Genomic DNA, 57,006 nt, shown 5'->3' with positions numbered 1-57,006 from the left:
CCCGTCGCGGACACCACCAACTCGTAGTCCGCCGCGGCGTCGGCATAGCGGCCGGACTCCTGCCGGACGACCGCCCGGTTGAACCGGATGTCGGGCGTCCCGCTCAGGTCGACCGCCCGGTCCAGGTCGTGTGCGGCCGCGGTCAGGTCGCCGGCCGCGAACGCGATCTCTCCCCGCAGCGCCCACGCCTCGGCCAGCCGCTCGTCACGCTCGATCGCGGCCGACAGCGCCGCGCGGGCGCCGTCGCGGTCGTCCCGCTCGGCGAGCAGCCGGCCTTTCAGGCACAGCAGGTGCGCGTTCGCCGGGGCGAGCTCCAGCCCGGCCGTGACGTCCGCCCACGCGTCGTCGATCCGGCCCAGCTCGCACAGCAGCCCGGCCCGGTTGATGCGGGCGTCCAGGTGCGCCGGGTCCAGTTCGAGCGTGTAGCCGAAGTCGGACAGCGCCCCGTCCACGTCTCCGAGCTCGAGCCGGGTGTCGCCGAGGTTGTAGTACGCCTCGGGGAACGGCGGCGACAGGCGCAGCGCCTCCTCGTAGGAGGTGATCGCCTCCTCGTCGCGGCCGAGCCTGCGCAGGATGTTGCCCACGTTGAAGTGGTGCTCGGGGAAGTCGGGGTCGAGCTCGACGACGGTCATGTAGTCGCGGAGCGCCTCCTCCAGCCTGCCCATCTGGCCGAGCACCTGGGCACGGTTGTAGCGCAGCACCGCACGGTGCAGAGCGTGCTCTCCCGGGGCGAGCTCCCGGTCCAGCCGGGCCATGCCGTCCTCCAGCATGCGCAACGCCTCGTCGGCCCGTCTCTGACGCACCTCGACCAGGGCGAGGCCGTTGTGCCCGAAGACCGTGTGGAACGCGCGCTTCTTCGGGTCCTCCACCAGTGAGGCGATAGCGATCGACATGTTCATCCAGGCTCTCGCCCGCTGATAGTCCCGCCGCGGCTCGGGGTAGTGCCGGGCGTACAGCATCGCGGTGCTGTAGGCGAGTTCCATGTGGACCAGGGGGTCCGCGGTGACGGCACGGGCCTCGTCGTAGATGGCCAGGGCCTCGTCCGCCCGCCCGAGCGAGGCGAGCGTGGTGCTGGTCGCGTTCGTGAAGTGCCACCACAGCTCTTCCTGGACCGACCGGTCCACGATGGCCCTGCCGCGCAGTCCGAGATCCGCCGCCGCCTGGTAGAGGCCGATGCCCCGGCAGTGGTCCAGCGCCGTCCGCAGCGCGGTCAGGCCGGCGCCGGCCGGGTCGCTGCCGTGCTCGGCGTGGTAGGGGATCGCGCCCAGCGACAGGGAGAACTCGCCGCGGGCCGCCAGCGCCGCCGCCCGCTCGTCGTGCAGCCGCACCCGCTCCGCCTCGTCCAGCCGCTCGTACGCGCGGATCAGCCGGGGGTCGTCGCTGGTCCCGTCGCCGTCCACGTACGCCCGCACGTCCCGCGCCGGATCGGCCCCGGGATCCCCGTCCGGGCCCGGATCGGCGCTCGCCGGCGCGTCGGCGCGTACGGTGTGGCGTTCCAGCACGGCGGCCAGGGAGACGGCGATCTCACCCGGGGGGTCGGTGATCGGTTCGGTGCCGGTGCCGACCACGACCGTCAGCTCGCCGAGATCACCGCGGCGGAGCAGGACGGCGACGAACTCCTGGTCGGTCGGGTCCGCCTGGTGCACGTTCTCGAAGACGAGCGTGCGCGGCCCGCCGCCCGACTCCCGCAGGTGGTCGCGCAGCAGCTCGGCCAGCCCGTTGGCGATGTTCAGCGTGTGCAGCCGAGAGTAGAACCGGGTGCGCTCCCCCTTGCGAGCGGTCCACTCCAGCGACGTCCACATCGGGGGCACCAGGTGGGCGAGCTCGGGGGCGCTGGTCAGGATCTCGATGTTGTGGGCGGGCCCCGTCTCCGGCCGGCGCCGCAGCGCGTCCGGCACGAGCGACCGCATCAACGTGCCCGCGGCGGTGTACGGCCCGCGCAGCCGCCGGTGGGCGTCGAGCACGGCCAGGACCGGCGGGAGGTCGAGCCGGCTCAGGTACAGCTCGCGGTCGCGGCGCCGGGCGGCCCTGATCCAGTGGTGGGTGGCCATGGTGCTCCTTTCAGGCGATGACGTGGTCGAGCCGCCGTGCCCGATCGCGCCGGCGGTCGCGGACGGTCACCCAGGCGAGGACGACGAGCTGCCCGAGGATGAACCCGCAGAAGACGAGCGAGTCCAGCAGTTCGGGCCAGGAGGCCCCGTGGCCGGTGAACCGGCCGAGCACTCCGGCGAACATGCGGTAGACGATCGGGGCGATCGCGACGAGGAACGTCGTGAGGCTCACCGCGTAGCCGCCGACGATCAACCAGGAATACCAGCGGGCGACGCGCCGGTCCACGGGATGCCAGTCCGACTCGTCGAGCAGCCGGCCGCGGCGCCCGAGCAGCCGGTTCACCCGGTTGCGCAGCATGCGCATGGCCGTCCCGTGCAGGTCGACGCAGCCGAGCGCGGTGGAGACGAGGACGTACAGGTCCGTGCGCAGATACAGGGAGAACTGCCACAGGATCCGGAGCAGGACGGCGTAGGCGAACGCCAGGCAGAAGCGGCCCCCGAAGGACAGGCCTCCCCCGGGTTCGCGGGTGAGGTCGGCGGCGATCGTGAGAACGGCCATCACGACCACGTCCGCCAGCATTCCGGCCACGATCGGCAGGTATCTCTTCCGCCGGGGGACGGCGACCAGGCCGTCCAGCGACGTCTCCAGCACCACGAAGTAGAGCCTGCGGGAGATCCTCAGCCGTGAACGCAGGCCCAGCCGCCGACCGGCGAGCGCGTGGAAGCCCTCGTGCAGCAGCAACTGGGGGACCGCCGCGACGAACAGCGACGCCTGGATCAGGGTGTAGTAGTCGGTGAAGAAGACGTTGTGATAGCTGGGCGCCAGGTCGGGCCGCCGGGCCATCGCGACCAGCGCCCACGCGACGAGCAGGCCGTAGCAAATCCAGGCGGGGACGGAGAAGAGCGCGGCGCCCAGCCGCCGCCAGCGGACGAGGGCGTCCTCCGTGACCGGAGACGTGTCCGGTGCGCCTGGCTCGCGGACGAAGCCGAGCTCGTCGAGCGCGGCGATCAGGTCGTCGATGTCCAGGCTCTCCCGGTAGCGGGCCTCGTACCAGATCGCCGCCTCGCGCGGCGGCATCCCCTGCTCCAGCCTGCGCAGCACCTCGGCGCCATCGGGCGGGAAGATGCCGTAGGAGTCGGTGTCCGGCCTTCCCACCGTGATCTCGTCGCCTTCCGGCAGATAGACGAGCTGGTGCAACGGGAGCGGCCGATCCGGCGCGTACCGGATCGCGGGCCCGTCCTGCACGGCCTCTGCATCGGTCAACGGAGGTCCTCCTGCGGCCTCGGGGATGTACGCGGAACATGGGGGGGCACCCGGGGCCGGCACGGTGAGCGGCCAGGCCGGACGAGCGGTGGCCGGATGAACACGGGCCGGATGAACACGGGCCGGATCAGCGCGGGCCGCACGAGCGGGAGCTGGGTGAGCGCGGACCGGATGAGCGGAGCGCCGGGTGCGGACGTGCCGTACCCGGCGCACCGCCCGGGACCGAGCGCTAGTTCGCGTTCTTGTAGATGGAGCAGGCCGCGGCGGTCAGGCGGACCGGACCGGCCTTGCGGATCTTGATCTTCTTCATCTCGCACCTCCTCACGCTGTTCGGTTACGCCCACCATGACCGCCGGGACTGGACCGGCGTCGGCGCGGCGCTGAACCCGGACCGGACCGGATGCGGGAGCGTCCAGCCGCCCGCCAGTGGAGTGTCAGCGGGCGCCGCGAGGCGACAGCGGGCGGCTTGAGGGCGCCGGTCGACGCGGGGGGCGCTGGGGGCACCCAGACAGCGGGGACACCGGGGGCACGGTCGCGGGGAGGGCGATGAAAGAAACTGGCCGTTATTGGACACGTCACGATCTCGATCGGAAATGCGTCAAATCATATGATTCTCCAGATTTCCGGAATGGGGCGCGAAACTCCTCGGGAGGGAAATGTCCGAGATACGGTTTCATCTGCTGGGCCCGTTACGGATATGGCACGGAGAGACCGAAATAACACTGAGTTCGGACAGGCAAAGGGCCGTGCTGGCGCTCCTGCTGCTCAAGGCCGGGACGCCCGTCCGGCGTCAGGACATCATCGACGCCGTCTGGGGCGACGGCGCCCCCGACTCCGTCGTCAACCTGGTGCAGACCTACGTGGGACGGCTGCGCCGCCGTATCGATCCGGGCCACATCGCCCGCTCCCGCTCCTCCTGGCTCGCCGGGCTGGGCTCGGCCTATGCGATCCGGCTCGACCGATGCGACTCGGACCTCTTCCGCTTCCGCGCGCTGACGGCCGAGGCCAGGAGAGCCGGCACGCCCCGGGAGTCCCTGGGGCCGCTGCTGCGGGCGCTCCAGTTGTGGCAGGGGCCCTGCCTGTCCGATCTGGACCATCTGCTCAAGGGACATCCCTGGGTGCGCGCGATCGACCAGGAGCGCGTCAACGTCCTTCTGGAATGCGCGAAGACCGCCTTCGACCTCGGCCTGCCGGCCGAGGTCCTCCCCCAGCTGCGGGCCGTCGCCGCGACCGAGCCGCTGAACGAGGTCGTGCACTCCTGGCTCGTGCTCGCCCTCGCCGCGGCCGGCGCGCAGGCCGAGGCGCTGGCCGAGTACGACTCGATCCGCGCGAGGCTGGCCGACGAGCTCGGCATCGACCCCGGCCCGCAGCTGCGGGCGGCGCGCCTGCGGGTGCTGCGGCAGGACGCGACCCCCTCCTCCCCCTTCGGGCAGCCGTCCCCCGGGGCGACGCCCCGCCCGTCTCTGCTGCCTCCCGGAGTCACCGGCCTGATCGGCCGCGAGAGGCAGGCGGGCCGGATCAGGAGCACGCTGACCTGCCACGGGTCAGGACCCGCCCCCGTCGCGGTCATCAGCGGGCAGGGCGGCGTCGGCAAGACGGCCCTGGCCGTGCACGTGGCACACCAGCTGAGCGACGCCTTCCCGGACGGCCAGCTCTACGCCGATCTGTGCGGCACCGACGAGCGGCCGGCCGACCCCACACGGGTGCTCGCGCGGTTCCTCCGCGCGCTCGGCGTCCACGGGACGGCTCTTCCCGAGGACCCGGAGGAGAGCGTCGATCTGTACCGCAGCCATCTGGCGGGCCGCCGAATTCTCGTCGTGCTCGACGACGTCGACAGCTACGCGCAGGTGAAACCACTGTTGCCCGGTTCGTCCACCTGCGCGGTCCTCGTGACCAGCCGCTCCCGGCTGTCCGGCTGGCCCGGCGCCGTGTCGTTCGACCTCGGCACGCTCCGGCCGGAAGAGTCGCGAGGCGTGCTGACGGCGATGCTCGGGCGCGAGCGCCTCGACGCGGAACCGCAGAACACCGCCGAGATCGTCCGGCTGTGCGGTGGGCTGCCGCTGGCGCTCAGCGCCGCCGGGACGCGCCTCGCCGCCCGCCCGCACTGGACCCTCGCCCGCATCGCCCGGCGCCTGGCCGAGGCCGGACTGGACGAACTCGCCCTGGGAGACCTGGACGTCAGGCGGAGCGTCGCGGCCGGCTATCGCCGGGTGAGCGAGGCGGCGCAGCGGGCCTTCCGCCTGCTCGGGCTCCTGGAGCTCCCCTCGTTCGCGGCCTGGATCACCGCGATGATGCTGGAAACGTCTCTGGAGTCGGCCGAAGAGATCGTCGACGCCCTGGCCGACGCCCGGCTGCTGGAGGTCGCCCCGCCGGACGGCACGGGACAGCCCCGCTACCGGTTCCACCCGCTGGTCCGGCTCTTCGCCCGGGAGCAGGCCGCCGCGCACGAGAGCGACGCCGCCGGGCGCGTCATGATCACTCGTACGCTCGCCGCTCTGCTCGCCCTGGCTCAGGAGGCCGACGAGCACCTTCCGTCGCGCCGGTACGCCCCGGTGCGCGGCAGGGCGCCGCACTGGCCGCCCCCGGCCGAAATCCGTACGGCGGTGCTCGCCGATCCACTCGGCTGGTTCGAGACCGAGCGGGAGAGCCTGATCTCCGCTGTGCGGCAGGCCGACGCCCTCGGCCTGGTCGAGCTGGCCTGGGAGCTGGCCGCCACGCTTCCGAACGTCTCGGCCGTACGATCACGCTGGGCCGACGTGGAGCGGACGCACCGGGTCGCGCTGGCGGCCTGCCGCCGGGCCGGCGACCCCCTCGGCGAGGCCGTGATGCTGCGCGGGCTGGCCGAGGCGCACCACGGCAACGGCCGCCGCGACGAGTGCCTCGGCGCGCTGACGACCGCCCGCGTGGCGTTCGCCGATCTCGGCGCCCCTGCCGCCGAAGCCGAAATCCGCACCCGGCAGATGGAGCTCGCGCGGTAATTCGCCGTGATCCGCCGAAACGCGATTCACCGTGAAGTGCTGCGGATGGAGAACATGGCGGCACTGAAACGCCCGGACCGCCTTTTTCCCGGGGTTCACACGGACGAAATATCGGCGTGCCTCCAATGTAACGGCGCGAGGTCCCTTTTCCGCGCCGCCCGTCGCCTCCGGCATCCGGGCCTCCGCAGAAGGCCGCCCACCGTGGCCCGCTCAACCCGGCCCGCACGACATGGCCCGCCCACCGTGGCCCGCTCAACCCGGCCCGCTCGGCGGGCCGTTCAACGTGGCCCGCTCGGCGGGCCGTTCAGGCGAGTGCCTCGGCGATGCGGCCGAGCGCCTCGAAGGGCGCGAGCCCGTACGCGTAGAAGTCGGCCGCCCCGGCTCCCGCCGTACGGGCCGCGCGCACCTTGACGGCCAGCCGGTCGGCGGAGTCGGTGTCCGGGGCGCCCGGACGCAGCACGACCCTCAGCTCGGGGTTCTTGCCCACGGAGCGGCGGTAGGCCGCGACGTCGTCGGCCACCCGCGCGGGGTCCCTGGCGTACCCGAGAACCGCGAACGACGGGACCAGGTCGCCGAGCGCCACCAGGTCGATCCCGAGCTGCCAGGAGTCGTGCGCGGCCAGGCCGGCCGAGGGCAACCCGTGGGCGTAGCCCTTGGCCGCGCCCGTCGCGTCCATGAACGTCAGCCGCGCGCCCTCGGCCGTCACGGCCGCCGCCACCTCGCCGACGAGCGATGTGACGCTCTCGGATCGGGCCCGCGCGTACGCCACCGCCTCCGGGCCGGCGTAGGCCGTCAGCGCCGCCCGCGTGACCTCGCCCTCCGCGGGGGGATCGCCGTCCAGCACGCCCCCGACGATCCTGACGCACTCCTGCCTGGCCGCCTCGGCGTTCACCCCGAGGTCGGCGGCCCTGCGCATGCAGTGGGCGCAGAAGCACAGGCCGAACAGGAAGGCGTCCATCGGGCCGAGCGCCGTGCAGCACCGCTCGTACGTGAAGGCCCCGAAATGCAGCGACTCGGCGACGACGGTGTCCACGCCCTGCCGGGCGACGGCCCGGGCCAGCGCCACCGCGTACGCCCGCACGTCGGGGTGCGAGGGGCACAGGTCGGCCGGGGAGCCGCGGTCGCCGAAGCAGTTCTCCACCGTCACGTCGGGGCAGGCCAGGCCGATCGTGGCGTTGTTCAGGAACACGGTCCAGCCGTGCAGCCGCATCCCCCGGTCCGCGCAGGCGCGGCGCAGCTCGTCGAGGGGCCGGTCCTGCGCCCCCGGCTGCACGGGCGGGGTGAGCCGCAGCCCGCCGAACAGGTCCTCCGGCGGGGGGAAGTGGACGCCGTCGCGGCGCAGCGTCAGCCGCGAGGCGCCGTGCGGGGTCACGTCCCTGGCCTGGTGGTAGGCCGCGGCCACCGCGACGCCTCGCACGCCGTACGCCGAGGCCCGGTCGAGCAGCCCCCGTACGCCCTCGGCGCGCAGGTCCTCGACGAAGACGTACAGGGCGCTGTCCATCGTCAGCGGCCCGCGTACGCCACGAAGTCGATCTCGACGAGGATGTCCATGAGGTCGGAGCCCACGGTGGTGCGCACCGGGTAGGGCCGGGTGAAGTAGGACTGATAGACCTCGTTGAACGCCGCGAAGTCCTCCTTCAGGTTCTGCAGGTGCACCGTCGCCTTCACCACGTCGTCGAACGTCAGGCCGTGCGCCTCCAGCACCGCCCCGAGGTTGCGCATTGTCCGGTGCGTCTGGGCCGCCACGTCGTCGCCCACGACCTCGCCGGTCGCCGGGTCGAGCGGCCCCATGCCGGAGGTGTGGAGGAAGTCGCCCACCACGAGTCCCTGCGAGTACGCGCCGATAGGCGGGGCCCCGTCGGTCGTACGGATCTCCTGCTTGCCAGCCATTGTCACCGCTCCATCAGAAACACATGTTGATCAAATCAATCACGACGTCGTCGTCGTCCACCACGGGGATGACGCGCCACTTGTCGAAGGCCGTACACGGGTGGGACAGCCCGAACGACACCAGGTCTCCCGGGCGCAGCCCGGCGCCGCCGCCGAGATAGGCGTGCTGGTCCTGCACCTTGACGACCGTCACCCCGGTCAGCGGCTCGGCCGGTCCGCGGCCGCCGCGCCGCACCGCTCTGGGGAACGGCAGGTGGATGTCGTACGGCACGTCCCGCTTGCCCATGCCGACCAGCACGAGGCCGGGCTCCGGCACGGACAGCACCTGGGCCCAGACCTCCAGCGCGGGCCGCAGCCCACCCTCCAGCCGGTTGTACGGCGTGTGCTCGCGGTAGTAGCCGTCGTCGTGCGCGATGTACGCGCCGCTGCGCAGCACCACGGTCGCGCCCGGCTCGCCGGTCAGCGGCGCGAGCTCCTCGGCCACCAGGTCGAACCAGGAGCTGCCTCCGGCGGAGACCACCATGGGGCCGTCGACGTACGGCGCCAGCGCCCGGGCCGCACGGGCCAGGTCGCGCAGGAACGCGCGGACTCCGGCGGCCTCGTGGTGGGTCCCCTCGTATCCGGCGACCCCGGCCAGCGCCGTCCCCCGGGCCTCCCGCACCGCCCGGGCCACCTCCAGCAGCTCGTCCTGGTCGCGGCAGCCGGTCCGGCCGCCCGGGTGGCCCAGCTCGACCAGCACGCGGAACGGCACGTCGCCGGCCATCTCGTCGAGCACGCGCACGCCCTCGACGGAGTCGGCGAAGCAGAGGAAGTCGAAGCGCCCGATCTCACCGGCCAGCCAGCGCAGCGCGCCGCGGTCGAGGAGCTCGTTGGCCAGCAGCACCCGGGGAACGCCGTGGGAGCGGTGGACGAGCACCTGGCTCGCCGTCGCGGCGGTGATCCCCCACGCCCCGGCGTCCAGCTGGGCCCGCACGAGCTGGGGGGACATCGTGGTCTTGGCGTGCGGCGCGAACGCCAGCCCGTGGCGGGCGGCGAAGTCCGCGAGCGTCGCGATGTTGTGGTCGAGGGCCGAGCGCCTGGCCACCATGACCGGCCAGGTGAACGGGCCGTCGAACAGGGAGTGGCGGGCCGCCGCGAACTCCCGTCCCCCGACCGGCTCGCCCGGCCACAGGAAGCCGCGCGTGCGCGCGTCGACGACGATCTCCGGCAGCCCCCGCGACCATGCCGGTGAGCTCTCGCCGGAGTGCGCGGCGGCGGCCGCTTCCGGACGCGTGGCGTGCGCTTGGGGGCGTGCCTCGGAGTGCTCCGCGTGGTACTCCGTGTGGTGCTCCGGCTGGTGCGGCTCCGTGTGGTCCTCTGGGGGGCCGTCCGCGAAACTCACGCCGCCCCCTCGCTGTCCCGGTTCAGACCACCTCGTGGATCGTACTGGACCACGGGCGCGGTGACCGACCCGCGCCGTGCGGGGCGGCGGCGCGGAGGCCGTCGCTCCCAGGGCCCCGATCGGACCCATTCGATGGCACGTTCGATATACGATGTGACGGCTTTCACACTGGGGGCGTGAAGCGCTCGCCTCCGCGTTGGCGGGCTCCACCTGTCCGATTCCAATCACCGTGCCGAAGAGGAACGACTTCATGACCGAGCTCATCAGCCACACCCTTGAGGTGCCCGGCTGCGTTCTGCACTACGACGTACGCGAGGCCGAGGGGACCACCGAGCCGATCCTGCTGTTGATCGGATCGCCGATGGACGCCAGCGGCTTCACCGCCCTGGCGCGGCACTTCCCGGACCGTACGGTGGTGACCTACGACCCGCGCGGGTCCGCGCGGAGCACGCGGACCGACGACGCGGCCGAGTCCACGCCCGACCTGCACGCCGACGACCTGCACCGGCTGATCGACGCGGTCGGAGGCGGGCCGGTGGACCTCTTCGCCAGCAGTGGCGGCGCGGTCAACGCGCTCGCGCTCGTGGCCCGGCACCCCGAGCAGGTGCGCACGCTCGTGGCGCACGAACCCCCCGCCGCCCAGGTGCTGCCGGACCGGGAGCAGGCGCTGGCCGCCATAGCCGACATCCGGCGGACCTACGACCGGGAGGGGCTGGGTCCGGCGATGGTGAAGTTCTTCGCGTTCGCCAACCATCAGGGCGAGATGCCGGCGGACTTCGCCGATCGGCCCATGCAGAACCCGGCCGACTTCGGCCTTCCGGCGGAGGACGACGGCGTGCGCGGCGATGTCATGTTCGAGCAGAACCTCATGACCTGCACGCACTACGAGCCCGACTTCGAGGCGCTGCGCGCGGCCCCGACCCGCATCGTCCTCGGCGTCGGAGCCGAGTCGGAGGGGCAGATGGCCCGCCGCGCCGGCGAGGCGATCGCCGAGCGGCTCGGCACCAAGCCCGTGATCTTCCCGAGCAACCACGGCGGGTTCCTCGACGACGCGCTCGGCACGCCGGGTGACCCGGACAACTTCGCCGTCACACTGCGCGAGACCCTGGCCGGGTAGATCGCGGCCTGTCGCGGCCCGGACAGCCGGTCAGGGCCACCTCGCCGCCGTACCGCGGTCCGGCTTGCGCGGCCGACACCGCGATGCCGACCACGAGCAGGCCCGGGCCGGGCGGCGAACTCCGTCAGGCGGTTGGGCGCGCCACTGCGTGATCCGGCGCGGTGGCATCCGCGGCCGGCGCACGCCGGGGGCCTGCCGCACCCCTGCGCCGGCCAGGTTGGACGCGGGCCAGGGACGCGGGTGCGAGCAACAGCAGAAGCGCGCAGGCCCAGGCGAACCAGTCGCCGAACCGTGTGTAGGGCGTGTCGGCCGAGCGGGTGGGCAGCGCGGTGAGGACGGACGCGATCGGCGCGTCCGCGCTGTGCGCCTCGGCCCGGATCCGGCCGTAGGCGTCGCTCACGACCAGGTCGCCGTTGCGCGCCGCGCGCGCCACGGTGAGCCCGGTCTCGACGCCCCGGGTGACCGCCATCCTCCCGTGCAGCCAGCGGTCCCGGTCGAAGTCCCAGGCAGGCACGAAGAGCGTCGTGGCGCCGCTCCTGCGGTAGTCGCGCACCAGGCCGGGCAGGTCCAGGTCGAAACAGATCGCGATCCCCCAGCGGGAGCCCGAACCGGGCACGAAGGCCTCACGGTTTCCGGGGTGGAAGTCGCTTTCCAGTCCGGGGATGAGGTGGTGCTTGACGTACTCGACCGGCCGGCTCCCGTCGGCGGGGAAGTCGACCGCCGCGTTGCGGAGGCCGCCGGACCGCTTGAGGATCAGCCCGGCGATGATGTCGACGTGGTGAACGGCGGCGAGCCGCGCCAGCGGCGCCGCCAGGACGGGCAGCGTCGCGTCGTCGGCGATGAAGGCCTTCTCCGGCATGACCACCACCCGCGCGCCGCGTTTCGCGAGGTCCGGGATCCGCGCCGTGTACCGCCCGAGGATGGCACGTCCCTCCGGCGAGGCGACCGGGACCCAGCCGGGGTGGTCGGCGGCGAGCAGCGCCACCTTCTCGGACGCCACCTTCTCCGCGCCCTCGCCGTACGGCGCGCGCAGCCGCCAGGCGCCGTACCCCACCGCCAGGGACAGGATGATCGCGGTGGTGACCGCCGCCCGCAGCCGCCCGGCCGCCCGCGGTGCCGCCGGGAGCGGTGCGAGGAGCACGGCGGCGGCCGCGGGAACCACGAGGACCAGGAAGGTGATGCCCCACGGTCCGGTCACCGAGGCGGTCTGCAGGACCGGAAGGACGTCGGCCTGGGTGTAGGCCAGGCTCCACCACGCCCCGTTCGGTGACAGCACCGAGACCGCGTACTCGACGGCGACCCAGGCCGCCGGCACGACGGCGACGGCCGCCAGCGGGCGTCCCCGCAGCATCAGCGCCCGCGACGACAGGACGACCAGCCCGAACAGCAGCGCCGACCCGACGATCATCGACGCGACCATCGGCGGCGGGAGCTCCAGCGTGTCGAGGAAGTAGCCCCACATCGCCGTCTCACCGCCGAGCCACGCGGCCGACGCCGCGAGGAACGCGGCGCGAGCGCCGACATGGTGAGCGAGGGTGAGCACCGGCAGCGGTGCGAGCCAGGTGAGCCAGGGCACCGGCGTGAGCCCGGTGCCGAGATGGAACAGCGTCGCCGACAGCGCCGTGGCGGCGAGCACCACGGCCAGACGCCGAATCGGTGAGTTCATGGGGCAGCCTCCTTATTCAGCCGCACCGACCCTCCGGCATCCGGCCTGGACGCACATCGCCGGCGGGAGCGATCCGGGTGCCGGCCGCAGGGACCGGGACCGCTCGGGCGGCCGGGGAAGCGGGTCTCACTCGAAGGAGTGAGACGGCCATCAGCCGAGCGGTGGAAGCGACGGCGGGGGCCGCGCGCATAGTCTTGCCGGGTTCCCTCTGACAACCCCGGAGCCGGTCATGCGGGCGAGCATCATCAGTCCATCGAGGGTCGACGCCGCGATCGCCGCCGTCGTCACCGTGATGACGGTGACGCCCGTCCTCGTCCCGTACCGGCAGCCGTGGTGGGCCGTGGCGCTCGCCGTCCTGATGTCGGTGCCCGTGCTGTGGCGGCGCCGCGCCGTCCTCTCCGTCGGGGCGGTCGTCGGCTGCGCCACGACTACCCTGGCGATCGCGGCGAAGTCGCTGCCACACTCGGCGACTCTGATGCTGCTGCCATACGGCGTGCTCGTGTGCACCTACACGTTCGCGGCGGCGGATCTCTCCCGGGCGTGGCGCGCCGGGGGCATCGCGAGTCTCGCCGTCGGGGTGGCCGTATCGCTCATCGTCCCGCACGAGAATCTGGAGACCTACCGTTACCTCGCCACCGCGATCGTCGCCGCGTACGCCCTCGGCGTGGGCGCACGGGCCCGGCGGGCAGGACGGGACGCCGAGCGGGAGCGCGAAGCCCGCATCCGCGAGGAACGCGCCGCCGCGGTCGCCCGCGAACGCACCCGCATCGCCCGCGACATGCACGACATCGTCACCCACTCGGTCGGCCTCATGGTGATCCAGGCGGAGACCGGCCCGCTGGTGGTGCGCGATCACCCGGACAAGGCCGAGGCGGTCTTCGAGGCGATCGCAACTGCCGGGCGGGACGCGATCGGCCAGCTCCGCCTGATCCTCGGCGCGCTGCGCGGAAGCGAGGCGCCCGGTGGTCCGGCTCCGGCCCGGGGGCCGCAGCCCGGGCTCGACGCCCTGCCCGGCCTGTTGGACAATGCCCGCCGGGCGGGCCTGGACGTCTCGGCCGACGTGCGTGGCGAGCCACGGCGCCTTCCCTCCGACGTGGACATCGCCGCGTACCGGATCGTCCAGGAGGCGCTGACCAACACGATCCGGCATGCCGGAGCGAGCACCGTGCGCATAGGGCTCCGCTGGTCCGGTGACACGCTGGACGTCGAGGTCGCCGACGACGGCCGGGGCGCGCGGGAGCTACGGGAGGGACACGGAATGATCGGGATGCGGGAGCGGGTCACGGCGTGCGGCGGCCGGCTCGTCGTACGGCCGGGGAACCCGGGTCTCACCGTCACCGCGACCCTGCCGATCGGCTGACGGCATGCTGCGCGTACTCGTGGCCGACGACCAGGACCTGTTCCGCGGCGGCTTCGCGATGATCCTCGACGCCCATGACGACATCACCGTGGTCGGCGAGGCGGCCGACGGCGCCGAGGCCGTCACGAAGGCGGTCGAACTGGAGCCCGACGTGGTGCTCATGGACATCCGGATGCCCGTGGTGGACGGCGTCGAGGCCACCGCGCGGGTGTGCCGCAGGACCGCCGCGAAGGTGCTGGTCCTGACGATGTACGACGTCGACGAGTACGTCTACGACGCTCTGCGCGCCGGGGCCAGCGGCTTCCTGCTCAAGGACGTGCGGCGGGACGACCTCGTACGCGCCGTCCGCCTGGTGGCCGAGGGGGAGTCGCTGCTGGCCCCCGCTATCACCCGGCGTCTGATCGGCGAGTTCGTCGGGCGTGGACGTGCCCGGCCCCGGCTGCGGCAGCGGCTCGGTGAGCTGACCGACCGGGAGATGGACACGCTGCGGCTGCTGGCACGCGGCCGGTCCAACGCCGAGATCGCCGCGGATCTGGTGGTCACCGAGCACACGGTCAAAAGTCACGTGAGCAACCTGCTGACGAAGCTGGACCTGCGCGACCGCGCCCAGGCCGTCGTCTTCGCGTACGAGTCCGGCCTGGTCGTCGCCGGCGACGAGGACATGCCCCGCACCGATCGGCGATGACGGCGCTGACGGCGCTGACGGCCGAAACGGCGGCGCACGGCCTGTACGCGGTCGGCTCCGGCCGTGCCCGCCGGCGAATCAGTGCGCGAGCACGTCAGGGAAGCCGAACGTCGCGACCAGCGCGGAATCGTGGAACTTGATCACGCGGGAGACGCCGGCGGCGGTGGGGGCCAGCACCACGACGCCGGCGGCCCGGAGCGCGCCGTCCGCGTTCCGGTGGTACACGACGGCGGAGGGTTGGCCGTTGGCGGTGGTCGCGATCATCCGCCAGTCGCCCGGTGTGCCCAGCACGTACGCGTCGAGCATGCGGATGCACATCGCCCGGCCCGACCGCCAGTCGCGGAACGGCGTCGCCTCCAGCGTGGCGTCCGTGCGTAGCACCTGTTCCAGCAGGGCGGCGTCGGAGCGCTCGAAGGCCGCGATGTAGCCGTCGAGCAGCGCGCGTGCCCGTTGGTCGGTCGGCTCGAGCAGTTCCTCGGGCTTCGGCTCCAGTTCGTCGAGCCGGGCGCGGGCGCGCTGCAGGCCGCTCTTCACCGCGGCAGTGGTGGTGTCGAGGATCCGCGCGGTCTCGGCCGTCGAGAAGGCCAGCACTTCGCGCAGGATGAGGATCGCACGTTGGCGGGCGGGCAGGTGCTGCAGGCTGGCGATGAGCGCCAGTCGCAGCGACTCGCGTTCGACGATCACCGCGGCGGGATCGCCGGCGGGCGGGGCGATCCACGCGTCCGGCAGCGGTTGCAGCCATGAGACCTCGCCCGGCGCGACGGGACTCGGCGGGCGATCCGGTCCGTCGTACGGGCCTGCCAGACCCGAGGGCAGCACCCGCATCCGGCGCGGCTCCAACGCCGTCAGGCAGACGTTGGTGGCGATCTTGTAGAGCCAGGACCGAATCGACGCCCGGCCCTCGAATCCGGAGTAGGAGCGCCACGCCCGCAGATACGTCTCCTGCACCAGGTCCTCGGCGTCGTGCGCCGAGCCGACCATGCGGTAGCAGTGCGCCAGCAGCTCCCGGCGGAACCGCTCGGTCTCGGCCGTGAACCGGTCGTGATCCGGTGCCGCTCGCGAATGCGCCGTCACGCCGAGAGCCCGGTGCTGCGACACGCCTGGGCGTGGTCCACGTGGCGAAGCCGCCGGCGGCGACCAGGCCCGGCCTCGGCCACCGTCGACGATGCGGGGTGCCCTGTCGCGGAGGCGGTGTCCACGGTCAGACCTCGTCGAGCGTTGCGGTCATCTGTTTCGACTCCTGTCATGGGAACCTCCGGTGCCGTGCGGCGTCACCGGCTCGGTGCCCGGGGGGTTTCCTCAGGGCAGCAGGGCCAGCTTGCCGATGGTGGCTCTGCATTCCAGTTCCGTCAGCGCTTTCGGCCCGTCGGCCAGGTCGTACACGTTCGGCTGGCCGGGGGCGAGCACACCGGCGGCGATCAGCGCCGACAGCTCACCCATGACCTCGCCGATGATCTGCGGTGCGGCCTGGATCAGCACGCCGATGTTGAGGCCGATGACGTGGACCTGATGCTTGTAAACCAGGTCCCAGTTGCTGATCGCGGCTTCGCCGCCTGCGACGCCGTAGACGACGACACGGCCGGTGACCCGCTTGGCGGCGGCCAGGCCGACGGCGAAGGTGGCGCCACCCGCCGACTCCAGCACGAGGTCGGCGCCGGCGCCGCCGGTCAGCCTCAACACATCGGCGGCGAGGTCGCCGCCGAGGGAGTCCAGGATGTGGTCGGCTCCCAGCGCCAGCACTGTCTCGTGCTTGGCCGGCGAGGCGGTGGCGATGACCGTCGCGCCGTAGTGTTTGGCCATTGTGACCGCGGCCTGGCCGGTCGCGCCCGCCGCGGCGTGGATCAGCACGGTCTGCCCCGCGGTGATGCCGCCCAGAGGCTTGAGAGCGGCCAGCGCGGTGGGCCAGTTCACGGCCAGGCCGAGCGCCTGCTGCTCCGTCCAGCCGGGGGGCACCGGCATCGCCGCGGCCGCGGGCAGCACCATGTACTCGGCGAAAGCACCGTTTCCGACGCCGGTGACGCGGGTCCCCGGTTGCGGGCCGGTCACCGCCTCGCCCATCGCGACGACCTCACCGGCGGCCTCGAAACCGGCCAGGTACGGTGGCCGCGGGCCGCCCAGGAAGGTGCCGTGGGCCTTCGAGATGTCGGCGAAGTTGACTCCGGCGGCGATGACCCGGATCAGGACCTCACCCCGGCCGGGGCTCGGCACCGGCGCGTCGGTGATCAGGCGCATGTCCTGCGGGCCGTCGAGGGAAGTCTGCTGCAGCGCGCGCATGGTCGCGGGAATGCTCATCGGCGATCGGCTTTTCTTTCTCGGCGTACATGAGAGATCGCCCCGGTGCGCGGGCCGATCTCTCATGTAGACCCCGGCCACCGCGAAAAGGAATCGGCCGCTTCCGAATGCCGTCCTTGCCGCCCTCGGGCCTTCAGACGGGGCGCAGCGCGCGGCCGGGGGCGGCGCCGGTGAGTTCGCCGCCGCGCAGCACCGGGACACCGCCGACGAGCACGTCGTCCACCCCCACGGCGAGCGAACGGGGCTTCTCGTAGGCCGCCGTGTCGGCCACCGTGGCCGGGTCGGCGACGGCCAGGTCCGCGACCTGGCCGCGCCGTACGAGGCCGCGGTCGGGCAGCCGGAAGCGGCGCGCCGGGTGCGAGGCCAGATGCACCGCGGCCTGTTCCCAGGTGAGGTCGCCGAGTTCGCGTACGTGCCGGCCGAGGTAGCGGGCGAACGCGCCGAAGCCGCGCGGGTGCGGATGACCGCCCACGTAGATGCCGTCGGAGCCGCCGGTGTGGCCGGGGTCGCGCATGACCGCGCGCACCGACTCCTCCCCCTCCGGCCCCTCGTCGGGACGGGCCAGCACGCAGCCCGCCTGCAGCCGGGTCGTCATCAGCAGCACCCGGCAGAACTCCGCGGCCGTGACGCCGTACTCGGCCGCGGCGGCGGGCAGGGTCATCCCCTCGGCCCACTCGAACCCGGGGGCGTGTGAGAGCGTGATCCGCAGCCACAGGTCGTCGCGTCCCGCCCACTCCCCGGCGAGGCGTTCGCGCTCCGACGACAGCATCTCCACGGCACGGCCGGGGTCGGCGGCCGGCACCCAGGGCGGCAGGGCCACCATGGCCAGGATCGTGCTGGCCCGCAGGTAGGGATAGGTGTCGAAGGTCAGGTCGACGCCGCGTCGCCGGGCGTCCTCGACCAGCGGCAGCAGGGTGGACGCCGGGCCGTGAAGGTGCGAGACGTGCACCGCCGCCCCGGACCGCCGCGCGATCTCCACGACCTCCGCCATGCCCACCGGCGCGGACGCGCCGTACGCGCGCATGTGGGTCACGTACGGCAGGCCACCCGACGGCGCGCCCAATGGCCGGCACAACGCGGCCAGCTCGGCGGCGTCGGCGTACCGGCCGGGGGCGTACTCCAGGCCCGACGACAGGCCCGCCGCCCCTTCCGCCAGGCCCGTCTCGACCGCACGCAGCATGGCCCTCGTCTCGTCCTCGTCCGCGGCCCGCTCCGCGGCGCCCATCACGTCGAACCGGATCGTCGCGTGCGGAAGCAGGTAGACGGTGTTGAGCGCGGTCCTGCCGTCGTATCCGGCGAGCAGGTCGGCGACGCTCACCGGCCCGTCCACGTGCGGGTGCGGCCCGTTGACCGCGGCGAAGTAGCGGCTCGCGTACGCGAAGGCGGCCGGGGACGTGGTCGGCGCGAACGACAGCCCGTCCTGGCCGAGCACGAACGTGGTGACCCCCTGCCGCAGCGCGGCGTGCTGCACGAGAGGGTCGAACACGACGGCGTCGCCGTGGGCGTGGCAGTCGACCAGGCCCGGCAGCACGAACCTGCCCGCCGCGTCGATCCGCACCGCCGCCTCGGCCGCGTCGAGGCGGCCCACCGCCTCGATCCGGCCCCCGCGCACGCCGACGTCGGCGCGGAACGCGGGGGCTCCCGTCCCGTCCACGACGCGGCCGCCGCTGATCAGCACATCGAAGGTCACGTGCCGATTAGATCAGTCGGACGAGCCGGGCACACGGGACGAGCCGGGGCAGTCGACGTCCTGCCGTATGGGCCGCCGTTCCAGCACCTCGCGGGCGCGGGCGCGGGCGAGGTTCCAGCCGTTCCAGGGGTCCGGCGCGTGAAGGCGGTTGACCGCCACCACGTCACGCAGCACGCAACTGCGGTCCGGCTCGGGCAGGCCGTCCAGGACCGGCACGGCCTCCGCCCCCAGGTCGCCCAGGTAGCCGTGGTCGAGCCGCTCGACGCCCCGGATCGTGAGCTGGGTCTCGGCCACCCGCGCGTCGGGGTTCCACACCGCGAACGCCAGCAGCGACACCCCGGTGAGCAGCACGAGCGCGCGGAAGAACCAGGACGTGCCACCGCCGAACAGCCGCACCGCCCCCGCCGCGAGCACCAGCACGAACACCGCGCCCAGCCACCAGATCGTCGCCTCCACCGAGGCCCGCAGCCGCGACAGGCCGTACGCGTCGGTGTAGAGACCGAGCCGGTGCAGCGCCGAGGCGAGGATGACCAGCGTGAACGCGCACAGCAGGCCGAGCAGCACGGCGAGCAGCCAGCGGTCGGCCCTGGTCTTGCGGCGCAGTAGGGCGACCGCGGCCGCCACGACGCCGAGCACGAAGACGCTGACCGTGACGAGTTCGAAGAAGCCCGACCGCGCGTACTCGGCGTAGGTCAGCCCCGCCGTCGACAGCACCCTGCGGCTCCCGCCGAACAACACCGTGATCTGCACGGTCACGAACGCCGCGAACAGCAGGTTCAGCCCGAGCAGCGGAATGACCCACACCTGGCGGCCGAGGGACATCCGCAGGTCGGGCGCGGCGGGCTCGGCGACCGGGCGCAGGCCCACCAGCACCGCCGCCCCCACCAGGACCGCGAACACGCAGAACACGAAGATCCGGAACGGCAGGCTCTGCGCCCACTCGGGCGTCCGCAGCAGGTCGTCCACGAACGCGGAGAACACCGCGTCCGCGGAGGAGAACAGCAGGCCGAAGACCCCGAGCAGGACGACCGTGACCGCGACGCCGACCAGCGTGGGCAGCATCCGGCGACGCCGCGCCAGGCCCCGCAGCGGCCCGACGAGGAACCACGGCATCGGCAGCACCGCGATCGCGACGGACACCACTCCTCTGAGCACGGCGAGCCAGCCCCGCCCGCCGCCGGACAGCGCCAGCGACCCCACTCCGAAGGCGGCCAGCAGCACCGGCGCGACAAGCCATTCGGCGTCCCGGAAGAGCGCCACGGATACCAGCGCGTACGCCAGGAGCCCGAAGATCCCCGTCCACGGGGTGACCCGCCCCCGGCTGAGCGGCAGTACGGCGGGGAACGCCGCCGCCCCGGCCGCGACGGCCGTCAGCACGAGTCCCAGCCCGGGTGACGCGTACGGCAGAGCGACGGCGGCGACCAGACCGGCCGCCGCGGCGGCCGGCAGCAGCCACCGGGGCGCGTCCGGCAGTTCCGGCCGAGGGAACAGCGACGGCGGCACGTAGGCGGGCGGCGGGTATCTCCCCGGCCCGTGCGGCGCGGTCTGCTCCTGCGGGACCGGCCACTGTCCCGCGTACGCCTGTCCACGCGGGCCCGCCGGATGCCCCACCGAGGGGCCGGCCGCCGCGGGACCCGACGTGACAGGGCTCGATGCGACAGGGCTCGATGCGGCGGACTCCGAGCCCACAGGCTCCAATGCCACGGGCTGCGATGCGGCGGGGCTCGCCGCGGCGGAGATCGATGGGCCGGGGACCGGCGCATTGTGGACCGACGCGCTCGCAGTGGGAACCACCGCGCCGGGGACCTGCTCCGCGTGCTCCGGCGGTGGGAGCACGGTGACGGCCAGCGCGGACCGCTGGGCCGAGGACGAGCCGAGCGCCGCTCCCACGACGGCCCCTCCGGCCGTGAACAGCAGCATCGCGCCGACGCCCAGGATCCCCCCGAAATACAGGCCGAGGAAGAACGCGACGAACAGCCCGGCGAAGAACCCGGCGAACATACCGACGCCCGCGCCGAGAGCCGCCCGCGCCGACGGCGCGGCGCGGTTGTAGACACGCGGGTGCGGCGAGAGCACCTGAGCCTGCGGACCCGCGCCGCCTACCGGCGCAGCCTCCTGCGTCACGTCCACCCGGACGGGATCCCACTGCCGCGGGTGCTCACGTAGCTCGTCGTCACCGCGAACGGAGCCGCCGGCCTCCCGGTCGTGGAAGGGATCGTGCTCCCCAACCTCGTGGTGACCTGCCTCGGGCTGACCTGCCTCGTTGTGAACTCCCTCGTTGTGAACTGCCTCGTGAAGAACCTCGAAGTGCCCCACCTCGGGCTGACCCGCCTCGTGAAGACCCGCCCTGTGAAGAACCTCGAGGCGCCCCACCTCGGGCTGACCCGCCTCGCGACCGGCCTCGTGACCTGCCCCGGGGTGAGCGGCCGTGTCTTCGTCGCCGGCCCCTCCGGCCGCGGTGGCGGCGTCCCCCGGCGAGCCGCTCCCGACAGACGCAGGCGAGCCGCTCCCGACAGACGCGGACGAGCCGCTCCCGACAGACGCGGGCGAGCCGATTTCGGCGGTGCGCGGTAAGCCGCCGCCTGCGTCGTCCCCGCCGTGCCGTGCGGTGAGATGGTTTCCGCCCGCCTCGACGTCCATGGTCCCCCTTCGTTCGTCGGCGTGGACGGATCCGTCCACGCTCTCCCCCGCCGCCGGCTCTCCCTGCGACGGGAGCACGACGACCATCCGGCACCCGGGGGCCCCGCCCCGGTCTTCCCTCGCGGCTCGTCGCACGGTCGGGATCGGGTCCGCGACCGAGATCGATCCGCCGTGCAGCTCGACGATCTCCTTGGCGATGGCGAGCCCGAGCCCGGCCCCGCCCGCGTCGGCGGCCCGTCCGGCGTCGAGCCGCGAGAAGCGCTCGAACACACGGGCCCGCTCCCCGGGCGGAATGCCGGGGCCGCCGTCGGTCACGCTGATCTCCAGGTTCGGTCCCGCGCGCCGCGCCCCCACCCGGACCGTGCCGCCGGACGGGCTGTGCCGTACGGCGTTGTCGAGCAGGTTGGCCAGCACCTGGGCGAGCAGTGCGGCGTCGGCGGACAGCACCGTCCCCGGCGCGACGGCGCTCACCACCGTCACGTCGTCACGCGCGAGAGCCGCCTCCGAGACCGCCTGGCGGCACAGCGACGCCAGGTCCAGCTCCTCCGGATCGATGAGCCGCGCGCCCGAGTCGAGCCGCGACAGGTCGAGGAGCTGGGCCACCAGCCGGCCGAGCCGCTGTGTCTGCGCGAGGGCCGTGCCCAGCGTGTCGAGGTCGGGCGGCGTGACACCGTCCACGACGTTCTCCAGCACGGCCTGCAGGCCGGTGATCGGCGTGCGCAGCTCGTGGCTGACGTTGGCCACCAGTTCACGCCGTTGCCGGTCCACCTCGGCGAGGTCGGCCGCCATGGCGTTGAAGGCTCGGGCCAGCTCCCCCACCTCGTCGCGGGACGTCGCGGTCACGCGCAGGCCGTACCGGCCCTTGGCGATCGTCTGCGCGGCGGCGGCCATCTCGCGCAGCGGGCGGATCATGCCGCGGGCGAGGAGCTGCACCATGATCAGCGCGAGCACGACGGCGATCGCGATCCTGAGGTCCCGGGACAGACCGGAGTTGATGCCGACCTCGTTGACGACGAACGCCGCGACCACGGCGAGCACGATCACGATGCCGAGCTTGGCCTTGATCCGGCCGAGGAAGTCGAGCGGCCTCATCGCCTGGTCTTCTCCAATACGGCGCGCGTCACGGGCGGACGAGCGCGTATCCGACGCCGTGCACGGTACGAACGACCTCCGGGCCGAGCTTGCGGCGCAGGGCGCGGACGTGGCTGTCCACCGTCCGGGTCGCCGCGGCCTCGGAGAAGCCCCAGATGTCCGACAGCAGCCGCTCACGCTCGAAGACGTGGCCGGGCCGCTCGGCCAGACGCCGCAGCAGGTCGAACTCGGTCCGGGTGAGCTGCGCCTCGGCCCCGCGGACGAACACGCGGCGTTCGGCGGTGTTGATCTCGACGTCGCCGACCCTGATCACCGTGTCCTCGTGGGCCAGCAGGCTGGCCCGCTCCACCCGCCGCAGCAGCGCGTGGATTCTCGCGACGAGTTCCCGCATGCTGAACGGCTTGGTGATGTAGTCGTCCGCTCCCACGCCCAGGCCGACCAGCACGTCGGTCTCCTCGCCGAGTGCGGTGAGCATGAGCACCGGCACCGGCCGGGCGGCCTGCATCCTGCGGCACACCTCGAGACCGTCCAGGCCCGGGAGCAGCCGGTCCAGGACGACGACGTCGGGCTCCGCCTTCGCGTAGGCCGCGAGCGCCTCCTCTCCGTCGCTCGCGACGCGCACGTCGAAGCCCTCCGCCACGAGCCGGAGCCGTACGGCGTTGGCGATGGTCCCGTCGTCCTCGACCACGAGGATGCGGCGCTGCTGGGGGGTAGCCATGCAGGGAAGCGTAGATCCCCCCTGTGCAGAGCGGCCGTCCGGAGATGTGCAGATCCCGTGCATCGAAATGTCGGCCGCCCGCGTTAGCGTGGCGGCGTGGAGCGGACACTGCGTGTGGAGGACTATCTGCGACGGCTCGGCCTGCGGTCGAGCGGCCCGCCGAGCGTCGAGGAGCTGTTCCGGCTCCAGACGGCGCACGTCGAGCGGGTGCCGTACGAGAACCTGGAGATCTGGCTGGGCCGGCCGACCACCGTCGACCCGGCCGAGTCGTGGCGGCGGATCATGCGTGGGCGCGGGGGCTACTGCTTCCATCTGAACGGCGCGTTCTCGGTGCTCCTGCGACTGCTGGGCTACGCGGTCTCCCGGCACGTCGGCGGTGTTCAGGGCTCCGCCGAGGCGCCCGCCGGGGCCGCGGGCAACCATCTGGCCCTGACGGTGAGCGGCCTGCCGACGGACGCCAATCCCGGCGGGCGGTGGCTGGTCGACGCGGGGCTGGGCGACGCGATCCGTGAGCCGCTCCCGCTGGTCGAGGGCGTCTACCGGCAGGGCCCGTTCACCTACGCCATGCGCCGGTCGGAGGCCGAGCCGGGCGGCTGGCGGTTCGATCACGATCATCGCGGCAGCTTCACCGGCATGGACTTCCGTCCGGAATCCGCGGAGATGAGCGCCTTCGAGGCCAAGCACGAACACCTGTCCACCTCTCCCGAATCGGGCTTCGTCCGGGTGGCGTCCGTGCAGCGGCGCGACGCGGCCGGGGTGGACCTGCTCAGAGGGCTCGTGCTCACGCGCGTCGGTCTCCCGCCCGCCGACGGCGGGCCGGGCACCTCGGTGACGCTGGAGCGCCGGGAGGACTACTTCGCCGCGCTCGCCGACGTGTACGGCATGACCCTGGACGACGCCTCCTCCGCGGAGAAGGACGCGCTGTGGTCCCGGCTGCTCGCCGCTCACGAGGAGTGGCTGGCCGCCCGGCAGCCCGCCTGAGCCCGTGCGGGGACCCGCCCGTGTGGCGTCCGCGCGCACCGAATCCGCAGGTCATGGGTTTCGCTCCCCGGGATCGGGTAGCCCCGATATGACCAGGAAGGAGGCGCTAATGGACCGCCAGTCAAGGCCGGAGACCATGCGGGAGAACGACGTGATCGATCTCCTGACGCAGCAGCACGTCCTCATCCGGGAGCTGTTCGACGAGGTCGACAGAAGCCGGGGGGAGGAGCGCAAGGAGGCCTTCAGCCGTCTCGTCCGCCTGCTCGCCGTCCACGAGACGGCGGAGGAGGAGATCGTCCACCCCTACGCCCGGCGCAAGCTGGTCGGCGGCGACACGATCGTGGACAACCGCCTGCAGGAGGAGGAAGAGGCGAAAGAACTGCTGAGTCGCCTCGACGACATGGACGTGACGACGGCGCAGTTCTCCCAGGAGCTGGAGAGGCTGCGGGCCGCCGTGTTCGCCCATGCCGCCGCCGAGGAGCGTTACGAGTTCTCCGAGCTCAGGGCCAGCACGTCCGAGGCCGAACGCAGGGCGATGGCCGTGGGTGTCAAGGCCGCCGAGGCGATGGCGCCGACGCATCCGCACCCCGGGGTCGAGTCGGCGACCGAGAACATCCTGATGGGGACGCCGATCGCGATGATGGATCGCGCCCGCGACGTGATCCGCAAGGTGATGGGCAAGTCGGAGTCCGGCGAAGGCTGATCTCCCGGGGGGCCGCCGCAGGGGTCGCGGCGGAGCGGCAGGGCCGGGGTCCCGCGCCTTCGCCATCGGGAAGGGGCCCGTCGGAGACCGGGAATCGTGCGTGGCGCCGCGGCGCCGGCGGAGACGACCATCCGTCCCCCGGCGCCGCGCCGTCGAAAGGCTCACGCGCCAGTTCACGCGCCGGTTCACGCGCCGTTCGAGAGCCGCGAGAGGACGCCCGGCGTCTCCCGGTGGGCGTTCGTGGAACTCGATCCGGGCTTCGCACGTTCTCCCAGGCGACGCGGGACGACGTTCCGCGCGGGACCCGACACGAAAGGCCTGACGATGTCGCCACTGGGCAAGTACTACGTGGGCGCGGCGGTGGTGGCCGTGCTGGTCTTCATCCTCCCTTTGCCGACTCTCCTGGCCTGGCTGATCGCCATCGGCGTGCTGGGGGCGCCGATCGTCGCCTATTTCATGCTGGACGAGTCGCAGCGGGCGCGACTGCGGCGCATCCGCCGCCGCCAGATCGGCCGCTGAGGCCCCACAGGGACGACCAACGAGACGACCCAACAAGGGACAGGCCGGGCCGCCATCACGGCGCCCGGCCTTCCGCTTCGCTCAGGAAGCGGCGGCGATCCTCCTGCGGACGCGGTCGGTGACGTTCCGCTCCAGGACGAAGGACAGGAACGGAATCGTGCCGGCGATGAGCACGAGCAGCAGGTAGCCGACCGACCAGCGCGCCTTGATCAGGCCCAGGTTGATCGCGGCCACCAGATAGACCATGTACAGGAAGCCGTGGATCGGCCCGACCACCGCGACCATCGTGCCGCTGTCGAAGCCGTACTTGACGACCATGGCGGCGCAGAGCACGAGCAGCATCACGCCGACGATGTAGGCCATGACGCGGTAGAAGTTGAGCGCGGATTCCACGTCGATCATTACCTCTGCTGGGGAAAGGGTCACCACACGATATCCGTGCGAGGCGGCGGTCCCGGCCTCAGGGCGGGTCAGGCCTCCACGGGCGCGGCCGGCTCGGCCGGCTCGGCCGCCTGCCGCTCCCGGTCCCGCTGCCCGCGCAGGGCGTCACGGACGAAGTGGAACCACATGTACACGGCGAACAGCGCGAAGATCCACCACTGGAGGGCGTAGGCCAGGTTGCGCCAGGTGAAGCCGCCGCCCTCGGTCGGCGGCGACACGGCCACCGGCGTGACGCCGGACGGCGGCTCCTGCGCGGTCGCGACGACGAACCCGTCCCGCACGTGCGCGTCCGGCCACACGTTGATCAGCTCCGCCGTCGACACCGTCGCCACCTGGCCGCGTGGCAGGTTCCCGCTGCGCATCACGTCGTCGGTCTGCTCGGCCGGCCGCAGCCGGCCGGTCACGGTCACGGCGCCCTCGGGCACGGCCGTGGCGGGATCCGCCGCCGTGGGAACCCAGCCGCGTACGACGGGGACGACCGTGCCGTCCGCGAGCCGCAACGGCGTGAGCAGCCAGAACCCGCTCCCCCGGGCCGCGCGGCCGCCGGGGGCCGCGACGTCGGCGACCCGGTCGGCCACCAGCAGCTGGTTCGCGGCGTCGTAGGTCCCCGTGGCGGTCACCCTGCGGCTGATCGCGCCACCGCTGACGTGCTGTCCCACCTGAGTCAGCTCGGTGACGGCCACGGGCGCGGGGTCGGGAGCCCGTCGTGGGGCGCCCGACGCCTCGAAGACGCCGAGTTGCCAGCGCCCGAGGAAGGTGAAGGACACGAGCACCCCGATGACCAGCAGGTGCAAGGCCACCAGCCGGGGAGCCAGGAGGGTGCGGAGCATGGATACAACGCTATCCGCCGCCCGCTGCGGTCCGGTATTCGCGGCCGTGGCGTCAGCGAGGGCGGGCGTTCTCCTGTTTCTCAAGCCACCACCAGGAGAGGGCAAAATCCGACAAATCGCAGCCAGGGTGCACCATCTGTCGCTAGAGTCGTGCCCATGTCCGACCCTCAGATCGACCCGGCCGGAAACACGCAGGCTTTCCGGGCGTTCGCGCACCAGCAGGACGCGCAGGCCTCTCAGGAGCAGCCGTCCCGTCTGCCGATTTGGATCGCCGTCGGTGCGGCACTCGTCGTGATCCTCGCTGTGGTGGCGTACCTCCTGCTGCGCTGACATACCTGTGCCAGCCGCCGACGACCGCGCCCGTCGGCGGCTTTGTCATGCCCGCTGACGGCTCGCGGCGCTGACCGGCTCCGACGCCGACCGGCTCTGACACGGGGTGTAACACCCGCGGCGGTGCCGGACACCTTTCCGAGGTGTCCGGCACCTCTTCGGTTAGGAGACACCCGTGCAGGATCAACGCGTGCCCCCCGGCGCGCGAGATCGCTTCGAGGCGCTCTATCTCGCCTGTTATCCGCCTGTGTACCGCTACGCCCTGCGGCGTACCGAATCGGCCGACGACGTCGCCGACGTCATCGCGGAGACGTTCCTCATCGCCTGGCGGCGGCTCGACGACGTCCCCGACGGGGAAGGGGCCGTGCTGTGGCTGTACGCCACAGCACGGCGCGTCCTCGCCAACCACCGGCGGGGGCAGTCCCGTCGCACCGCACTCGCCGCGCGGCTGCGCGACGAACTGTCCGCCGCGCCGCCGGCGACGGCCCCCGACCCCCGGGTGGACGCCGTGCGCGACGCCTTCACCGCCCTCGCGCCCGGCGACCGGGAGGTGCTCGCCCTCGCCTGCTGGGAGGGGCTGTCCGGGCCGCAGATCGCCACGGTGCTCGGCTGCAGCGGCGCCGCCGCCCGGCTGCGCCTGCATCGGGCCCGCAAACGGCTGGCCCGGCTGCTGGGCACCGCAGGCGAGTTCCGTACGACGACCGCGCTGAGGGAGGAGAGCCGATGAACAGGATCGACCGCATCGTGGCCGCCGTCGACCCGGCCGCCGCTGCCGCCGAGCCCGTGGTGAGCCGGGGAGTCCGCGAACTGCTCGGCGAGATCGTGGCCACCGCGCCGCAACGGCCACCGCTGTGGAAACGCGCTCTCCCGTCGAAGCGGCGGGGACGGGTGACCGCTGTGGTCGCGGCGACGGCGGCCCTGGCCGCGGCGGCCGCGATCGGCGTCGGCCTGCCCGCGGGCGGCCCGCTCACCCGGTACGCCAACGCCGCCATGTCCGTCGAGAGGACCGGCGACGCCTTCAGCGTGACCGTCCTCGACCCCACCGCCGACCGGCGGCGCTTCGAGGACGCGTTCCGCGCGGTGGGGCTGGACGTCAGGGTGGCGATGATCCCCGTGCCACCCGACGAGGTGGGCGTGCTGTTCGGCCCGGTGGTGCCCGAGGGCTTCCGGTGGCACGGCACCACGGGGATACGGCGTACGACACCCTGCGCCTCCGCGTTCTGCGGCACGGTCTGGATGCCGGCGGACTTCCCCGGCCGGATGGTCTTCGGCGTGGGCCGCGCCGCCGGGCCGGGCGAGCCGTACGCCGAGGTCGACGCCTTCGATCCGGCGGGTGAGGAGGCCTTGAGCGACTATTCCTTCCGAGGCAGGACGGTCGCCGCTTCCCGCGCCGAACTGCGCAGGCGCGGCCTCGGGGTCGGATACCGCTTGGTGTGGACCTACCCCCATGGCGGCTTCGCCGACGAACCCGTACCCGCCGGCAGGGTGGGGAACGACTGGGTCGTCTCCGGCTCCCGCATGCACAGCTCCGACGTCGTGGATCTCTACGTCACCCCAGGTCCCGGTGCCGGTCCGGCCCCCGACCCCACGGAGACCGACCGTTCTCGGCCCCACTGGTACGACATACAGTGACGGAGCGCCGCCGGGGCGGCGAGGGTGACGGAGCGCCGCGAACGCGCACGACGGCCGCCGGGGGCACTCCCCGGCGGCTCCGGCCGTACGGCAGCGGCCCTGGACCCGGCTCACTCGCGGGAATATATTGGACAGATCTTCCAATAGGGCGGGGAGGACGCATGCCCAGTCCAGGCATCACGATCATCGGTTCCGGGTTCGCCGGGCTCTGCATGGCCATCAAGCTGAAGGAGGCCGGCTACCACGACTTCGTGATTCTGGAGAAGGCCCGCGACATCGGCGGCACCTGGCGGGACAACACCTATCCCGGCTGCGCCTGCGACGTCCCCTCACCGCTGTACTCCTTCTCGTTCGAGCTGAACCCCGGCTGGTCGCGGCTGTTCTCCCCACAGGAGGAGATCTGGGACTACCTGCGGGCCTGCGCCCGGAAGTACGGACTGGAGCCCCATCTGCGGTTCGGCACGGAGGTCCGCGGGCTCGATTACGACGACGAGCGGGCCCTGTGGCGGGTGTCGACCGCGGACGGGGAGACGTTCGAGACCCACGCCGTCGTGTCCGGCATCGGCGCCCTCCACGTGCCGTCGTTCCCCGAGATCCCCGGCCGTGAGCGCTTCACCGGCACCGCCTTCCACTCCGCCGAGTGGGACCACTCCGCCGACCTGAACGGCAAGCGCGTCGCGGTCGTCGGCACCGGCGCGTCGGCGGTCCAGTTCGTTCCGGTCGTCGCCGAGCAGGCGAGCCGGCTCACCGTCTTCCAGCGCACCCCGCCGTGGATCCAGCCGAGGCCGGACCTGCCGATCGAGGGACGGCTGAGGCGGGCCATGGAGACGCCAGGCGGCGCCCGCCTGCTGCGCGACGCCGTCTACTGGCTGCTGGAGACCCGGGCCGTGGGCTTCGCGCTCGACCCGCGCCTGATGGAGGTGCACCGGGCGATGGCCGAGCGGCACCTCGCCCGGCAGGTGCCCGACCCCGGGCTGCGCGCGAAGCTCACGCCCGGCTACACCATCGGCTGCAAGCGGATCCTGCTGTCCAACGACTACTATCCCGCGCTGACCAGGGACGACGTCGAGCTGGTCACCGACAGGATCACCGAGATCAGGCAGCGGTCGGTCGTGGACGCCACGGGCCGCGAGCACGAGGTCGACGTGATCGTGTACGGCACCGGGTTCCGGGTGGTCGACTCCCTCAACGAGCAGAACATCGTCGGCAGGAACGGTGTCAAGATCCAGGACGCGTGGCGCGACGGCATCGAGGCCTACTACGGCATCACGACCTCGGGCTTCCCGAATCTGTTCTTCCTGCTCGGCCCCAACACCGGTCTCGCGCACACCTCGGTCGTCTTCATGATCGAGTCACAGGTCCGTTATGTCATGGACTGCCTGCGGCTGCTGTCCAGGACCAAGGCGAAGGCCCTGGACGTACGGCCGTCGGCGCAGCGGGCCTACAACGACCGCCTGCAGCGGCGGCTCGACCGGCTGGTGTGGAGCGAGGGCGGCTGCACGAGCTGGTACCTCGACGAGCACGGCAAGAACCGCACGCTCTGGCCCGGCTTCACCTTCGAATACTGGGCGCGCACCCGCAGGGTGAAGCCGGAGGCCTACGAACTCATCGGGGCCTGAATCAGCGACGCGGGCTGACCACGAGGGCGCTGCCTCCGCCGCGCCGGAAGGGCGGCTCGGCGACCGCCTGGACCCGGCCGTTCCCGAGGAACTCCAGGCCGGTCGCCGCGCCGATCTCCCCGACGGGCGGCGTGGTGGGCAGCGCGAAGCTGTGCCCCAGCGCGCCCAGCTCCGCGCAGTGCCGATCGATGAACGCCTGCTCGGCCTGGGTGACGGCGATGTTGCGCTGCGAGGCCCGCGGCGCGGCCACCGCCTCGGGCAGCGTCATGCCGAAGTCCAGCCGGTTCACCAGGATCTGCAGCACGGTCGTGATGATCGTCGCGCCGCCGGGCGAGCCGACGGCGAGCAGAGGCCGTCCGTCCTTGAGCACGATCGTCGGGGCCATGGACGACCGCGGGCGCTTGCCGGGGGCGGGCAGGTTCGGGTCGCCCGACGCCGGGCCGAACGTGAAGTCGGTCAGCTCGTTGTTGAGCAGGACGCCCCGGCCGGGAACCACGATCCCGCTGCCGCCGGTCTGCTCGATCGTGATGTTGTAGGCCGCCACGTCGCCCCAGCGGTCGGTCACCACCAGGTGAGTGGTCTCCGGGCCCTCGGGCTTGCCCGATTGCGTCTCCTCGGGCTTGCCCGCCTGTGTCTCCTCAGGCTTGCCCGCCTGTGTCTCCTCGGGGACCGCCGTCAGGGCGGGAGAGGTGGTGGGGCACGGCGCGGGCGAGGGGCCGGGCGTTCCCGGGGAGGGAGAGACGGGGGCACACGGCCCGTAGGAGCCGTCGGGCGACCCGGGCGCGGCGGGGTGGCCCATCGCCCGCGGGCCGATCAGGCAGGCGCGCTCCTTGGCGAACCCGTCGGAGAGCAGCTCGTTCAGCGGCACGTTCACGTACGCCGGGTCGCCGACGTAGGCGTTGCGGTCGGCGAAGGCGAGCCGGGACGCCTCCAGATACTCGTGCAGGCCGACCTTCGGCAGGACCTCCAGGATCTTCAGCGCCTCCCCCACGGTGGATCCGCCCGACGCCGGCGGCGCCATGCCGTACACGTCGAGGCCCTTGTACGTGACCTTGACGGGCGGCCGTTCGAGCGCCCGGTACGCCCTGAGGTCGGCCATCTCCATGAGCCCGGTCCGTACGTTGCGGGTGGCCCCCCGGCGCACCGGCGGCTTCTTCACCGTGGCGACGATCTCCCGGCCGAGCGCGCCGCCGTACAACCAGGCCGGGCCGCGGATGCCGAGCTCACGATAGGTGCGCGCGAGATCGGGGTTGCGGAAGACCGACCCGACCGGCGGCGGCTGCCCGCCCGGCAGGTAGAGCGACGCGGTCGAGGTGAAGTCGCCGAACCTGCCGGCGTTCTGCTGCGTCTGGTCGTGGAACGTCCGGTCGACGACGAAGCCCTTCTCGGCGATCTCGATCGCGGGGCGCAGCGCCTGCCGCAGCGGCATCGTGCCGTATTCGCGCAGCGCCAAGTCCCACTGGGCGACGCTGCCGGGGACGCCGACCGACAGCCCGCTGGTGACTGCCTCCTCGAACGGGATGCCCTCGAACGCCGTCGAGGTCATCGCCCGGGGGGCGGTCTCCCGCCCGTCGATCGTGGTCACCTTCCGCCTGTGGGCGTCGTAGTAGACGATGAAGCCGCCCCCGGCCAGGCCCGCCGAGTAGGGCTCGGTCACCCCGAGCGCGGCCGCTCCCGCCACCGCCGCGTCCATCGCGTTGCCGCCCTGGCGGAGCACCGTGAGCGCGGCCTTGCTGGCGTCCAGGTCCACGGTGGCCACGGCCCCGCCGTACCCCTCCGCGACCGGTTGCTTGACCTCCTTGTCCGGGTCGTGCACGGCCGCCTGAGCGGGCGGGACGAGCAGGCCCGCCAGCGTGACCAGTCCCAGCGACGTGACGACGACGCTTCTCATGCCTCGCACCTCCACGACACGGCCGATCACTCCAGCATGACTCACGGCAGTCAATCTGGCTGTGGGATTGTCCGCTTTTGGACGCCGGCCGCCACGCGAGCCGAAGCGGAAAACGGTACTCCTCCCGGCGTACCGGCGACTGCGGCTCCGGGCGGATGCGGTGACCAGCGGTGATGGCCTAGCGTGCGAGGGTGCGCTCCCGTTCCGCGATGTATCACCGCATTGATCCCGTCTTGCCGGTCATCATCGGGATCGTCCAGGTGTTCCTGACGATTGGCGCCCAATACTGGCAGCTGCGGAACCCCGACCTCGGGCGGGTGCCGCTGAACTGGTGGGGCTACGCACTGCTGCTGGTCGGGCCGCTCTCGATCGCGCTGCGCCGCCGGGCGCCGGTCGCCGCGCTGGCCGTCACGCTCGTCTCGACCTCGGTCTACATGCTGCTCGGCTACGCGTACGGGCCGGTGTTCCTCAGCCCGATCATCGTGATCTGCACGGCGGTGCTGTCGGGACACCGCCGCGCGGCATGGCTGTCGTCGGGCGCGTTCTTCCTGTTCGTGGTCGCCTACGCCACCTGGTTCATCCCGCACCGGGCGAGCCTGTTCCACCACACCGCGGTCGCGGCCTATCTGCTGCTCACGCTCACCGTGGCGGAGTTCTACCGGATGCGCCGCGAGCGCCTCGCCGAACGCGAACGGGTGGAGCGCGAGGAGGCCAGGCGGCAGGCGAGCGAGGAACGGCTGACCATGGCCCAGGAGCTGCACGACGTGCTCGCCCACAACATCTCGCTGATCCACGTCCAGGCGTCCACCGCCCTGCACCTCCTCGACGACCGCCCCGAGCAGGCCCGTACCGCGCTGACCACGATCAAGCAGGCGTCCAAGGACGTGCTGACCGAGATGCGCGGGGTGCTCAGCCTGCTCAGGGACGGCGCGCCGCGCTCGCCCACGACCGGGATGGCTCACCTGGCCGACCTCGCGGAACGCAGCGGGTTGCCGGTCGCGCTGAAGGTGGTCGGACGTGAACGCCCGCTGCCCGCCGGCGTCGACCGGGCCGGCTACCGGATCGTCCAGGAGGCGCTGACCAACGTCGCGCGCCACGCGCCCGGTTCGCGGGTGACCGTTCGCGTGGCGTACGCGCCGGAGGAGCTGACCGTGACGGTCGAGGACGACGGCAGCGGCACCGCACGGGCCGAGGCGGGCCTCGGCGGCGGCAACGGCATCCCCGGGATGCGCGAGCGGGCCGCCGCGCTCGGCGGGTCGCTGTCGGCCGGTCCCCGGCCCGGCGGCGGCTTCCGCGTGGAGGCCCGCCTTCCCCTGCCCCCGTCCGAGGACCAGAAGGAGCCGATGTGATACGCGTCCTGCTCGCCGACGACCAGGCGCTGGTCAGAGCCGGGTTCCGTGCCCTGCTCGACGCACAGGAGGGCATGACGGTCGTGGGCGAGGCCGGTGACGGCGAGCAGGCCGTCCTGCTCGCCCGCGACCTGCGCCCCGACGTGGTGCTGATGGACATCCGCATGCCCGGCACGGACGGCCTGACGGCCACCCGCCGCATCGGCGACGACCCCGGCCTCACCGACGTGAAAATCATCATGCTCACCACGTTCGAGCTGGACGAGTACGTCTTCGAGGCGCTGCGCGGCGGCGCGAGCGGCTTCCTGGTGAAGGACACCGAGCCGGCCGAGCTGATCCAGGCCGTGCGGGTGGTGGCCTCCGGCGACGCCCTGCTGTCCCCCGGCGTGACGCGCAGGCTCATCGCGGAGTACGCCGCCCGGGCCAAGGAGCCGGGCATCACGACGAGCCTCGACGTGCTGACCGAGCGCGAGCGGGAGGTGCTCGCGCTGGTGGGCACCGGCATGACGAACGACGAGATCGCCGCCCGGCTGTACATGTCCCCGGCGACGGCCAAGACCCACGTGAGCCGCACGATGACCAAGCTCCACGCCCGCGACCGGGCCCAGCTCGTCGTGAGCGCGTACGAGTCGGGCCTGGTCAAGCCCGGCTGGCTCTGAGACGCCGCCGGATTGTCGGGCGTGATCCCTACACTCCGCGACCATGGTGAGAGTGAGCTTCGTCGACGAGACGACGCCCGGCGGGCGGCGTGAGACCGGGCGTCCGGAGGCCGGCGCGGAACGGGCCATGCCGTGCGAGACCTTCCGGCGGCGGACCCTCCGGGAGGTCGTCCAGTGATGTACGGGATCGCGAACCATGCCGAGCGGGTGCGCGAACTCGTGGAGGCCGGAGACTCTGAGACGTTGGCGGCCGAACTGCTACGGCTGGCCGAGACACACGACCCGCAGGTCCGGGACTGGAGCCTCATCACGGGCATCCTCGACTCTTCGTCTGAGGAATTCAGGATTCAGGTCGCGCTCACGGTCGTGCGGTCCGCCGACAGCTGGATCCCGGACTCCCTCGCGCAGATCGTGCTCGCCAGCGTGCCGCTCGACCGGCACCTCGACGTGGTCGAGGCTCTGCTCGCCCGGGCCGCGGGCTTCGGTGCCTACTACGCCCCCACCCTTCTCACCCGCCTCGCCGACGCATGGCTGGGCGCGGGACGCACGCTGCCCCCGGCCGTGGTCGGAGTGATGCGGCGTACGGCCCACGGCATGTACGGGAGAGACCGCCTCCATGAGATCCTCGCCCTCCCGGGTCACCCGGCGCTCGACCCGGGCGAGGAATGGGCCGATCGGGTGCTCGCCGATCTTCCCGCCCTGGGCGGGGAATGGGACGCGCTGGTGGCGCACGCGGTGACCGCGACCTCGGCCAAGCCGTCGAGCAGATGGGAGAAGCAGGCACGGGAGCTTCTCGACGCGGTGGGGCACGACCGGGCACGGGAGGCGATCAGCGGGTGGCTCGCCCTGGTGGGCTCGCCTCGCACGATGCCCGTGGTGTATCTGGACGACGCGGCGTTCGACCCGCACAACGCCCTCGGCGTCCGCGGCATGACCTGGATGCTGGCCTTCCTCCCATCACGGCCGGAGAGCGCGCGGCTGCTCGGGAACCTGGTCGAGACGGCCCTGCGCAAGGTCCCCGGCATCGGTCCACGCAACCCGATGGTGGCCAACGCCGCCGTCTACGCGCTGTCCCGGATGGAGGCCGAGGCGGCCCTGGCCCAGCTGGCCCGGCTGTCGGCCCGCGTCACCTACAAGGGCACGCTGAAGGTGCTCGGCACCGCTCTCGACGCGCGGGCCGCCGCGCTCGGGCTGTCCCGCGACGAGGTCGAGGAGCTGGCCGTCCCGACATACGAGCTGACCGAGGTCGGCCGCGGTAGCCGGGTGATCGGCGACGCCACCGCGGAACTGCGCGTGACCGGCACCCGGACGTCCATCGTGTGGAAGAACGCCGCAGGCCGCGAGGTCAAGGCGCCTCCGGCGAGCGTGCGCCGCGACCACGCCGCGGCGCTCGCCGAGCTGAAGACGTCGGCGAAGGACATCGACAAGATGTTGCCGGCCCAGGCCGAACGGCTCGACCAGCTGTTCCTCGCGCAGCGCTCGTGGCCGTACGCGACCTGGCGGGAGCGTTATCTCGACCACCCGCTGGTCGGCACGCTCGGCAGGCGGCTGATCTGGCTGGTCGGCGACGTGCCCTGCGCGTACGCGGATGGCACGTTACGCCGCGTCGACGACGCGCCGGTCACCCCCGCCGAGGACGCGGTCGTGCGCCTGTGGCATCCGATCGGCCGGGACGTGGACGAGGTGCTCGCGTGGCGTGACTGGCTGGAGCGGCACGGGATCACCCAGCCGTTCAAGCAGGCCCACCGCGAGGTCTACCTGCTCACGGCCGCCGAGGAGAACACGCGCTTCTACTCCAACAGGTATGCGGCGCACATCCTGCGTCAGCACCAGTTCCACGCGCTGGCCGCGGCGCGCGGATGGCGCGACAAGCTGCGGCTGATGGTCGACGACAGCTACCCTCCGGCCACTCGGGAGCTGCCGCGGTGGGGCCTGCGCGCCGAGTTCTGGATCGAGGGCATCGGGGACGACTACGGCACCGACACCCTCGACTCCGGCGCCTACCTGCGCCTGTCGACCGACCAGGTCCGGTTCTATCCGACGGGGGCGCCGGAGAACCTCGCCCACGCCTACGGCGGCGGGTACGAGCAATGGCTGCGGACCGGCGCGAATCCGGCTCAGCCGCTTCCTCTGGATCAGGTGCCGCCGCTGGTGTTCAGCGAGATCATGCGAGACGTCGACCTGTTCGTCGGCGTCTCCAGCGTCGGCAACGACCCGACGTGGCAGGACGGCGGACCGGACGGCCGCTTCCGCGAATACTGGACCTCCTACAGCTTCGGGGAGCTGTCGGGCACCGCGCGGACCCGCCGCGACCTGCTGGCCCGGCTGGTGCCCCGGCTGGCGATCGCCGACCGGTGCACCCTGGAGGGACGCTTCCTGCACGTCCGCGGAGACATCAGGACATACAAGATCCACCTCGGCTCCGGCAACATCCTGATGACCCCGAACGACCAGTATCTGTGCATCGTCCCCAAGCAGGCCCCTGAGGCCGGGGCGGGCCAGGTGTTCCTCCCGTTCGAAGGCGACCGGGTGCTCGCGGTCATCCTCAGCAAGGCGATGCTGCTGGCCGGGGACACGGAGATCACCGACCCGAGCATCACCCAGCAGATCCGCCTCTAGCCGGCGAGCGGCTCCTGGAGTTCGGTGACCCACCGGGCGGGATCCTCTCCGGCCTCCAGGTAGAGCTCCCTGGCGTACCCGGCGGAGCGGTGACCGCCGTCGGCGATCCACCGTGCCAGCGTCTGCGCGGCCGGAAGGACGTCGTCCATCGGGCCGCGGTGCACGATGGTGGCCGCCCGCTCGATCGCGGGCAGGTCCACGACGGCGAAGTCGTGACCGTCCCCGGGCGCGACCGCGACCGGCATCGCGGCATGCGCGAGGATTCCGTCGCCGCCGGGGGCGTCCTCGTAGTAGGCGATCGCCGGCCCGGCCGGGGTCACCCCGGCCTCGTCCAGCCTGCGGCACAGCTCCTGGAACAGCGGGCCGACGACCGGGCCGATGTCCTCCGGCTCGTAGCTGCGCGCCACGGCGCTCAGCTCGGCCACCCGGACGGCCGGGATGCGCTTGACCACCACGTCGTCGGTGTTCATGTGTCCCTCACTTTCGATCGCCCGGAGCCTCGCCTCGACCTGAGCCAGCCGGGCCGCCGCGACGGTCATCGCCGCCTCGAGCTCCGCCTGCCGCAACCGCAGCATCCCGCGCAGTTCCTCGACGCTCACCCGATCGTCCAGGACCTCCCGCACCTGCCGGAGCGTGAAGCCCAGGTCCTTGAGCGCGGTGATCCGGTTGAGCCGTGCGAGCTGGCGCGCCTCATAGAAGCGGTAGCCGCTCGCGGGATCGACGTGAGCCGGGCGAAGCAGCCCGATCGCGTCGTAGTGGCGCAGCATGCGGACCGACACGCGGCCGTGCCTGGCGAAATCTCCGATGGTGAACATGGTGTGACCGATTGCAGCGCCTCACACCGTGTCAGGGTCAACAGGTCCCATGCGAATACGGCGGGGCGGCACGGCGAGAGGTTCCGGCAGCCGCAGCGGGCCACGGCCGGGAGTGATCGTGCCGAGCACCCGCGGCCCGGCCGCGCCGGTGCAGGCGGGCACGGTGCCGGGCAGGCCGTGCGCGGTGAGCCAGCCGAGATAGGAGAACGCGACGGCCTCCTTGGCGTCCGACGGCACGCCGAGATCGTCGCTCGGTAGCAGCCGCACGCCGCCGGCCCGCGTACGCAGCGCGTTCATCAGTGCCGGGTTGCGGACGCCGCCGCCGGAGACCACCACCACGCCGAGCCGGTGCCGCCGGATCTCCGCCGCGACCGTCTCGGCGGTGAGCGCCGCGAGCGTCGCCATCAGATCGGGCAGGTCCGGCGCGTACGGCCCGGCGACCCGCTCCAGGTAGCCCGCGTGGAACAGCTCCTTGCCCGTCGTCTTGGGCGGCGGCCGGTGATAGTAGGGCTCGGCGAGCAGCGCGGCCAGCAACCCCTCGTGCACCCTCCCCGCCGCCGCCAGCCTGCCGTCCTCGTCGTACGGCATGCCGGTGGCGGCGCGTACGGCCGCGTCCATCAGCGCAGAGGCCGGGCCGGTGTCGTACGCGAGCGGGGGCTCGCACGCGGTGGGGGCCACGGTCAGGTTGGCGATGCCGCCGAGGTTCAGGGCGCCGGCCCGTCCCGCCGAGGCGGGCAACCCGGGCGGCCCCTGCGGCTCGGACGGCTCTATCGGCTCGGAGGGCTCGGACCGCTCGTGCGGCTCTATCGGCTCGGAGGGCTCGGATGATTCCGGCCGCCCGTACAGCCCGGACAGCAGCGGCAGGTCGAAGGCGGACACGAGCGGCGCCCCCTGCCCGCCGGAGGCCACGTCGCGCACCCGCAGGTCCGACACGACCGGCACGCCGAGCCGTTCGGCGATCCAGGCCGGCTGGCCGACCTGGAGCGTCCCGCGCACGCGCCCGTCCTCCACCCAGTGGTACATCGTCTGCCCGTGCGAGCACACGAGGTCGGCGGCCGGGCAGGCCGCCGCCGCCTCGGCGAACGCCTGACCGACCAACGTGTCGAGGCGGCAGACCTCGGCCATGTCCGTACGGCCCGGCGGCAGCGCGGCGACGATCGCGGCCCGCAGGTCCTGCGGGTACGGCACGGTGCCGGTGTGCTCAACGATTCCCCTGAGCAGGTCGCCGTCCCGCGACCAGTCGACGAGCGCGCAGTCGATCCCGTCGTGGGAGGTCCCCGAGATCAGACCGAGCACGCGCACGGCTCACCTCCCACTGCGCGGGCGCCTCTCGGCTCCGGCACCTCGACAAGGATCCTTCACGGCAGCCCGGATCCCAGAAGCTTACGTTTCCGAGAACGGCGGGAGGCCGACGAGCTTGGTGAGGAAACGGTCGATCTGCTCCTCGGCGGGCGGCCAGGGCAGGTCGGGCTCGTTGATCCGCTGCGACAGCATGCCGTTCACGGCGGTGCGCAGATCGATGGCGACCGTCGCGGCGTCGTCGCGCGGCGCGACTCCGGCGTCCATACAGCGCTGGCCGCGGCCGGACTGCCTGATTGGGCGGAGCGAACGGGCGGCGCTCAGCGGGCTTTGCGCTCGGGGCTCGGCTCGCTCTGCCGGGACGCCCGGTCGACCGCCGTGACGTGGTAGCGGTGGCCGGGCGCGCCGTCCGGGTCCACCCAGCGGACGCGCCTGTCCCCAGGGATCACCGCGACCAGGTGCTCCGCGTCGGCGAAGTCCTGCCGGCGGGCGGGCCGGTCGAACCGGAAGACGGCGAACCGGAACGGGGCGCGGGGCCCGGCGGCCTCGACGTGCAGCTCCACGCCCCCGCTCACGCGGCGGGCAGAGGCGAGCACGGGACGGCGCGGCGGCGCCCCGCCCGCCAGCCTGGGCAGCAGCGGAGCGAGCGCCGGACGCGTGTAGTGCCCGCTCACGACCGCGCTGATCGAACCGAGCCGGTCGTCGCGGACGTCGGCCGCGTTGTACCAGATGTCTCCCCCGACCTCGGGATGGTCGCGGTTGAGCGTGAGGTGCCGGGACAGCTCGTCCGGCTGGAACCACTCGGCGGGCTGTCCCGCCGTCCCCGCCTTGTACGCCGCCTGGCCGATCCACAGCTGCACGCCGGTGCCCGCGGCCACGTCGGACCACCAGGGGACGAGCTTGGCGTAGTCGGCGTTCGACTGGCCGATGTACCAGTAGAGCTGCGGCGCGATGTAGTCGAGCCAGCCCTTCTTGACCCACTCGCGGGTGTCGGCGTGCAGGTTGTCGTACGACTGGCCACCGCTGGTGTCGGAGCCGAGCGGGTCGGTGGCCTTGTTGCGCCAGATGCCCGACGGGCCGATGCCCCAGATCACCTCCGGCTTGGCCCGCCGCACGCGCCCCTGCATCTCCCGCACCAGCAGGTCGACGTTGTGGCGCCGCCAGGCGGCCAGATCGGGGAAGTCCGCGCCGTACGCCGCGTAGGCCGCGCTGTCGTCGAAGGCCGTGGTGTTGACCGGGTAGAAGTAGTCGTCGAAGTGCACGCCGTCGATGTCGTAGCGGGTGACGGCGTCCATCATCGCGTCCTGCACGAACGCCCGGACCTCGGGGATGCCGGGGTTGTAGTAGAGCTTCCCGCCGTACGGGACGATCCAGTCGGGGTGTCTGCGGCCGGGATGGTCGGGGTGCAGCTTCGCGGGGTCCGCCTGCATGGACACGCGATACGGATTGAACCAGCCGTGGAACGCCAGGCCCCGCCGGTGGGCCGCCTCGACGGCGAAACCCAGCGGGTCGTAGCCCGGGTCCTGTCCCTGGACCCCGGTCAGATACTGCGACCACGGCTCGTACGGCGACGGCCAGAAGGCGTCCGCAGTGGGCCTGATCTGCACGAACACGGAGTTGAGCCGGCGAGCCACGGCCAGGTCGAGCCAGGCGGTGAACTCGGCCTGCTGCTGCTCGGGAGTCAGCCCGGTCCTGGACGGCCAGTTGATGTTGACGACCGAGGCGATCCACATGCCGCGCATCTGGCGCAGCGGCGGGACGTACCCGGTGGGAGCGGGCGATGCGGCGGAAGCGGGGGACGCGGCGAGGGCCGGCAGCGGGACGCTCGACGCCGCGGCGGCGAGGGCCAGACCACGCAGCACGGCACGCCGGGAGGGTGAGCTCAATCGGACCTCCGAAGGCCGGGGGGATGCGGCGGTCACGACACTGGCAGAAAATTACTTTCAGATCAATGCGGATAAAAGAAAGTGTCATAGACGTGTAATCTGCCCCAGGAGGTCCTCGCGGGAGGCGGCAGCCGACATCCGGAAGCGCCGTACATATCTCGACATGTGGACTTCTGGTCTGGTTGCCCCGCACCCGCGGGCGCGTGGATCTAAGCTGATCGCGCACAGGAGAGGCTGCAGGTGATGAACGAGAACGAGGGGGCCGCACCGGTCAACCCGATCGCGACGGTGCGTGCGGTGCTGCCCTCGCTCACCCCCGCCGCCCAGACCATCGCGCGCCTCATCCTCGACGACCCCGCCATGGTGGCGCGCAGCACCATCACCGAGATCAGCGCGGTCTCGGGGATCAGCGAGGCGACGATCGTGCGGACCGCGCGGGCGCTGGGCTTCGCCGGCTACTCGCAACTGCGCTTCGCGCTGGCGGCGGCCGTGGCCAGGGACACTCCCGAACGGCTCGTGCCCGGCGACCTCGCCCCCGACGACCCCCTGACCGACGTGATCGCCAAGGTCACGCGGGCCGAGTCGCAGGCGCTCGCCGACACGGCGGCCCAGCTCAGCCCCGACGGGCTGGGCGCGGTGGTGGACGCCGTCGCCGGCGCCCGCCGCGTGGACGTGTACGGCGTGGGCGCCTCCGGCCTCGTCGCCGCCGACATGGCGCAGAAGCTGATGCGCATCGGCCTGCCCGGCCACTACTTCACCGACGCGCACCTCGCGCTCACCAGCGCCGCGCTGCTGCGCGAGGGGGACGTCGCCGTCGGAGTGAGCTGCACCGGCGAGACGCCCGACGTGCTCGGCCCGGCGCGGGTCGCCCGCAAGGCCGGTGCGACGGTCGTGGCGATCACCAACAATCCGCGCTCGTCGCTGGCCGGGCTCGCCGACCACGTCCTGATCTCCGCCGGGCGCGAGACGGCCTTCCGTCCGGGCGCCCTGGCCAGCCGGATCAGCCAGCTGCTCATCGTCGACTGCGTCTTCGTCGGCGTCGCGCAGCGCACGTTCGACACCTCCGACGCCGCCTTACGCGCGACCCGCGACGCACTCGACGACTACCTCGGCGACGCGCATCGCCGCGCCCGCTCGGCCTGACCCCCGCGGGGAAGGGCCGGCACCCGTCAGGCGGCGCCGCCGGCGCGGCGGGCGGCCTCCAGCCGGTCGCCGTTGGCCGCGAGCAGTGCCCGGGCGTCGTCCGGGCCGAGGTCGCGCTCGATCATCAACACGGCCACCTTGACGTTCCAGTCCGCCGACTGCAGCGCGGCCCGGGCGGTGACGGGCCCCGCGCCGGTGATGTCGCCGACCATCCGCGTCGCCCTGCGGGCGAGCTTGGCGTTCACCGCCGACACCTCGATCATCGCGTTCCCGTACGTCCGGCCCAGCCGGATCATCGCGATCGTCGAGATCATGTTGAGCACGAGCTTCTGGGCGGTCCCCGCCTTGAGCCGGGTCGAGCCGGCCACCACCTCGGGGCCGACGACCACCTCTATCGGATGCTCGGCCCGCTCCGACAACGGCGACCCCGGATTGCAGGACAGACTGACGGTCAGCGCCCCGCGCCGGGCGGCCTCACCCAGCGCCCCGAGCACGAACGGGGCCCGGCCGCTGGCGGAGACGCCCACGAGCGAGTCGAGCGGGCCCACCCCGCGCCCGGCGACGGCCGCCGCCCCGCCGTCGTGGTCGTCCTCGGCTCCCTCGATCGACCGGGTCAGCGCGGCCTCGCCGCCCGCGATGACCCCTTGCACGAGCTCCGGGTCGGTGCCGAAGGTCGGCGGGCACTCCGACGCGTCGAGGACGCCGAGCCTGCCGGATGTCCCCGCGCCGACGTAGAACAGGCGTCCGCCCCGTGCCATGCGTGCGACGATCGCGTCGATGGCGGCCGAGACGGCCGGGATGGCCCTGGCCACCGCTCCCGGCACCGTGGCGTCGGCCGCGTTCATCAGGCGGGCGATCTCCTCGGTCGGGAGCCGGTCGATGTCCCGGTAGCGCGGATCGCTCTGCTCCGTATGGAGACCGCTGTGCTCCGTATCAAGCTCGGTGGACGGGCCCGTCAGTGGGTCAGTCATCTCGTCCCTGTCGTCGGTTTCCATCTCCGGCCTCCCCGATCGCCGTACGCGTCCGCGCGCGGTCTCCTCACCCGGTGGCTCACCGGCGGCTCATCGGCACGGCGACCACGCTGCGGCGCTCGGGATGGAAGCAGGCGTGCTCCTGCGGCATGTCGCCGTCGTGGCGGCCGAGCGCGGGCCGCTCGCGTTCGCACCGCTCGGTCCGGAACGGGCAGCGCGGCGCGAACAGGCAGCCCCCCATGTGGTCGCCCGGGTGTTCCCCCGGCGCCTCCACCGGCACGACGCGCTGCTCGCCCGGCGATTCCAGGCCGTGCAGCACCGGGATCGCCGACAGCAGCGCCTGCGTGTAGGGGTGCACCGGAGCCGCGATGACGGTCTCGACCGGGCCGCGTTCCACCACCTGACCGCGGTAGATGACGTACAGCTCGCCGTCGGTGCCGATGTAGCGGGCGGTCGCCACGTCGTGGGTGATGAACAGCACGCTCACCCCGAGCCGCTCGCGCAGGTCCTTCAGCAGCGCGAGGATGCCCAGGCGCAGCGACACGTCGATCATCGAAACGGCCTCGTCGGCGACCAGGACCTCGGGGTCGACCGTGAGCGCGCGGGCGATCACCACACGCTGGCGCATGCCGCCCGACAGCTGGTGCGGGTAGCGCGGCAGCACGTAGCCCGGGTCGAGCCCGACCAGGCCGAGCAGTTCCCCGGCCCGCTCGTCCGCCCACGAGCGCGGGCGGCCGGTCTGCCCCGCCCGCAGCGCGAGCGGCGCGGCCAGCGCCTGGTGGATCGTGCGCGCCGGGTTCAGCGCGGAGTACGGATCCTGGTGGATCAGCTGGATCCGGCGGAAGTACGGCTGCCGCCTGCGGTGGCTCAGCGACGACATCGCCACGCCGTCGATGACGATCTCCCCGGAGTCGCAGGTCTCCAGTCCCGCGATGATCCGCCCGAGTGTGGTCTTGCCACAGCCCGACTCGCCGATGAAGGAGACGGCCCCGCCCTTCGGGATCGCGAAGTCCACACCGCGCAGCGCCGGGACCTCCCTGGCACCGAGGACCCCGCCACGCTGCCGGAACGTCTTCGTGATGCCGACCCCGACGATCATGCCTGGTCCTCCCCCGTCGCGGCGGCCACGGCCGGCCTGTCCCCGTCGTCGTTCCGTACGGCATGGCAGGCCGCCGACCGGGAGCCCCGGGTGACGACGGGCGGGGTGCCGGTCTCGCACACGTCCATGCGCAGCGGGCAGCGCTCGCGGAACACGCATCCGCCGGCCGGGACGCCGGCCAGCGTCGGCGGGCGTCCCGGCAGGGCCCGCGCCTCGGCGATGTCGCCGACGAGACGCGGGATGGCCCCGAGCAGTCCCCGTGTGTACGGGTGGCTCGCCCCGGCCAGCACCTCGCGGGTCGGTCCCTGCTCGACGATGCGCCCGCCGTACATGACGGCGAGCCGGTCGGCGATCTCGGCGACCACCCCGAGGTCGTGGGTGATGACGAGCGTGGTGAGCCCCCGCTCGGCGTGCACCTCCCTGACGATGCGCAGGATCGTCGCCTGCGTGATCATGTCGAGGGCGGTCGTGGGCTCGTCCAGCACGACGAGGCGGGCGTTCAGCACCAGGGCCAGCATGACGCCGACCCGCTGGCGCATGCCACCGGACAGTTCGTGCTGATAGGAGTCGAGCACCCGGGCGCCGTCCAGGCCCATCCGGCCGAGCAGGCCGCGGGCGTCCGCCAGCAGTCCGCGCGGGTCCTCGACGCCGTGGGAACGTCCGAGGTCGAGCACCTGCTTGCCGACCGTCTTGAGCGGGTTGAGGGAGTTCTGCGCCGCCTGGAAGACGTACCCGACGTGCCGTCCGCGCGCCTGGCGCAACCCCTCGCCGCCGAGTGCCACAACGTCGCCGAGGCCGTCGATTTCGACGCTGCCCGCCGCGATCCTGCCGGGCGGTTGCACGGCGTTGAGCAGCGACAGCGCGAGCGTGGACTTGCCCGAGCCCGACTCGCCGACGACACCGGTGATCGTGCCGGGCGCGAGCTCGAGGTCGACGCCGGACACCGCCGGCAGCTCGCCGGCCGGGGTGCGGTAGACCACGGTCAGCCCGCGGATCCGCACGCCGGGAGGACCGGGATGGCTCTGCTCGGGAGTCACGCTCACTCCTCCCGCAGCCGGGGGTTGAAGATCTCGTCCATGGCGTCCACGACCAGCACGATGCCGAGCGTGAGCAGCAGGATCGCCAGCAGCGGCGCCAGCAGATACGGCAGCGCGGCCGTCGTGGTCAGCGCGCCGCCGCCGAAGACGGCGAGGTTGAGCATCACGCCCCAGTTGTTCGCCTCGAACGGCAGCACGCCCAGGAAGAACAGGCCCACCTGCGCGTAGACCGCGCCGGTCACCGCGATGAGCGCGTTCATCGCGATGTACGGAGCCATACCGGGCAGCAGCTCCCTGCCGACGATGTGCGTCGTGGACAGGCCGAGCCCCCGGGCGGCCTCGATGAAGCCGCGCTCCCGCAACGACAGCGTCTGCGCGCGCACGGCCCGGGCCACCCCGCCCCAGCCGAGCAGCCCGAGCACCAGGCCCATCTCGACGGCGCCGGTGAACTTCCACACCGTCGACAGCACCAGCAGCAGCGGCAGCCCCGGGACCGTGAGCTTCATGTCGGTGAACCGCATGAGCACCGTGTCCCAGCGGCCCCGCCGGAACCCGGCGAACAGCCCGACGCCCGCGCCGACCACGACCGTGATCACCGCCGTCACGACGGCGGTCAGCAGGACGTACCGGGAGCCGGTGACGACGAGGGCGAGCACGTCCGTGCCCTCGAAGTCGGTGCCGAACGGATGCCGCAGGCTCGGCGCGGCGTAGAGCGCGCTCGTGTCGCGCGGCAGCGGGTCGAGATAGAGCATCGGCCCGAAGATCCCCATGAAGGCGAACACCGCGAGGATCACCGCCCCGGCCATCCGGCTCGGCTTGCGCCGCATGACCCGCCAGACGCCGCGCCAGAAGTTGCGCCGGATCGCCGCGGCGCCCCCTGCCCCCGCCTCCGGCAGGATCGTGCTCGTCATGCAACCCCCTCGCCTGACGGCTCAGGGTGGCGTCGTGCCGGAGGCGCGCAGGTGACCCTGCCGCGCAGCTCGCTGTGTTCACTGATTCGCTCGCTTCGCTCGCTCATGCCGCCTCCCCTCCGCTGCGCACCCGGGGGTCGATGACCGTGTAGAGCAGGTCGGCGGCGATGTTCGCGACGACGACCGCCGTCGTGATGAGCAGGAACGCCCCGCCCATCAGCGAGTAGTCGCGGTTGTTGATGCTGTCGATGAGCATCAGCCCCAGGCCCGGATAGTTGAAGATGCGCTCGATGAAGATCGCGCCGCCGAACAGCAGACCCAGCGAGAGCGCCAGGATCGTGAACAGCGGCAGGATGGCGTTGCGCGCCACGTAGCGGAAGATGATCGACCGCTTCATCCCGCGCAGCTCGGCGGCCAGAATGAAATCGTCGCCGAGCACGGTGACCACGCTCGACTTCATCGCGAGGATCCAGCCGCCGTAGCCGGCCAGCGCGTACGTGACGACCGGCAGGGTGGCGTGCTGGACCAGCGAGCCGATGTAGTCGGCGGTGAGGCCGGGGTCGATCACGATGTCGGCCGTACCCCCGGCGGGGAGGATCGGGATCAGCGTGGTGAAGATCGCCCCCAGCAGCAGCGCCAGCACGTACTGCGGGACGCCGTGCAGCAGCGATCCGGAGATCGCGAGGAGGTCGCCCAGCACACCGGTCCGCTTGATCGCCGCGTAGACGCCCATGACGACGCCGACGAGGAAGCTCAGCAGCGTTCCGGCGAGCACCGGGATCACGGTCCACTTGGCGGCCGAGAACAGCACGGTGGACACGCCGGCGCCGGGCACCGACAGCGACTGCCCGAGGTCGAGGTGGGCCAGCCCGCCCATGTAATCGAGGTACTGCTCCCACAGGCTGCCCTTCGGCGTGAAGCCGTACAACACCTCGACCGCGCGCTGCGCGGCGTCGGGGGCCATGCCCTGCTCGACGAGCTTCTGGTAGCGGGCGGCGAGCGGGTCGCCGGGAACGCTCCTGATGATCAGGAAGCTGATCGTCGTGACGACCAGGATCATGACGAACCCGCGGGCCACATGGCCCGCGAGCCGCCGCAGGAGAACCGCCATCGGCTACTGCTTCTTCTTGATCAGGCCGAGCTGGATCCAGACGCCGGAGGGCTGGCGCAGCAGGTCGCTGTCGTCTTCGGGGAAGCCGGTGAAGCGGTTGGTGCTGACGAACTGCGTGTTCACGTAGTCCCAGAGCTGGATCACCGGGAGGTCCTGGTTGGCCGCCTTGGCGAGCTTGGCGATGACGGCCTTCTGCTCGTCGCCGCCGACGCTGTTCAGCTGGGAGGTCAGCTCACCGGGGTTGACCGCGCCGACACCCTCGACGTCGATCGTCTCGGGGCCGCCCATCCAGTTGCCGTCCTTGCCGGGGGCCGAGTGCTTGACCTTGCCGCCGAGGATGTTCCAGCCGTTGGAGGTGCCGTACAGGCGCTGGAAGATGTTGTACGGCGCGGGGCCGAGCGCGATGAGCCAGAAGCCCAGGTCGTACTTGCCCTCGTTGAGCTCCGACAGGTAGAGCGGATAGTCGGCGGTGGTCACCACCTCGGCGTCCACGCCGGCCGTGGTGAGCTGGCTGGTGATGGCCTTGGCCGCGGAGACCCAGTCGGAGAACGGCGCCGGAACGTGGATGGTGATTTTCCACGGCTTGCCGTCGGCCATCGCCCACTTGCCGTCCTTCTTCTGGAGGCCGGCCTCCGTGAACTCCTTGTCCGCCTTGGCCGGGTCAAGCTTGTACGGCTCCAGCGCGTCGAGCCCGGCGCCGAGCCACTCCCTGGCTGCCTTCTGATGAATGCCCGAGGTGGTCACGGCCGCCGTGCCGCCCTCGGGAGAGGCGATCCGCGTGACCTCCTCACGGTTGATCAGGTAGGCCAGCCCGCGCCGCACGTGCACGTTGTCGTACGGCTTCTTCGCCTGGTTGAACGCCAGCGAGACGGCCACCGGGGAGTAGCCCTTGACGACCTGGTTGCCCGGCGTCGCCTTGATGCGCTTCATCACGTCGGCGGGCACCGCGGTGAACGGCGCGTTGTCGAGCGTGCCGGAGGTCAGATAGTTCCAGATCTGCTCGTTTCCGGTGGTGTTGAGCAGCTTGAGCTGGTCGGGCGCGACGTTGGCGGCGTTGTAGAAGTTCGTGTTCTTCACCAGCAGCGCCTCGCCGGGGTTCATCCGCTTCAGGACGAACGGCCCGGCCGACACGTCCTGCGGCGGGGCGAACGCGAGCACCTTCTCCGACAGCGCCTTGACCTGCCCGCGCGCCGCCTCCGCCTCGGGGCCGTCTCCGCGGGCGGCCTCGAGCGTGTCCCAGAAGTCGGCGGGGACGACGCTCTGCCACACGTGCTTGGGCACCACGAAGGCGTCCATGACCCCGCGCACGAACGTGACGCTGGGGTTCTTCATGTCCTGAGTGATCTTGATGGTCGTGTCGTCGACCACTTCGACGTCCGATGCGGCGCCGGCCGCGCCGGGGTCGACCGCGAAGGCGGTGCTGCCCTGGGTGTAGGCCAGCGCGATGGAGAACTTCACGTCCTCGGCGGTCACGGGCCGCCCGTCGGACCACTTGTTGCCCGGCTGCAGGTGAAGGGTGATGGAGGAGTTGTCCGGCGCGATGTCCCAGCTCGCCGCGATGCCCGGATAGAACTGGTTGGGGTCGGTGAGGGTGTTCTTCGCCCAGGCGATCCTCATCGCGTTGTAGCCCCAGAACGCGTTGCCCTTGGGGTTCCACGGGTTGATCGGCGCGTTGACGTCGAGCGACGGCTTGTTGAGATCGACCGTGGTGTAGACGCCGCCACCGCCGCCTGTGGAGTTCCCGTTCGTGCCGCCGCCGCTGCAGGCGGCGACGGCGGCGAGGCCGAGCAACGCCACGACCGCTGTCAGACGTTTCATTGACCGCTCCGGGGGGTTGTTCTGATGCGGATCTTGTCCGGACCTTACGCGGCGGCCCAAGCGCAGGTCAATAATCTGCAAAACTCGTGAGGGTTCTGCAACTTTCCTTCATCGAGATCGCGGCGAAACCGAGCGCGCACGCGGGTTACCGATCAATGCTGCAGAGACCGGATCGTTAACCCGAACGGGAGCAGCCCCGGCGCTAGCTGCGCTGCCAATCAACGTTCGCCGAGGTGGAGGGAGCGGAGCGGAAGGGAGCGAGGACCACAGCGAAGGCCCAGCGGAGCGGGCTTCGCGAGGACCGGAGCTTCTTTCCGGCGCAGTGACCGATCCGGCCAAGGTTCGTCGACGCCCCACCATGCAGGCCATGCGCCCGCCGGAAGTGGCGCTCTTCTCTCCACCCGGCCAGCGAACTGTTACTGGTCGCCCCCATGCGATCACATTACGTTGCGAGCAAAGGCCCCGCCCTACGAGGAGGACTGGCGTGAAGTCCATCGCCCGATTCTGTGGCAACTGCAGCTGCGGCTGCCCCGAGCTGTTCGTGGACGCCTCCGCCCCGGCAGAGCGTCAGGTCGTCATCACCGACGACTTCGGCCAGAAGGTGGAGATGAGCCTCGACCAGCTCGGCTCGCTGGTGGAGGCGGCGAAGACCGGCGCGCTCGACGGCCTCGCGCTCACCGGCTGACCGTGAACCCGGCCGCCCTGTTCGCCGGGGGGCTCGCCGCCGGCCTGGCCGCGGGCACGGCGTCGTGCGCCGCGGTCCAGGGCGGCCTCCTCATCGGCCTCGTCTCCCCCTCCGGACATACGCACGGCCCTGGCCCGTCTCGCGCCCTCCCCCCGGTGGCCGCGTTCCTGACCGGCAGGTTCGCCGCGCACACCGCCCTCGGGGCGCTGCTCGGGCTGGCGGGCGCGATCGTGCGGATCGGCCCGCGCACCCGGGCGGCGCTGCTCGTCGCCGCCGGGACCGCGGTGGTCGTGCTCGCCGTACGGATGCTCCGCCGGCGCCGCGACACGGGCTGCGCATCGGCAAGGGGCACGCCCGCCGCGGAGTGCGGCCACCCGCCGGGACACGCGTCCGCGGGCGGCGGGCACGGACACGATCACGTCCCGCGAGGCAGCGCACCCGGTCACGCGGTGACCGCCCCCGCCGGCCTCCCGGGCACAGCCGGGCGGGGCGGCGCGCGCTCCCCCACGCTCGCACGGGCGGCGGCACTGGGCATGGCCACGATCTTCGTACCCTGCGGCGTCACGGTCGGCATGGAGGTCGTGGCCGTCTCGGCGGGTTCGGCGCTCGGGGGCGCGGCCGCGCTCGCGGGGCTCGCCCTCGGCACGGCTCCCACCCTGGCCGCCCTCGGCCTGCTGGTGCGCACGCTCGCCTCTACCCGGTGGGCCGCCCTCGCGGGGGTCGCGGCCATGGCCGCCGGGCTCTTCACCGCCGGTTCCGGCCTGCGGCTCGGCGGCTGGCTGCCGGACTTCCCACCGGTGCAGTTCGGCTCCCCCGCCTCCGCGGCGGGACGCGCCCTCACCGGGACGGACGGCGTTCAGCGGCTCACGATCTGGGCGACCGCCGAGGGTTTCCGGCCCGGCGTCGCCGTCGCCTCCGCCGGCCGGCCCGTCGAGATCGCCTTCAGGACGAAGGACAACCGGGGCTGCACGCGTACGCTCGCGATCGACGACCGCGACCTCGTGCTTCCCGTGACGGGCGAACGCGTGGTACGGCTCGCGGCCCGTCCGGAGGGGCGGCTGCGCTACGCCTGCGGGATGGGAATGTACGTGGGCTTCATCAGGTTCGAGCGCGTCCCCTGACACCAACGTCTTCCCAATAACACTCCGTGACGACTCGGTTACGTGTCACCCTGTCTCCCATGACACTAGTGGGAGCGACGGAGGCGACAGCGTGGCCCGGGTTACCGGTCCCGCGTACCCCTGAACCCCTGGATCCGGCCGAGGCGAACCTGGTCGACAGGGCCCGATGCGGCGACCGCGACGCGGCGCACCGGCTGGGCCGGCTGTGCGCGGAGCGCGACGACCGACTGGGCGCCCGGCACTGGTGGGAACGGGCGGCGCGGGCGGGCAACGTCGACAGCGCCTACAACCTGGGGCTGTGGCACCGCACACACGGGACGACCGAGGAGGCCATCGGCTGGTTCGAACTGGCCGCAGGCACCGGCGACGCGGACGCGGCGACGAATCTGGCCTCCCTGCTGCTGGAGCGGCGTGGCGACACCGACGGAGCGCGCACGTGGTTCGAGCGGGCGGCCGAGGACGGCTCCCGTCACGCGGCCCGGCGGCTGGCCCTGCTGTGCGAGGACCAGGGCGACGGCATGGGCGCCCGGCGCTGGCACTTCAGGGCGGCCCTGGACGGCGACCTGCGCTCGGCCCACGACCTGGGTTTCCTCGGCTACGCCGCGGGCGACGAGGCCGAGGCGCTGCACTGGTGGGAGTACGCGGCGCGAGGCGGCCACGCGGAGGCCGCCTACGACATGGCCCTGCTCCTGCACACGGCCCGCGACGAGAAGGGCGCGGCGGCGTTCTACCGCCTCGCCGCCCGCGCCGACCACCCCGGCGCGGCCTTCCGGCTCGGCGACCTGGCCCTGTGCCGGGGCGACCTGCCCACGGCGCGTGCCTGCTTCGAGCGGGCGGCGCGGACCGGGCGGCCGGACGCACGCAGAATGGCCGGCCTCGCCTGCACCCGGATGGACGACAAACCGGCGGCCGCCCACTGGTACGGGCAGGCCGCGGCCGATGACCCCGAGGCCGCCTTCCGCTTCGGGCTGCTGCTCGTCGCGGAGCACAACGACCTGAAGGGCGCGCGCCACTGGTTCAGACGGGCGGCCGAGCGCGGACACCATGGCGCCATGGTCGAACTGCGGATGCTGCTGCCCCTGCTCGGCGCTTCCCCGGAGGCCGAGGAATGCCTGCTCGACCCGCCCCCGCCGTACTGGAGCAGGCCCGCGGAACCCGCGCAGGCCGCACGCGCCGAACTCGCCGTCGCGGCGGCGCGCAGACGCGGCGACGCGGCGGCGGAGCCCGCGGACCTGGTCGAGATCCTCGGCACGTGGGATCTGGTCACCGGGGAGCTCGGCGGCCTGCCCTGTCTCGACCTCCCGATCGGGGCGTCATCCGCCGCACCCGACGCGGACGCGGCCGTCCCCGCGGACATCCTGGGATGGCTCGCACGGGCGAGCGGGCTGCACCGGGCCGCGATCGAGCATCTCGCCCTGGTGCGAGCCACGCTGCTGCGGCCGGGCACGGCCCCGTGGCCCACACCTGCCGAGGTCGAGCACGTGCTCGGCACCGCGAGGAATCTGCGCGGCCGTCTCGAGCTCGGTCGTGTCTGACGAACCCGGTTCGCCAGACACTCCCGCGTGCGGTCAGGCGGCGAGGATCTCCGCGACCGGCGTGTACGACAGGTCGTGCGCCGCCGCGACCGGCTCGTTGGTGAGCACGCCGGCGTGGGTGTTGAGGCCCAGGCCGAGCGCCTCGTCGCCGCGCAGCGCGTCCTTCCAGCCCTTGTCGGCGAGCCTGACGGCATAGGGCAGGGTCGCGTTCGTTAAGGCGTAGGTGGAGGTGTTGGCCACCGAGCCCGGCATGTTCGCCACGCAGTAGAACACCGACTCGTGCACCCGGAACGTCGGGTCGTCGTGCGTGGTCGGGCGGGAGTCCTCGAAACAGCCGCCCTGGTCGATGGCGATGTCGACGAGCACGGAGCCCGGCTTCATGCGGGAGACCAGCTCGTTGGAGACGAGCGTCGGGGCCTTCGCGCCCGGGATGAGGACGGCGCCGACGACCAGGTCGGCCTCGAGCACGGCCCGCTCGATCGCGTACTGCGTCGAGACCAGCGTCTTCAGCCGGCCCTGGTAGACGGCGTCGATGAAGCGCAGCCGGTCGATGTTGATGTCGAGGATCGTCACGTCCGCGCCCATGCCGACGGCGATCTGCGCCGCGTTGAGGCCGGAGACACCGCCGCCGATCACGACGACCTTCGCCGGGGCCACGCCGGGCACCCCGCCGGGGAGCACACCGCGGCCGCCGTTGAAGCGCATCAGGTTGTACGCGCCGACCTGGGGCGCGAGCCGGCCCGCGACCTCCGACATCGGGGCCAGCAGCGGCAGCCCGTTGCCGACCTGGACGGTCTCGTACGCGATGGCGGTGGTGCCGGCCGCGAGCAGCGCGTCCGTGCAGGGCCGGGAGGCGGCCAGGTGGAGGTAGGTGAACAGGATCTGGTCCGCGCGGAGCCGGTGATACTCCTCCTCGACCGGCTCCTTGACCTTGAGAATCATCTCGGACTCGGCCCACACCTCATCGGCGGCGTCGACGAGCTTGGCGCCGGCGGCGAGGTACTCCTCGTCGGTGATGGAGGAGCCGAGGCCGGCGCCGCGCTGGACGCTGACCTCGTGGCCGTGACGGACGAGCTCGTGGACGCCGGCCGGGGTGGCGGCGACGCGGTATTCGTGGTTCTTGACCTCGGCGGGCACACCGATCTTCATGAGTTGTGTCCTTTCAGGCGGTCACTCGTCACGGTCGCCCCCTACCCGGCCGCACGAGCTCCATGGTCTACAGGCGGGCCCACGCCTCGGTGAGCACCGAACGGAGGATCGACTCGATCTCGTCGAACTCCTTGGGGCCGCAGATCAGCGGCGGGGCGAGCTGCACGACCGGGTCCCCACGGTCGTCCGCCCGGCAGTACAGGCCGGCGTCGAAGAGCGCCTTCGAGAGGAAGCCGCGCAGCATGCGCTCCGACTCCTCCTCGTTGAACGTCCGCTTGGTGGACTTGTCCTTGACCAGCTCGATCCCGTAGAAGTAGCCCGAGCCGCGGACGTCGCCGACGATCGGCAGGTCCAGCAGCCGGTCGAGGGTCGCCTTGAACACCGGCTCGTTGGCCGTGACGTGCTCAAGCAGGCCCTCCCGCTCGAAGATGTCGAGGTTGGCCAGGGCGACGGCGGCCGACACCGGATGGCCGCCGAAGGTGTAGCCGTGCGCGAAGGTCTCGGTGCCGTGCTTGAACGGCTCGAACAGCCGCTCCGAGGCGATCATCGCGCCGATGGGCGAATAACCGCTGGTCAGGCCCTTGGCGCAGGTGATGATGTCCGGCACGTAGTCGAACTTCTGGCCGCCGAACATCGTGCCCAGGCGGCCGAAGGCGCAGATGACCTCGTCCGACACGAGCAGCACGTCGTGGGCGTCGCAGATCTCGCGCAGACGCCGGAAGTATCCGGGGGGCGGCGGGAAGCAGCCGCCGGCGTTCTGCACCGGCTCGACGAAGACGGCGGCCACGGTGTCCGGGCCCTCCATCTCGATGGCCTTGCCGATCTGGTCGGCGGCCCAGCGGCCGAACGCCTCGGCGTCCTTCTCCAGGCCGGGGAAGCCGGAGATCTCGTCGGCGCGGTAGAGGTTCGTGTTGGGGGCCTTGATCGCGCCCGGCACCAGCGGCTCGAAGACCTGCTTGAGCGCCGGGATGCCGGTGATCGACAGCGCGCCCTGCGGGGTGCCGTGGTAGGCGATGGCCCGGCTGACGACCTTGGTCTTCAGCGGCTTGCCCTTGAGCTTGTAGTACTGCTTGGCCAGCTTCCAGGCCGACTCGACGGCCTCACCGCCGCCGGTGGTGAAGAAGACGCGATTCAGGTCGCCGGGGGTGAGCTCCGCGAGCCGCGCGGCGAGCTCGGCGGCCTTCGGGTGCGCGTACGACCACAGCGGGAAGAACGCGAGCTCCTGGGCCTGCTTGGCGGCGGCCTCGGCCAGTTCGGCGCGGCCGTGGCCCACCTGGACCACGAACAGTCCGGCCAGGCCGTCGAGGTACCGCTTGCCGTGGATGTCGTAGATGTAGGCGCCCTCGCCGCGCACGATCATGGGCACCTCCCCTCCCTCGTAGGAGGAGTGGCGCGTGAAGTGCATCCAGAGATTGTCGTGTGCGGCCTTGAGAACGTCGGGGCGCGTCATCGCAACCTTCCCTCAGGTGATCTGTCGCTGTGGACAGTGTGCACGCCACTTCCGCGTTTTGCCAAGTGATTGCGTAGCTCCAATGTGCAAGAAGTTCGGATTCCGCTACATCGACATGTAACGGCAACGAAATCCGTCACGGTAGATTGAGGCCGTCAAGACGTGGGAGATGGGCCCGCCACACCCTGTGGTCAAATGGGGTCGACCCAGCCGGGAAGATCCACGTACATCGGGGAGAACGCCGTGACACCAGAGGAGATCGAGCGCGCCGTCGAGGAGGGCATGCCGCAGACGGTCGAGGACCTCAGACGCCTGGTCGCCATCCCGTCCGTCGCGTTCCCCGGCCACTCCGAGGTCCCGGTCCTGGAGGCCGCGGCGCTCGTGGAGCGGCTGCTGCGCGCCGCCGGTCTCCCGCACGTCCGGCAGATCCCGATCGAGGGCAGCTTTCCCGCGGTGTTCGCCGAGGCGCCGGCTCCGGACGGGGCCCCGACCGTGCTGCTCTACGCGCACTACGACGTGCAGCCCGCGGGCGACCTCGCCCTGTGGCGCACCCCGCCGTTCGAGCCCACGGTCGTCGACGGGATCATGTACGGCCGGGGCGCGGCCGACGACAAGAGCGGTGTCATCACCCACGTGTCCGCGCTGCGCGCCTTCAACGGCCGGTTCCCGGTCGGCGTGAAGGTCATCGTCGAGGGCCAGGAGGAGTACGCCGGCGAGCGCCTGGAGGCGTTCGTCGAGGCCAACCCCGACCTGCTGCGCGCCGACGCCATGGTCATCGCCGACGTCGGCAACCCTCAGGTGGGCGACCCTTCTCTTACCACGTCGCTGCGCGGCATGGCGGCGTTCACCGTCGAGGTGCGCACCCTCGCCGAGGCCCTGCACAGCGGCGCGTTCGGCGGCGCCGCCCCCGACGCGCTGGCCGCGCTCATGCGCATGCTGACCGCTCTGCACGACGACCAGGGGAACGTCCGGGTGCCCGGCCTCGAATCGGGGGTCTTCCCCGGCACGGCTCCTTCCGAGGAGGAGTTCCGTGCGCTCGCCGGGGTGCTCGACGGCGTGTCGCTGGTCGGCGGGGGCTCGCTCGCCGACCGGCTTTGGGCGTCGTACGCGATCACGGTGACCGGGCTCGACGTGCCGACCGTGACCGGGGCGATCAACGCGGTTCAGGCGGTGGCCCGGGCCCGCGTCACGGTCCGCATCCCCGCCGGCGGGAACGCGAGGCAGGCGTTGAACGACGTGACGGCCTTCCTGGAGAAGGTCGCACCGTGGGGGGTCAAGGTCTCCTTCGGCGACTTCGTCAGCGGCTCCGGCTTCCAGATCGAGCCGGGCGGGCCGGCCATGAACGCCGCGGAGCGGGCGCTGGAGCGCGCCTTCGGCCGGGCGCCGCGCCAGGTCGGCCAGGGCGGCTCGATCCCGCTGGTGGCGGCCCTCGCCCGGCAGTTCCCCAAGGCCGAGATCCTGCTGTACGGCGCCGAGGACGACGGCGCCTCGATCCACGCGCCCAACGAGCGGGTGGTGCTGGAGGAGCTGCGCCGCATCATCACGACCGAGGCGCTGTTCCTCGCCGACTACGGCGGCTGGCACGGCGCGGCCTGAGCGTGCCCGGCCGCGGGGACATCGGTTGAAGAACGCGGAAGGCCCGGTGGCCGGGGGGACCACCGGGCCTTCCGTCTTTCCCGCACCGCCGTCACACCTGGTCCCGGGGACCCCGGGGCCGGCCGGCGCGCTTACTGGTAGTGGATGTCGGAGGAGCTGTAGATGCAGTTCGTCCCGTCGGCGCCGCTACCGATCTCGGTCGGCTCGCTGCCCTTCGGCACGCCCTTGTACTTCAGGCACACGATCATCTTGTGGTTGGGGTCGTTCTTGATCGTGATGTTCGAGAAGCGCGCGGTGTCGCCCCAGTTGGTGTTGATACCCGCGAGCGCCTTGCCGGGGTAGGTCGCCACGATGTTCGACATCTGGACGTGCCGCTGGTAGGAGTTCGTGCAGTTGCCGCAGGCGCGGTAGAGCTTCCCGAAGTTGTCCACCTGGAAGTTCTTGATGATCATCGTACCGGGGCCGTTGTGCTGGAACACCTTGTCCGAGGCGCTCTTCGCACCGCCGCCGTCGATGGTCATGACCTGCGACGACGAGCTGCCCAGCAGGGTCGCGGCGTCCTCGCCGACGTCCTCCCACCAGACGTTCTGCAGTGTGCAGCTGCCCAGGCAATGGATGCCGTCCGCGCCGGGCGAGCCGATGATGACGTTCTTGAGCGTCGCGCCGCCGGCCAGCTCGAAGATCGGCTTCTGACTCTCGCTCTGCCCGCCGTCACCCATGCTTCCGCTGGCGTAGTAGCGCTTCAGGCCGCCGTCCATGGTGCCGGAGACGCTGATCGTGCTGGTGACCGCCTGCGAGCCCTGGGGGCTGGGCCAGCCCGACGGCGGCGTCGGATTGGTGGTCGGGCTGCTCGTCGGCGTGACGGTGGGAGTCGACGACGGCTGGGACCCGGCCGGCTGGAGGGTCCACTGCTTGGTGGCGGCCGAGTCGCAGGAGTTCTGCTGTGCCAGGGCGCCTGAAGACGTCGAGTTGTCCTTGGTGTT

The 57,006-nt window shown here is 72.3% G+C and carries 47 protein-coding genes (1 of these 47 only partly in view); 20 read left to right on the top strand and 27 right to left on the bottom strand.

Features of this window, described 5'->3' with window-relative positions:
- Both AB0O28_RS31660 and AB0O28_RS31655 read right to left on the bottom strand, forming a co-directional pair.
- Window positions 1–2,051: the 5' portion of a tetratricopeptide repeat protein gene (locus AB0O28_RS31660; RefSeq protein WP_363646230.1), read on the bottom strand. 79 nt of this gene lie to the left of the window's left edge; the window shows 2,051 of its 2,130 coding nt (coding positions 1–2,051); the start codon lies at window positions 2,049–2,051; the stop codon falls past the left edge of the window.
- A gap of 10 nt (window positions 2,052–2,061) precedes the next feature.
- The gene (locus tag AB0O28_RS31655) at window positions 2,062–3,315 is read right to left on the bottom strand and encodes a hypothetical protein (RefSeq protein WP_363646229.1); all 1,254 of its coding nucleotides are present in this window, start codon (window positions 3,313–3,315) and stop codon (window positions 2,062–2,064) included.
- Between the two features lie 656 nt (window positions 3,316–3,971).
- Here AB0O28_RS31655 and AB0O28_RS31650 point away from each other — a divergent pair.
- Window positions 3,972–6,293, top strand: coding sequence for a BTAD domain-containing putative transcriptional regulator (locus AB0O28_RS31650; protein ID WP_363646228.1), 2,322 nt, complete (start codon window positions 3,972–3,974; stop codon window positions 6,291–6,293).
- A gap of 304 nt (window positions 6,294–6,597) precedes the next feature.
- Here AB0O28_RS31650 and AB0O28_RS31645 read toward each other — a convergent pair whose 3' ends face one another.
- From AB0O28_RS31645 to AB0O28_RS31635, 3 genes are read right to left on the bottom strand one after another with little or no spacing between them, the layout of a single operon-like run.
- Window positions 6,598–7,794 (bottom strand): hypothetical protein, encoded by a 1,197-nt coding sequence (locus AB0O28_RS31645; RefSeq protein WP_363646227.1) that lies wholly within the window; start codon window positions 7,792–7,794, stop codon window positions 6,598–6,600.
- A 2-nt stretch (window positions 7,795–7,796) separates the two neighbouring features.
- Entirely contained in the window at window positions 7,797–8,183 is a 387-nt protein-coding gene (locus AB0O28_RS31640) for a Rid family detoxifying hydrolase (protein ID WP_363646226.1), read from the bottom strand.
- 13 nt (window positions 8,184–8,196) lie between these two features.
- A complete protein-coding gene (locus AB0O28_RS31635) occupies window positions 8,197–9,393 on the bottom strand; it encodes an alanine racemase (protein ID WP_363646301.1) in 1,197 nt (398 codons plus the stop codon).
- 421 nt (window positions 9,394–9,814) lie between these two features.
- Here AB0O28_RS31635 and AB0O28_RS31630 point away from each other — a divergent pair, with 421 nt between their 5' ends.
- Window positions 9,815–10,681, top strand: coding sequence for an alpha/beta hydrolase (locus AB0O28_RS31630; RefSeq protein WP_363646225.1), 867 nt, complete (start codon window positions 9,815–9,817; stop codon window positions 10,679–10,681).
- A gap of 124 nt (window positions 10,682–10,805) precedes the next feature.
- Here AB0O28_RS31630 and AB0O28_RS31625 read toward each other — a convergent pair whose 3' ends face one another.
- Complete coding sequence (locus AB0O28_RS31625; protein WP_363646224.1) at window positions 10,806–12,347, bottom strand: nitrilase-related carbon-nitrogen hydrolase; 1,542 nt, start codon at window positions 12,345–12,347, stop codon at window positions 10,806–10,808.
- Window positions 12,348–12,576: 229 nt separating this feature from the next.
- Here AB0O28_RS31625 and AB0O28_RS31620 point away from each other — a divergent pair, with 229 nt between their 5' ends.
- Together AB0O28_RS31620 and AB0O28_RS31615 are read left to right on the top strand one after the other, a co-directional pair.
- Window positions 12,577–13,707 (top strand): sensor histidine kinase, encoded by a 1,131-nt coding sequence (locus tag AB0O28_RS31620; RefSeq protein WP_363646223.1) that lies wholly within the window; start codon window positions 12,577–12,579, stop codon window positions 13,705–13,707.
- Between the two features lie 4 nt (window positions 13,708–13,711).
- On the top strand, window positions 13,712–14,392 hold the full coding sequence (locus AB0O28_RS31615; RefSeq protein ID WP_363646222.1) for a response regulator transcription factor: 681 nt from the start codon (window positions 13,712–13,714) through the stop codon (window positions 14,390–14,392).
- Between the two features lie 78 nt (window positions 14,393–14,470).
- On the opposite strand, the gene AB0O28_RS31610 is transcribed toward AB0O28_RS31615, so the two are convergent.
- The 5 genes from AB0O28_RS31610 to AB0O28_RS31590 all read right to left on the bottom strand — a co-directional run bounded on the left by AB0O28_RS31610 (window position 14,471) and on the right by AB0O28_RS31590 (window position 22,824).
- Window positions 14,471–15,466: a sigma-70 family RNA polymerase sigma factor gene (locus AB0O28_RS31610; RefSeq protein WP_363646221.1), complete on the bottom strand. Its 996-nt coding sequence runs from the start codon at window positions 15,464–15,466 to the stop codon at window positions 14,471–14,473.
- Window positions 15,467–15,691: 225 nt separating this feature from the next.
- Complete coding sequence (locus tag AB0O28_RS31605) at window positions 15,692–16,684, bottom strand: zinc-binding dehydrogenase (RefSeq protein ID WP_363646220.1); 993 nt, start codon at window positions 16,682–16,684, stop codon at window positions 15,692–15,694.
- 133 nt (window positions 16,685–16,817) lie between these two features.
- Window positions 16,818–18,374, bottom strand: a complete 1,557-nt coding sequence (locus AB0O28_RS31600; RefSeq protein WP_363646219.1) for an amidohydrolase family protein — start codon at window positions 18,372–18,374, stop codon at window positions 16,818–16,820.
- A gap of 12 nt (window positions 18,375–18,386) precedes the next feature.
- Entirely contained in the window at window positions 18,387–22,106 is a 3,720-nt protein-coding gene (locus AB0O28_RS31595) for a DUF4153 domain-containing protein (protein ID WP_363646218.1), read from the bottom strand.
- Between the two features lie 28 nt (window positions 22,107–22,134).
- Window positions 22,135–22,824, bottom strand: a complete 690-nt coding sequence (locus AB0O28_RS31590) for a response regulator transcription factor (RefSeq protein ID WP_363646217.1) — start codon at window positions 22,822–22,824, stop codon at window positions 22,135–22,137.
- A gap of 96 nt (window positions 22,825–22,920) precedes the next feature.
- Here AB0O28_RS31590 and AB0O28_RS31585 point away from each other — a divergent pair, with 96 nt between their 5' ends.
- The 3 genes from AB0O28_RS31585 to AB0O28_RS31575 all read left to right on the top strand — a co-directional run bounded on the left by AB0O28_RS31585 (window position 22,921) and on the right by AB0O28_RS31575 (window position 25,027).
- Window positions 22,921–23,805, top strand: coding sequence for an arylamine N-acetyltransferase (locus tag AB0O28_RS31585; RefSeq protein ID WP_363646216.1), 885 nt, complete (start codon window positions 22,921–22,923; stop codon window positions 23,803–23,805).
- A 109-nt stretch (window positions 23,806–23,914) separates the two neighbouring features.
- Window positions 23,915–24,508, top strand: a complete 594-nt coding sequence (locus AB0O28_RS31580) for a hemerythrin domain-containing protein (RefSeq protein WP_363646215.1) — start codon at window positions 23,915–23,917, stop codon at window positions 24,506–24,508.
- 324 nt (window positions 24,509–24,832) lie between these two features.
- Complete coding sequence (locus tag AB0O28_RS31575; protein WP_363646214.1) at window positions 24,833–25,027, top strand: hypothetical protein; 195 nt, start codon at window positions 24,833–24,835, stop codon at window positions 25,025–25,027.
- 81 nt (window positions 25,028–25,108) lie between these two features.
- On the opposite strand, the gene AB0O28_RS31570 is transcribed toward AB0O28_RS31575, so the two are convergent.
- Together AB0O28_RS31570 and AB0O28_RS31565 are read right to left on the bottom strand one after the other, a co-directional pair.
- Window positions 25,109–25,429: a DUF3817 domain-containing protein gene (locus tag AB0O28_RS31570; protein ID WP_363646213.1), complete on the bottom strand. Its 321-nt coding sequence runs from the start codon at window positions 25,427–25,429 to the stop codon at window positions 25,109–25,111.
- A gap of 68 nt (window positions 25,430–25,497) precedes the next feature.
- On the bottom strand, window positions 25,498–26,298 hold the full coding sequence (locus AB0O28_RS31565; protein ID WP_363646212.1) for an SURF1 family protein: 801 nt from the start codon (window positions 26,296–26,298) through the stop codon (window positions 25,498–25,500).
- A 156-nt stretch (window positions 26,299–26,454) separates the two neighbouring features.
- On the opposite strand from AB0O28_RS31565, the gene AB0O28_RS31560 reads away from it, so the two are divergent.
- From AB0O28_RS31560 to AB0O28_RS31545, 4 genes are all read left to right on the top strand, one after another.
- Window positions 26,455–26,628: a hypothetical protein gene (locus AB0O28_RS31560; RefSeq protein ID WP_363646211.1), complete on the top strand. Its 174-nt coding sequence runs from the start codon at window positions 26,455–26,457 to the stop codon at window positions 26,626–26,628.
- Window positions 26,629–26,803: 175 nt separating this feature from the next.
- The gene (locus AB0O28_RS31555) at window positions 26,804–27,355 is read left to right on the top strand and encodes an RNA polymerase sigma factor (protein WP_363646210.1); all 552 of its coding nucleotides are present in this window, start codon (window positions 26,804–26,806) and stop codon (window positions 27,353–27,355) included.
- A complete protein-coding gene (locus tag AB0O28_RS31550; RefSeq protein WP_363646209.1) occupies window positions 27,352–28,260 on the top strand; it encodes a hypothetical protein in 909 nt (302 codons plus the stop codon). Before AB0O28_RS31555 ends, AB0O28_RS31550 begins: the two co-directional genes overlap by 4 nt.
- A gap of 161 nt (window positions 28,261–28,421) precedes the next feature.
- The gene (locus tag AB0O28_RS31545; protein ID WP_363646208.1) at window positions 28,422–29,879 is read left to right on the top strand and encodes an NAD(P)/FAD-dependent oxidoreductase; all 1,458 of its coding nucleotides are present in this window, start codon (window positions 28,422–28,424) and stop codon (window positions 29,877–29,879) included.
- A 1-nt stretch (window position 29,880) separates the two neighbouring features.
- Here AB0O28_RS31545 and AB0O28_RS31540 read toward each other — a convergent pair whose 3' ends face one another.
- Window positions 29,881–31,770 carry a gamma-glutamyltransferase family protein gene (locus AB0O28_RS31540; protein WP_363646207.1) on the bottom strand — a complete coding sequence of 630 codons (1,890 nt, stop codon included), beginning with the start codon at window positions 31,768–31,770 and terminating at the stop codon, window positions 29,881–29,883.
- A 233-nt stretch (window positions 31,771–32,003) separates the two neighbouring features.
- On the opposite strand from AB0O28_RS31540, the gene AB0O28_RS31535 reads away from it, so the two are divergent.
- Genes AB0O28_RS31535 through AB0O28_RS31520 form a run of 4 tightly spaced genes read left to right on the top strand, consistent with a single transcriptional unit; the run spans window position 32,004 to window position 36,397 of the window.
- Complete coding sequence (locus AB0O28_RS31535; protein WP_363646206.1) at window positions 32,004–33,119, top strand: histidine kinase; 1,116 nt, start codon at window positions 32,004–32,006, stop codon at window positions 33,117–33,119.
- Entirely contained in the window at window positions 33,116–33,778 is a 663-nt protein-coding gene (locus AB0O28_RS31530; protein WP_363646205.1) for a response regulator transcription factor, read from the top strand. The genes AB0O28_RS31535 and AB0O28_RS31530 overlap by 4 nt, the downstream gene beginning before the upstream one ends.
- Before the next feature lie 43 nt (window positions 33,779–33,821).
- Entirely contained in the window at window positions 33,822–33,956 is a 135-nt protein-coding gene (locus AB0O28_RS31525) for a hypothetical protein (protein WP_363646204.1), read from the top strand.
- Window positions 33,956–36,397, top strand: a complete 2,442-nt coding sequence (locus tag AB0O28_RS31520) for a DUF4132 domain-containing protein (RefSeq protein WP_363646203.1) — start codon at window positions 33,956–33,958, stop codon at window positions 36,395–36,397. The genes AB0O28_RS31525 and AB0O28_RS31520 overlap by 1 nt, the downstream gene beginning before the upstream one ends.
- Here the strand turns inward: AB0O28_RS31520 and AB0O28_RS31515 are convergent.
- The 4 genes from AB0O28_RS31515 to AB0O28_RS31500 form a co-directional block, all read right to left on the bottom strand.
- Window positions 36,394–37,212, bottom strand: coding sequence for a MerR family transcriptional regulator (locus AB0O28_RS31515; RefSeq protein ID WP_363646202.1), 819 nt, complete (start codon window positions 37,210–37,212; stop codon window positions 36,394–36,396). The two genes, AB0O28_RS31520 and AB0O28_RS31515, sit on opposite strands and share 4 nt — an antisense overlap.
- A 21-nt stretch (window positions 37,213–37,233) precedes the next feature.
- Window positions 37,234–38,514: an anhydro-N-acetylmuramic acid kinase gene (locus AB0O28_RS31510; RefSeq protein ID WP_363646201.1), complete on the bottom strand. Its 1,281-nt coding sequence runs from the start codon at window positions 38,512–38,514 to the stop codon at window positions 37,234–37,236.
- Between the two features lie 81 nt (window positions 38,515–38,595).
- Window positions 38,596–38,778 (bottom strand): hypothetical protein, encoded by a 183-nt coding sequence (locus AB0O28_RS31505; RefSeq protein ID WP_363646200.1) that lies wholly within the window; start codon window positions 38,776–38,778, stop codon window positions 38,596–38,598.
- Window positions 38,779–38,831: 53 nt separating this feature from the next.
- The gene (locus AB0O28_RS31500) at window positions 38,832–40,397 is read right to left on the bottom strand and encodes a family 10 glycosylhydrolase (RefSeq protein WP_363646199.1); all 1,566 of its coding nucleotides are present in this window, start codon (window positions 40,395–40,397) and stop codon (window positions 38,832–38,834) included.
- A 243-nt stretch (window positions 40,398–40,640) separates the two neighbouring features.
- Here AB0O28_RS31500 and AB0O28_RS31495 point away from each other — a divergent pair, with 243 nt between their 5' ends.
- Window positions 40,641–41,540 (top strand): MurR/RpiR family transcriptional regulator, encoded by a 900-nt coding sequence (locus tag AB0O28_RS31495; RefSeq protein ID WP_363646198.1) that lies wholly within the window; start codon window positions 40,641–40,643, stop codon window positions 41,538–41,540.
- Between the two features lie 26 nt (window positions 41,541–41,566).
- On the opposite strand, the gene murQ is transcribed toward AB0O28_RS31495, so the two are convergent.
- The 6 genes from murQ to AB0O28_RS31465 all read right to left on the bottom strand — a co-directional run bounded on the left by murQ (window position 41,567) and on the right by AB0O28_RS31465 (window position 48,487).
- Window positions 41,567–42,511 (bottom strand): N-acetylmuramic acid 6-phosphate etherase, encoded by a 945-nt coding sequence (murQ, locus tag AB0O28_RS31490; RefSeq protein WP_363646197.1) that lies wholly within the window; start codon window positions 42,509–42,511, stop codon window positions 41,567–41,569.
- 79 nt (window positions 42,512–42,590) lie between these two features.
- The gene (locus AB0O28_RS31485; protein ID WP_363646196.1) at window positions 42,591–43,610 is read right to left on the bottom strand and encodes an ABC transporter ATP-binding protein; all 1,020 of its coding nucleotides are present in this window, start codon (window positions 43,608–43,610) and stop codon (window positions 42,591–42,593) included.
- Window positions 43,607–44,647: an ABC transporter ATP-binding protein gene (locus AB0O28_RS31480; RefSeq protein WP_363646195.1), complete on the bottom strand. Its 1,041-nt coding sequence runs from the start codon at window positions 44,645–44,647 to the stop codon at window positions 43,607–43,609. Before AB0O28_RS31480 ends, AB0O28_RS31485 begins: the two co-directional genes overlap by 4 nt.
- A gap of 2 nt (window positions 44,648–44,649) precedes the next feature.
- Complete coding sequence (locus AB0O28_RS31475; RefSeq protein ID WP_363646194.1) at window positions 44,650–45,558, bottom strand: ABC transporter permease; 909 nt, start codon at window positions 45,556–45,558, stop codon at window positions 44,650–44,652.
- A gap of 103 nt (window positions 45,559–45,661) precedes the next feature.
- Window positions 45,662–46,669, bottom strand: coding sequence for an ABC transporter permease (locus tag AB0O28_RS31470; RefSeq protein ID WP_363646193.1), 1,008 nt, complete (start codon window positions 46,667–46,669; stop codon window positions 45,662–45,664).
- Between the two features lie 3 nt (window positions 46,670–46,672).
- Entirely contained in the window at window positions 46,673–48,487 is a 1,815-nt protein-coding gene (locus AB0O28_RS31465) for an ABC transporter substrate-binding protein (RefSeq protein WP_363646192.1), read from the bottom strand.
- 484 nt (window positions 48,488–48,971) lie between these two features.
- Here AB0O28_RS31465 and AB0O28_RS31460 point away from each other — a divergent pair, with 484 nt between their 5' ends.
- From AB0O28_RS31460 to AB0O28_RS31450, 3 genes are read left to right on the top strand one after another with little or no spacing between them, the layout of a single operon-like run.
- Window positions 48,972–49,172: a hypothetical protein gene (locus AB0O28_RS31460; protein WP_363646191.1), complete on the top strand. Its 201-nt coding sequence runs from the start codon at window positions 48,972–48,974 to the stop codon at window positions 49,170–49,172.
- Window positions 49,173–49,174: 2 nt separating this feature from the next.
- Window positions 49,175–50,293 carry a sulfite exporter TauE/SafE family protein gene (locus tag AB0O28_RS31455; RefSeq protein WP_363646190.1) on the top strand — a complete coding sequence of 373 codons (1,119 nt, stop codon included), beginning with the start codon at window positions 49,175–49,177 and terminating at the stop codon, window positions 50,291–50,293.
- 59 nt (window positions 50,294–50,352) lie between these two features.
- Entirely contained in the window at window positions 50,353–51,828 is a 1,476-nt protein-coding gene (locus AB0O28_RS31450) for a tetratricopeptide repeat protein (RefSeq protein WP_363646189.1), read from the top strand.
- A gap of 33 nt (window positions 51,829–51,861) precedes the next feature.
- Here AB0O28_RS31450 and ald read toward each other — a convergent pair whose 3' ends face one another.
- Both ald and AB0O28_RS31440 read right to left on the bottom strand, forming a co-directional pair.
- Window positions 51,862–52,977 carry an alanine dehydrogenase gene (ald, locus tag AB0O28_RS31445; RefSeq protein WP_363646188.1) on the bottom strand — a complete coding sequence of 372 codons (1,116 nt, stop codon included), beginning with the start codon at window positions 52,975–52,977 and terminating at the stop codon, window positions 51,862–51,864.
- A 67-nt stretch (window positions 52,978–53,044) separates the two neighbouring features.
- Window positions 53,045–54,427, bottom strand: a complete 1,383-nt coding sequence (locus AB0O28_RS31440) for an aspartate aminotransferase family protein (protein WP_363646187.1) — start codon at window positions 54,425–54,427, stop codon at window positions 53,045–53,047.
- 195 nt (window positions 54,428–54,622) lie between these two features.
- Between AB0O28_RS31440 and AB0O28_RS31435 the strand changes: the two genes are divergently transcribed.
- Window positions 54,623–56,023 carry a M20/M25/M40 family metallo-hydrolase gene (locus AB0O28_RS31435; RefSeq protein WP_363646186.1) on the top strand — a complete coding sequence of 467 codons (1,401 nt, stop codon included), beginning with the start codon at window positions 54,623–54,625 and terminating at the stop codon, window positions 56,021–56,023.
- 131 nt (window positions 56,024–56,154) lie between these two features.
- Here AB0O28_RS31435 and AB0O28_RS31430 read toward each other — a convergent pair.
- Window positions 56,155–57,006: pectate lyase (locus tag AB0O28_RS31430; RefSeq protein ID WP_363646185.1), on the bottom strand; the 852-nt coding region annotated here is incomplete at its 5' end.

This window comes from Microbispora sp. NPDC088329, assembly GCF_040685655.1.
Lineage (GTDB): Bacteria > Actinomycetota > Actinomycetes > Streptosporangiales > Streptosporangiaceae > Microbispora.
This window is presented reverse-complemented; position numbering and strand designations above follow the sequence as displayed.

Bases quoted from the DNA above. Each gene is read 5' to 3' on its own strand.
- AB0O28_RS31650 (WP_363646228.1), top strand. From the start codon at position 3,972: ATGTCCGAGATACGGTTTCATCTGCTGGGCCCGTTACGGATATGGCAC.
- AB0O28_RS31645 (WP_363646227.1), bottom strand. From the start codon at position 7,794: ATGGACAGCGCCCTGTACGTCTTCGTCGAGGACCTGCGCGCCGAGGGC.
- AB0O28_RS31640 (WP_363646226.1), bottom strand. From the start codon at position 8,183: ATGGCTGGCAAGCAGGAGATCCGTACGACCGACGGGGCCCCGCCTATC.
- AB0O28_RS31630 (WP_363646225.1), top strand. From the start codon at position 9,815: ATGACCGAGCTCATCAGCCACACCCTTGAGGTGCCCGGCTGCGTTCTG.
- AB0O28_RS31625 (WP_363646224.1), bottom strand. From the start codon at position 12,347: ATGAACTCACCGATTCGGCGTCTGGCCGTGGTGCTCGCCGCCACGGCG.
- AB0O28_RS31620 (WP_363646223.1), top strand. From the start codon at position 12,577: ATGCGGGCGAGCATCATCAGTCCATCGAGGGTCGACGCCGCGATCGCC.
- AB0O28_RS31615 (WP_363646222.1), top strand. From the start codon at position 13,712: ATGCTGCGCGTACTCGTGGCCGACGACCAGGACCTGTTCCGCGGCGGC.
- AB0O28_RS31605 (WP_363646220.1), bottom strand. From the start codon at position 16,684: ATGAGCATTCCCGCGACCATGCGCGCGCTGCAGCAGACTTCCCTCGAC.
- AB0O28_RS31595 (WP_363646218.1), bottom strand. From the start codon at position 22,106: ATGAGGCCGCTCGACTTCCTCGGCCGGATCAAGGCCAAGCTCGGCATC.
- AB0O28_RS31590 (WP_363646217.1), bottom strand. From the start codon at position 22,824: ATGGCTACCCCCCAGCAGCGCCGCATCCTCGTGGTCGAGGACGACGGG.
- AB0O28_RS31580 (WP_363646215.1), top strand. From the start codon at position 23,915: ATGGACCGCCAGTCAAGGCCGGAGACCATGCGGGAGAACGACGTGATC.
- AB0O28_RS31575 (WP_363646214.1), top strand. From the start codon at position 24,833: ATGTCGCCACTGGGCAAGTACTACGTGGGCGCGGCGGTGGTGGCCGTG.
- AB0O28_RS31570 (WP_363646213.1), bottom strand. From the start codon at position 25,429: ATGATCGACGTGGAATCCGCGCTCAACTTCTACCGCGTCATGGCCTAC.
- AB0O28_RS31565 (WP_363646212.1), bottom strand. From the start codon at position 26,298: ATGCTCCGCACCCTCCTGGCTCCCCGGCTGGTGGCCTTGCACCTGCTG.
- AB0O28_RS31560 (WP_363646211.1), top strand. From the start codon at position 26,455: ATGTCCGACCCTCAGATCGACCCGGCCGGAAACACGCAGGCTTTCCGG.
- AB0O28_RS31550 (WP_363646209.1), top strand. From the start codon at position 27,352: ATGAACAGGATCGACCGCATCGTGGCCGCCGTCGACCCGGCCGCCGCT.
- AB0O28_RS31545 (WP_363646208.1), top strand. From the start codon at position 28,422: ATGCCCAGTCCAGGCATCACGATCATCGGTTCCGGGTTCGCCGGGCTC.
- AB0O28_RS31540 (WP_363646207.1), bottom strand. From the start codon at position 31,770: ATGAGAAGCGTCGTCGTCACGTCGCTGGGACTGGTCACGCTGGCGGGC.
- AB0O28_RS31525 (WP_363646204.1), top strand. From the start codon at position 33,822: ATGGTGAGAGTGAGCTTCGTCGACGAGACGACGCCCGGCGGGCGGCGT.
- AB0O28_RS31520 (WP_363646203.1), top strand. From the start codon at position 33,956: ATGTACGGGATCGCGAACCATGCCGAGCGGGTGCGCGAACTCGTGGAG.
- AB0O28_RS31515 (WP_363646202.1), bottom strand. From the start codon at position 37,212: ATGTTCACCATCGGAGATTTCGCCAGGCACGGCCGCGTGTCGGTCCGC.
- AB0O28_RS31505 (WP_363646200.1), bottom strand. From the start codon at position 38,778: ATGGACGCCGGAGTCGCGCCGCGCGACGACGCCGCGACGGTCGCCATC.
- AB0O28_RS31495 (WP_363646198.1), top strand. From the start codon at position 40,641: ATGAACGAGAACGAGGGGGCCGCACCGGTCAACCCGATCGCGACGGTG.
- murQ (WP_363646197.1), bottom strand. From the start codon at position 42,511: ATGACTGACCCACTGACGGGCCCGTCCACCGAGCTTGATACGGAGCAC.
- AB0O28_RS31485 (WP_363646196.1), bottom strand. From the start codon at position 43,610: ATGATCGTCGGGGTCGGCATCACGAAGACGTTCCGGCAGCGTGGCGGG.
- AB0O28_RS31475 (WP_363646194.1), bottom strand. From the start codon at position 45,558: ATGACGAGCACGATCCTGCCGGAGGCGGGGGCAGGGGGCGCCGCGGCG.
- AB0O28_RS31470 (WP_363646193.1), bottom strand. From the start codon at position 46,669: ATGGCGGTTCTCCTGCGGCGGCTCGCGGGCCATGTGGCCCGCGGGTTC.
- AB0O28_RS31465 (WP_363646192.1), bottom strand. From the start codon at position 48,487: ATGAAACGTCTGACAGCGGTCGTGGCGTTGCTCGGCCTCGCCGCCGTC.
- AB0O28_RS31450 (WP_363646189.1), top strand. From the start codon at position 50,353: ATGACACTAGTGGGAGCGACGGAGGCGACAGCGTGGCCCGGGTTACCG.
- ald (WP_363646188.1), bottom strand. From the start codon at position 52,977: ATGAAGATCGGTGTGCCCGCCGAGGTCAAGAACCACGAATACCGCGTC.
- AB0O28_RS31440 (WP_363646187.1), bottom strand. From the start codon at position 54,427: ATGACGCGCCCCGACGTTCTCAAGGCCGCACACGACAATCTCTGGATG.
- AB0O28_RS31435 (WP_363646186.1), top strand. From the start codon at position 54,623: ATGGGGTCGACCCAGCCGGGAAGATCCACGTACATCGGGGAGAACGCC.